This window comes from Streptomyces sp. NPDC005722, from assembly GCF_040630935.1.
GTDB lineage: Bacteria > Actinomycetota > Actinomycetes > Streptomycetales > Streptomycetaceae > Actinacidiphila.
Map to the genome: position 1 here is coordinate 112,567 of NZ_JBEXYN010000021.1, position 42,918 is coordinate 155,484.

The 42,918-nt window shown below is 72.9% G+C and carries 42 protein-coding genes (1 of these 42 only partly in view); 18 read left to right on the top strand and 24 right to left on the bottom strand.

The features are described from left to right. Positions 1-551 carry the start of an ABC transporter substrate-binding protein gene (locus ABZ479_RS23680; protein WP_500463440.1) on the bottom strand. Its footprint begins 844 nt before the window's first position, so the window shows 551 of its 1,395 coding nt (coding positions 1-551); the start codon lies at positions 549-551; its stop codon lies off the left edge, out of view. Positions 552-666: 115 nt separating this feature from the next. Next, positions 667-1,428 (bottom strand): DeoR/GlpR family DNA-binding transcription regulator, encoded by a 762-nt coding sequence (locus tag ABZ479_RS23685; protein WP_500463441.1) that lies wholly within the window; start codon positions 1,426-1,428, stop codon positions 667-669. Between the two features lie 268 nt (positions 1,429-1,696). On the opposite strand from ABZ479_RS23685, the gene ABZ479_RS23690 reads away from it, so the two are divergent. Together ABZ479_RS23690 and ABZ479_RS23695 are read left to right on the top strand one after the other, a co-directional pair. Next, complete coding sequence (locus ABZ479_RS23690) at positions 1,697-2,608, top strand: squalene/phytoene synthase family protein (protein ID WP_500463442.1); 912 nt, start codon at positions 1,697-1,699, stop codon at positions 2,606-2,608. Positions 2,609-2,937: 329 nt separating this feature from the next. Further along, on the top strand, positions 2,938-3,843 hold the full coding sequence (locus tag ABZ479_RS23695; RefSeq protein ID WP_500463443.1) for an MHYT domain-containing protein: 906 nt from the start codon (positions 2,938-2,940) through the stop codon (positions 3,841-3,843). Between the two features lie 82 nt (positions 3,844-3,925). Here the strand turns inward: ABZ479_RS23695 and ABZ479_RS23700 are convergent, their stop codons facing one another. Genes ABZ479_RS23700 through ABZ479_RS23725 form a run of 6 tightly spaced genes read right to left on the bottom strand, consistent with a single transcriptional unit; the run spans position 3,926 to position 10,888 of the window. Next, complete coding sequence (locus tag ABZ479_RS23700) at positions 3,926-5,239, bottom strand: vWA domain-containing protein (protein WP_500463444.1); 1,314 nt, start codon at positions 5,237-5,239, stop codon at positions 3,926-3,928. Further along, on the bottom strand, positions 5,229-6,131 hold the full coding sequence (locus ABZ479_RS23705; RefSeq protein ID WP_500463445.1) for an AAA family ATPase: 903 nt from the start codon (positions 6,129-6,131) through the stop codon (positions 5,229-5,231). The genes ABZ479_RS23700 and ABZ479_RS23705 overlap by 11 nt, the downstream gene beginning before the upstream one ends. Then, complete coding sequence (locus tag ABZ479_RS23710) at positions 6,128-7,099, bottom strand: XdhC family protein (protein ID WP_500463446.1); 972 nt, start codon at positions 7,097-7,099, stop codon at positions 6,128-6,130. The genes ABZ479_RS23705 and ABZ479_RS23710 overlap by 4 nt, the downstream gene beginning before the upstream one ends. Then, the gene (locus tag ABZ479_RS23715; protein WP_500463447.1) at positions 7,096-9,504 is read right to left on the bottom strand and encodes an aerobic carbon-monoxide dehydrogenase large subunit; all 2,409 of its coding nucleotides are present in this window, start codon (positions 9,502-9,504) and stop codon (positions 7,096-7,098) included. The genes ABZ479_RS23710 and ABZ479_RS23715 overlap by 4 nt, the downstream gene beginning before the upstream one ends. Further along, positions 9,501-10,001: a (2Fe-2S)-binding protein gene (locus ABZ479_RS23720; protein WP_499602898.1), complete on the bottom strand. Its 501-nt coding sequence runs from the start codon at positions 9,999-10,001 to the stop codon at positions 9,501-9,503. Before ABZ479_RS23720 ends, ABZ479_RS23715 begins: the two co-directional genes overlap by 4 nt. Then, positions 9,998-10,888: an FAD binding domain-containing protein gene (locus ABZ479_RS23725; RefSeq protein ID WP_500463448.1), complete on the bottom strand. Its 891-nt coding sequence runs from the start codon at positions 10,886-10,888 to the stop codon at positions 9,998-10,000. The genes ABZ479_RS23720 and ABZ479_RS23725 overlap by 4 nt, the downstream gene beginning before the upstream one ends. A 158-nt stretch (positions 10,889-11,046) precedes the next feature. On the opposite strand from ABZ479_RS23725, the gene ABZ479_RS23730 reads away from it, so the two are divergent. Further along, the gene (locus ABZ479_RS23730) at positions 11,047-12,006 is read left to right on the top strand and encodes a LysR family transcriptional regulator (RefSeq protein WP_499602895.1); all 960 of its coding nucleotides are present in this window, start codon (positions 11,047-11,049) and stop codon (positions 12,004-12,006) included. Positions 12,007-12,036: 30 nt separating this feature from the next. On the opposite strand, the gene ABZ479_RS23735 is transcribed toward ABZ479_RS23730, so the two are convergent. Beyond that, positions 12,037-13,725: a substrate-binding domain-containing protein gene (locus tag ABZ479_RS23735; RefSeq protein ID WP_500463449.1), complete on the bottom strand. Its 1,689-nt coding sequence runs from the start codon at positions 13,723-13,725 to the stop codon at positions 12,037-12,039. 304 nt (positions 13,726-14,029) lie between these two features. Here ABZ479_RS23735 and ABZ479_RS23740 point away from each other — a divergent pair, with 304 nt between their 5' ends. Both ABZ479_RS23740 and ABZ479_RS23745 read left to right on the top strand, forming a co-directional pair. Then, a complete protein-coding gene (locus ABZ479_RS23740) occupies positions 14,030-14,803 on the top strand; it encodes an SRPBCC family protein (RefSeq protein WP_500463450.1) in 774 nt (257 codons plus the stop codon). A gap of 8 nt (positions 14,804-14,811) precedes the next feature. Beyond that, on the top strand, positions 14,812-15,924 hold the full coding sequence (locus tag ABZ479_RS23745; protein WP_500463451.1) for an XdhC family protein: 1,113 nt from the start codon (positions 14,812-14,814) through the stop codon (positions 15,922-15,924). A gap of 80 nt (positions 15,925-16,004) precedes the next feature. Here ABZ479_RS23745 and ABZ479_RS23750 read toward each other — a convergent pair whose 3' ends face one another. Together ABZ479_RS23750 and ABZ479_RS23755 are read right to left on the bottom strand one after the other, a co-directional pair. Further along, complete coding sequence (locus ABZ479_RS23750) at positions 16,005-16,571, bottom strand: cysteine hydrolase family protein (protein WP_500463452.1); 567 nt, start codon at positions 16,569-16,571, stop codon at positions 16,005-16,007. A 143-nt stretch (positions 16,572-16,714) separates the two neighbouring features. Beyond that, positions 16,715-17,362 (bottom strand): cysteine hydrolase family protein, encoded by a 648-nt coding sequence (locus ABZ479_RS23755; RefSeq protein ID WP_500463453.1) that lies wholly within the window; start codon positions 17,360-17,362, stop codon positions 16,715-16,717. Between the two features lie 430 nt (positions 17,363-17,792). On the opposite strand from ABZ479_RS23755, the gene ABZ479_RS23760 reads away from it, so the two are divergent. From ABZ479_RS23760 to ABZ479_RS23785, 6 genes are all read left to right on the top strand, one after another. Next, positions 17,793-18,164, top strand: a complete 372-nt coding sequence (locus ABZ479_RS23760; protein ID WP_500463454.1) for a beta/gamma crystallin family protein — start codon at positions 17,793-17,795, stop codon at positions 18,162-18,164. A gap of 492 nt (positions 18,165-18,656) precedes the next feature. Continuing rightward, positions 18,657-19,571, top strand: a complete 915-nt coding sequence (locus ABZ479_RS23765) for an NADP-dependent oxidoreductase (RefSeq protein WP_500463455.1) — start codon at positions 18,657-18,659, stop codon at positions 19,569-19,571. Between the two features lie 512 nt (positions 19,572-20,083). Beyond that, a complete protein-coding gene (locus ABZ479_RS23770; protein ID WP_500463456.1) occupies positions 20,084-20,674 on the top strand; it encodes a hypothetical protein in 591 nt (196 codons plus the stop codon). Beyond that, positions 20,661-21,797, top strand: a complete 1,137-nt coding sequence (locus tag ABZ479_RS23775) for an efflux RND transporter periplasmic adaptor subunit (protein WP_500463457.1) — start codon at positions 20,661-20,663, stop codon at positions 21,795-21,797. The genes ABZ479_RS23770 and ABZ479_RS23775 overlap by 14 nt, the downstream gene beginning before the upstream one ends. A gap of 140 nt (positions 21,798-21,937) precedes the next feature. Then, positions 21,938-22,612, top strand: a complete 675-nt coding sequence (locus tag ABZ479_RS23780) for an ABC transporter ATP-binding protein (protein ID WP_500463476.1) — start codon at positions 21,938-21,940, stop codon at positions 22,610-22,612. Then, entirely contained in the window at positions 22,609-23,826 is a 1,218-nt protein-coding gene (locus ABZ479_RS23785) for an ABC transporter permease (RefSeq protein WP_500463458.1), read from the top strand. Before ABZ479_RS23780 ends, ABZ479_RS23785 begins: the two co-directional genes overlap by 4 nt. A gap of 82 nt (positions 23,827-23,908) precedes the next feature. Here ABZ479_RS23785 and ABZ479_RS23790 read toward each other — a convergent pair whose 3' ends face one another. The 4 genes from ABZ479_RS23790 to ABZ479_RS23805 all read right to left on the bottom strand — a co-directional run bounded on the left by ABZ479_RS23790 (position 23,909) and on the right by ABZ479_RS23805 (position 26,814). After that, positions 23,909-24,259, bottom strand: a complete 351-nt coding sequence (locus ABZ479_RS23790; RefSeq protein ID WP_500463459.1) for a hypothetical protein — start codon at positions 24,257-24,259, stop codon at positions 23,909-23,911. After that, the gene (locus ABZ479_RS23795) at positions 24,256-24,909 is read right to left on the bottom strand and encodes a SigE family RNA polymerase sigma factor (RefSeq protein WP_500463460.1); all 654 of its coding nucleotides are present in this window, start codon (positions 24,907-24,909) and stop codon (positions 24,256-24,258) included. The genes ABZ479_RS23790 and ABZ479_RS23795 overlap by 4 nt, the downstream gene beginning before the upstream one ends. Before the next feature lie 274 nt (positions 24,910-25,183). Further along, positions 25,184-26,059, bottom strand: coding sequence for a glycosyltransferase family 2 protein (locus ABZ479_RS23800; protein ID WP_500463461.1), 876 nt, complete (start codon positions 26,057-26,059; stop codon positions 25,184-25,186). Positions 26,060-26,214: 155 nt separating this feature from the next. Continuing rightward, the gene (locus ABZ479_RS23805; protein ID WP_500463462.1) at positions 26,215-26,814 is read right to left on the bottom strand and encodes a DUF308 domain-containing protein; all 600 of its coding nucleotides are present in this window, start codon (positions 26,812-26,814) and stop codon (positions 26,215-26,217) included. Positions 26,815-27,024: 210 nt separating this feature from the next. Between ABZ479_RS23805 and ABZ479_RS23810 the strand changes: the two genes are divergently transcribed. Beyond that, positions 27,025-28,209, top strand: coding sequence for a sensor histidine kinase (locus ABZ479_RS23810; protein ID WP_500463463.1), 1,185 nt, complete (start codon positions 27,025-27,027; stop codon positions 28,207-28,209). Next, positions 28,206-28,865 (top strand): response regulator transcription factor, encoded by a 660-nt coding sequence (locus ABZ479_RS23815; RefSeq protein WP_500463464.1) that lies wholly within the window; start codon positions 28,206-28,208, stop codon positions 28,863-28,865. Before ABZ479_RS23810 ends, ABZ479_RS23815 begins: the two co-directional genes overlap by 4 nt. 31 nt (positions 28,866-28,896) lie before the next feature. Here the strand turns inward: ABZ479_RS23815 and ABZ479_RS23820 are convergent, their stop codons facing one another. Beyond that, positions 28,897-29,742, bottom strand: a complete 846-nt coding sequence (locus tag ABZ479_RS23820) for a helix-turn-helix domain-containing protein (protein ID WP_500463465.1) — start codon at positions 29,740-29,742, stop codon at positions 28,897-28,899. Between the two features lie 144 nt (positions 29,743-29,886). Here ABZ479_RS23820 and ABZ479_RS23825 point away from each other — a divergent pair, with 144 nt between their 5' ends. Further along, positions 29,887-30,735 carry an SDR family NAD(P)-dependent oxidoreductase gene (locus ABZ479_RS23825; protein WP_500463466.1) on the top strand — a complete coding sequence of 283 codons (849 nt, stop codon included), beginning with the start codon at positions 29,887-29,889 and terminating at the stop codon, positions 30,733-30,735. A gap of 81 nt (positions 30,736-30,816) precedes the next feature. Here the strand turns inward: ABZ479_RS23825 and ABZ479_RS23830 are convergent, their stop codons facing one another. Beyond that, the gene (locus ABZ479_RS23830) at positions 30,817-31,968 is read right to left on the bottom strand and encodes a glycoside hydrolase family 64 protein (protein ID WP_500463477.1); all 1,152 of its coding nucleotides are present in this window, start codon (positions 31,966-31,968) and stop codon (positions 30,817-30,819) included. 372 nt (positions 31,969-32,340) lie between these two features. Here ABZ479_RS23830 and ABZ479_RS23835 point away from each other — a divergent pair, with 372 nt between their 5' ends. Both ABZ479_RS23835 and ABZ479_RS23840 read left to right on the top strand, forming a co-directional pair. Continuing rightward, complete coding sequence (locus tag ABZ479_RS23835; protein ID WP_500463478.1) at positions 32,341-33,330, top strand: aldo/keto reductase; 990 nt, start codon at positions 32,341-32,343, stop codon at positions 33,328-33,330. A gap of 8 nt (positions 33,331-33,338) precedes the next feature. Continuing rightward, complete coding sequence (locus tag ABZ479_RS23840) at positions 33,339-34,178, top strand: helix-turn-helix transcriptional regulator (RefSeq protein ID WP_500463467.1); 840 nt, start codon at positions 33,339-33,341, stop codon at positions 34,176-34,178. Positions 34,179-34,397: 219 nt separating this feature from the next. Here the strand turns inward: ABZ479_RS23840 and ABZ479_RS23845 are convergent, their stop codons facing one another. After that, entirely contained in the window at positions 34,398-34,892 is a 495-nt protein-coding gene (locus ABZ479_RS23845) for a hypothetical protein (RefSeq protein WP_500463468.1), read from the bottom strand. Between the two features lie 181 nt (positions 34,893-35,073). Here ABZ479_RS23845 and ABZ479_RS23850 point away from each other — a divergent pair, with 181 nt between their 5' ends. Further along, positions 35,074-35,331, top strand: a complete 258-nt coding sequence (locus ABZ479_RS23850) for a DUF7660 family protein (RefSeq protein ID WP_500463469.1) — start codon at positions 35,074-35,076, stop codon at positions 35,329-35,331. A gap of 1,959 nt (positions 35,332-37,290) precedes the next feature. Here the strand turns inward: ABZ479_RS23850 and ABZ479_RS23855 are convergent. The 3 genes from ABZ479_RS23855 to ABZ479_RS23865 all read right to left on the bottom strand — a co-directional run bounded on the left by ABZ479_RS23855 (position 37,291) and on the right by ABZ479_RS23865 (position 39,406). Beyond that, entirely contained in the window at positions 37,291-38,070 is a 780-nt protein-coding gene (locus ABZ479_RS23855; RefSeq protein ID WP_500463470.1) for a formylglycine-generating enzyme family protein, read from the bottom strand. Between the two features lie 75 nt (positions 38,071-38,145). Beyond that, the gene (locus ABZ479_RS23860; protein WP_500463471.1) at positions 38,146-38,745 is read right to left on the bottom strand and encodes a DNA polymerase ligase N-terminal domain-containing protein; all 600 of its coding nucleotides are present in this window, start codon (positions 38,743-38,745) and stop codon (positions 38,146-38,148) included. A 13-nt stretch (positions 38,746-38,758) separates the two neighbouring features. Further along, positions 38,759-39,406, bottom strand: coding sequence for a DUF5133 domain-containing protein (locus ABZ479_RS23865; protein WP_500463472.1), 648 nt, complete (start codon positions 39,404-39,406; stop codon positions 38,759-38,761). 44 nt (positions 39,407-39,450) lie between these two features. Between ABZ479_RS23865 and ABZ479_RS23870 the strand changes: the two genes are divergently transcribed. Beyond that, on the top strand, positions 39,451-39,771 hold the full coding sequence (locus ABZ479_RS23870; RefSeq protein ID WP_499602854.1) for a DUF3040 domain-containing protein: 321 nt from the start codon (positions 39,451-39,453) through the stop codon (positions 39,769-39,771). Positions 39,772-40,042: 271 nt separating this feature from the next. Here ABZ479_RS23870 and ABZ479_RS23875 read toward each other — a convergent pair whose 3' ends face one another. From ABZ479_RS23875 to ABZ479_RS23885, 3 genes are all read right to left on the bottom strand, one after another. Then, positions 40,043-41,041 carry a hypothetical protein gene (locus ABZ479_RS23875; protein ID WP_500463473.1) on the bottom strand — a complete coding sequence of 333 codons (999 nt, stop codon included), beginning with the start codon at positions 41,039-41,041 and terminating at the stop codon, positions 40,043-40,045. 284 nt (positions 41,042-41,325) lie between these two features. Beyond that, on the bottom strand, positions 41,326-41,841 hold the full coding sequence (locus tag ABZ479_RS23880) for a putative immunity protein (protein WP_500463474.1): 516 nt from the start codon (positions 41,839-41,841) through the stop codon (positions 41,326-41,328). 258 nt (positions 41,842-42,099) lie between these two features. After that, complete coding sequence (locus ABZ479_RS23885) at positions 42,100-42,339, bottom strand: WhiB family transcriptional regulator (RefSeq protein WP_499602851.1); 240 nt, start codon at positions 42,337-42,339, stop codon at positions 42,100-42,102. Between the last annotated feature and the right edge of the window lie 579 nt (positions 42,340-42,918).

The following is a 42,918-nucleotide window of genomic DNA, read 5'->3' on the forward strand; positions in this document are numbered from 1 at the left end:
GGCATGGTGAGGCCCTTCGCCTCGAACAGGTCCTTGCGGTACATCAGGAACGACGACTCGCCGTAGAACGGCTCGGCGTAGAGCTTGCCGTCGGCGCCGGTCAGGCTCTCCCGCATCGACGGGAGGATGTCCGCCTGGTCGAAGCCGGGGTCCTTGGCGACGGTGTCGTCCAGCGGGGCCAGCCAGCCGTTCTTGCCGTAGATCGGCGCCTCGTAGTTGCTGATGGAGGCGACGTCGTAGGTGCCGGCCTGGCTGGAGAACTCCTGGCTGATCTTGTCGCGGACGTCGTTCTCCGGCAGCACGGTGAAGTTGACCTTGATGCCGGTGCTCTTGGTGAAGTCCGACGCCGTCAGCTTCTGCAGGTCCAGCATCTGCGGGTTGTTGACCATCAGGACGTTCACGGAGGCGCCGCCGCCCCCGTCGTCCCCTCCGCTGCCGCCCGCCCCGGCGCAGCCGGTGGCGAGCAGGGCCGCGCAGGCCCCGAGTGCGGTGAGCGGGACGGTGGGGCGGCGCCGTGGCGCCCTTCCGCGGTCGGTGTCGGTCCTGGGCATGGGGAGGCCTTCCTGTGAGGGGGAACCCGGCGGCGCGCCGGCGTGCCGGGCGCTTCGGGGTGTGCCGGGGCGACCTGCGGCGGCTCGCGCGCAGGCTGGACGGAGGTGCGGTGGGTCAGACGCGGATGACGTTCGGGCCGAGCAGCGAGTAGCGGTGGGCCTCGGGGGCCGGCAGGCCCGTGTCGGTGACGATCGTCTCGAAGTCGCCGATCTCCGCGAACCGGCAGAAGCTCGAGGCGCCGAACTTGGTGTGGATCCCGACCAGGACACGGCGCCGCGCGGAGCGCACCGCCTGCGCCTTGACGTCCGCGACGACGGGATCGGGGGTGGTCAGGCCGAAGTCGCGGGATATGCCGTTGGCCCCCATGATCGCCAGGTCGATGACGAAGGAGGAAAGCATCTGGGTGGCCCAGGAGCCGACGGTGGCCAGGGTGCGGCCCCGTACCCGGCCCCCGAGCAGCAGCACGGTGGTCTCGCGGGACTGGGCGACCGCCGCCGCGGTCGGCAGCGAGGCGGTCACCACGGTCAGCGGCCGGTCGGTGGGGAGCAGCGCCGCCAGCAACTGCTGGGTGTAGCCCTCGTCGACGAAGACGGTCTCCGCCTCGCCGAGCAGCTTCGCCCCCGCCGCGGCGATCCGGCGCTTGCCCTCCACCTGGTGGGTCTCGCGGCGGGCGAGGTCGGTCTCGAAGCCGGCGCTCTCCACGGGGTACGCCCCGCCGTGGGTACGGCGGACGAGTCCGCGCCGCTCCAACTCGCTCAGGTCGCGGCGGATCGTCTCCGGTGCCACCTTGAAGTCCGCGGCCAGCGCCGTGACCTCCACCCGTCCGGCCTGCCGCACCAGCGCGAGGATCCTGTGCTGCCGTTCGTCGCCGCGCATGGCCGCACCTCCCTGGTCCCGGTTCCGTCATGGCCGTTCGGGCATCGGCCGCCCGTTTCTGCCCGCCCGAGATTTATACCGCCGGGGGGAGCGGGGCGGTCAGCCCGTACAAGGGCGGAGTACGCCTGTTTCTGCCCGCTCCCGGAAGGGTGGTGGCGCAGGTCAGCGGGGGTGCGGCGGGATCACGCCAGTGAGTTTGCGGGTTTTTCTGCGTTTGGGTGATCATCGGTGGTGTCCGGCCGGCGGACGACGGGAGTGGGGCGGCGCGATGACCAGTTGGCGGAAGACCCTCGACCGGGCCGGCATCACCGACCCCGCCCTGCGCGAGGCGTACACCGCGCAACGCGGCGTGGTCGCGGGCTTCGACCGGGCCTCGTACGCGGCCGTGCGGCTGCTGCTGCCGGCGCCGCTCGTCCCCGACGCCCTCGCGGCCACCGCCTTCATGCACCACGGCGACAACCTCCTGGACCGCGGTGCGGACGGCCGCCGTGCCTTCGGGGCATGGGAGGAGCAGGTCAGGGCGGCCCTCGCCGGGGCCGACCCGGCGGACGCCCTGACGCGCGCCCTCGCGCACACCCTCACCCGGCGGCCGGTGCTGCGCGGCATCGTCGCGGACTACCTCGTCGCCGCCCCCGCCGACGCCGAGTGGCGCGGCTTCGCCACCGAGGACGACTTCCAGGCCTACGTCGACGCGTACTCGCTGCCCGCCTTCCTCCTGGTCGCGGGACTGCTCGCGCCGGACGGCGGCTTCGACGCCTACCGCGCCGCCTGCCGTACCTTCATCGAGGCCGCCCAGCGCCTGGACTTCCTGGAGGACATGGCGGAGGACCTCGCGGAGGGGCGGCTGGGCGTCCCCGAGGACGCGCTCGCCCGCCACGGCCTGGACCGCGCGGCGCTGGAGCGGGACCCCGATCCGGCGTCGGTGGCCGCCCTCGTCCGCGAGCAGGCCGGGCTGGTCCGGGCGGGGCTCGCCGGTGCGCGCGGACTGGTGGACCTCGTCCCCGGGCCCAACCGGCCCATGGTGCGCGCCCTCATCACGCTCCAGGGCCACCGGCTGCGCGGCGCGGAGCGCGCCGGCGCGACGCTGGCCCGGCGGCCCGCGCCGCGTCCGCTGGGCCCCGCCCTGCTCACCCTCCTGCGCGCGTACGCGAGCACCCTCCGGCACCGCGCGCGGCCCTGAACCGCGGACGGACTCCGGAAGAGCGGCCGGGCGGCCGGACGTCGAGGCCAACGTCCGGATTCCGGTGGGGAGTTCGAGGCGAATTCCGGTCGGCGAGAATTGTCCGGGCAGGAACGCGACGTTTCCGTTTTCGTGGTTGCGCGACACCGCGGAGAACTTAATATAAGGTTCAAGCATCGGCCGTACGGGTGAGGTCCACGCAGTCATTCCCTGCGGGATCGTCCGGTGCCGCATTCCTGGACGGCGTGCCGACGGGGACAGCAGGCAATGGTGCCGGCCCGGTCCGCGCTCATGACGCCCGCCGTCCGTGCCAGGTGGGGAGTTCAATCGTGGGGCACCAACAACATCTGTATTCGCACGCCTTCTACCCCCTGCTCGCCTACGTCATGGCGGCGGTGGGCTCGGGCCTCGGACTCGCCTGCGCCGCCCGTTTCCACGCGCGCGGTCTCGGCAAGGGCTGGCCGTGGCTGGCCGCCGGGGCGCTGACGCTCGGCTCGGGCATCTGGGGCATGCACTTCATCGCCATGCTCGGCTTCTCCGTCGACGGTGTGGAACTCCGCTACGACGTGCCGCTGACCGTGCTCAGCCTGGTCGTGGCGGTGGTGATCGTGGGCGTCGGCATGCTGGTCGCCGGCCTGAGGCGCTCCTGGGGCGGGCTGCTCGTCGGCGGCGTCGGCGCGGGGATCGGCGTGGCCGCCATGCACTACCTGGGCATGGCCGCCCTGCGCTTCCCCGGCACCTTCGACTACACGACCGCGCTCGTGGTGCTCTCCCTGGTCATCGCGGTGGTGGCCGCCACCGCGGCGCTGTGGTTCACCCTGCGGGTGACCGGGCCCCGCGCGACGGTGGGTGCCTCGCTGGTGATGGCGATCGCCATCAGCGGCATGCACTACACGGGGATGACGGCCGTCACGGTGCGGAGCGTGACCGGCATCGCGAGCAGGGACGGCGTCACCGGCATCGCCCTCGTCGCGCCGCTCATCATCGGCCTCGGCATCGAGGTGCTGCTCGTCCTCTTCGCCGTCCTGGTCAACCCCGTCGCGGCCGCCGGGAACGCCCGGACGGCGCCGCGGCAGGAATTCACGCCCCTTCCGCACGAGAACCGTCCGGCCCCCGAAGCCCCGCGCCACGCGGCGCCGGCGACTTATCACGTCCCGGCACCCGCCTCGCGTTTCGAGGCATTCGGAGGCGGTCAGGACGACCCGTACCGCGATTCCCGCGAATACCGGGACTGAAATACCCGCGAACGAAGGTGAGAACGGGTGGCCGGGCCGCCGGGAACCTCATTTCCCGTCAGCCCGGCCACCGTCCGCTTCCTCATTCCCTTTCTTTTCCCGCCGCACTTCGGCGTGTTCGGGTTCCCCCGCGGTTCGCGCTCCGCTGCCCGTCCCGGTGCGTCCTCCCGCCGATCGCCTCCGCCACCTCCGCGAGCGCGGCGAAGGTGTGGCCGCTGACGAACGCGTCGCAGTGGGGGAGCGCCGCCGCCATGCCGCCGGCGAGCGGGCGGTACCCCGGGGCTGCCTTGCGCGGATTGACCCACACCACACGGTGGGCCAGCCGCCGCAGCCGGGCCGCCTCGCGTCCCACGGCCCGCGGGTCCTCGCCCTCCCACCCGTCGGAGAAGATCACCACGACCGCGCCGCGTGCCATGCCCCGGCGCCCGAACCGGTCGTTGAACTCCGCCAGCGCGTGCCCGATCCGGGTGCCGCCCGACCAGTCGGAGGCCGCGGCCCCGGCCCGGCGCAGCGCCGCGTCCACCCCGTACCGCCCGCTGTGGCGCAGCACCGGTGTGAGCCGGGTCAGGCGGGTGGCGAAGACGAAGGCCTCGGCGGCGACGCCCACCGCCGCCGCGCGGGGGAAGAGCCTGAGGTAGGCACGGGCGTACGGTTCCATCGAGCCCGAGACGTCGCACAGCAGCACCAGCGGGCGGCGCCGCGTCCGGTGGCGCGACCGGGCCAGGCGCACGGGTTCCAGTCCCGTCGCGCGGATCGCGCGCAGCGTGCGGCGCGGGTCCACCCGCCGGCCGTGCGGGTCGGCGTCGCGGCGCCGGGTCCTGCGCAGCGGGGTGTGCAGTGCGATCAGCTCCATCAGCCGGTCCAGGTCGGCCAGTTCCGTGGCCTCCAGGGCGGCGAAGTCCTTGTGCGCGAGGACCTCCGCGGTGCTCCCCAGCGTCGGCACCGTCCCCGTGGGGCCGTCCGCGTCCTCCCCGGTGCGGGAGGTGCCCGCCACCCGTACCGGACCCGCGCCGGCGGGGGGCCGGCCCGGTGCCGTACGGGCGCCGGGTGACGGGGCCCGCACGCCCTCCTCGCCGGCGCCCTGCGGGGCGCCGGGGCGGTCGCCGCGCTCCGCGGGTAGGCCCCCGAGCCCGCCGAAGACGGCCTCGAAGACGCCCTCGAAGGGCGCGATCAGCTCCCGGTCGGTGACGAAGGCGAGCCGCGCCGCCCAGTACAGCGCCTCGCGGTCCACCGGGGGCACCAGCCGCAGCGACCGCAGGAAGCACACCGTCCGGTCGGGGGTGACCGGCAGGCCCGCGCGGCGCAGCGCCTCACCGAGCCGGCCGCCGAACTCGGCCGTGTCGAACCGCGGGAGCGGCGGCCCCACCGGCGGCGCGGACGCCGGTTCAGGCGTCACGGCCGCTGCCCACCAGCCACTCCAGGCCCCGCTCCCGGACCAGTTCCTGGTCCTCCCGGTACTTCAGCAGCGTGCCCAGCGTCGCCCCGGCGGCCTCCGCGTCCAGCCGCCGTACGCCGAGCAGGGCGAGCGCCGCGAGCCAGTCGATGCTCTCGGCGATGCCCGGGGCCTTCTGGATCCCCAGGCCGCGCAGCCGCCGTACCGCCGCCGAGATCGCCTCCGCGAGTTCCGCCGAGGTCCCCGGCACCCGGCGGCGGACGATCCGCACCAGGCGCTCGGGGTCGGGGTAGTCGATCCAGTGGTAGAGGCAGCGGCGCTTCAGGGCGTCGTGCAGATCACGGGTCCGGTTCGAGGTGAGCACCACCACCGGGGGCACCACGGCGCGGACGGTGCCGACCTCCGGGATCGTCACCGCCGACTCGGCCAGCACCTCCAGCAGGAACGCCTCGAAGTCGTCGTCCGCCCTGTCGATCTCGTCGATCAGCAGCACCGCGGGCTCCGGGCCCGGATGGGTGAGCGCGGTCAGCACCGGGCGCCGCAGCAGGTACTCCTCCGTGAACAGGTCGGCCTCGGCCAGCCGTTCGCCGCGCGACTCGGCGAGCCGGATGCCCAGCAGCTGACGCGCGTGGTTCCACTCGTACAGCGCCTCCGCCGCGTCGAGGCCGTCGTAGCACTGCAGCCGAACCAGCGGTCCGCCCAGCACCTCGGCCAGCGCCTTCGCGGCCTCCGTCTTGCCGACCCCGGCCTCGCCCTCCAGCAGCAGCGGCTGCGGCAGCCGCAGCGCCAGGAACAGCGCGGTGACCAGTCCGGGGTCCGCGAGGTAGCCGAGTTGGTCGAGGGCGCGGCGCAGCCCGGCCGGGTCCGGGACGCGCCGCTCGGTGAACGTGCTCACCGCGCCTCCGTGTGGTCACCGCGGCCGGCCTCGAACGCGGTGCGGCAGCCCTCGCAGCAGAACCAGCGGCGTTCGCCCCCGGCGTCGGAGTACGGGGTGCCGGGGACCGCGGCCACCGTCATCCCGCACACGGGGTCGAGCGCGGTGGGCGCGCCCTCCGGGGCCCGCCCGCCCTCCGGCCCGCCGGCGGGCACCGCCGCGGCGGCCGGGTCCCGCCTCCCGTCCCCGCCCCGCACCGAGGCGACCACCTCGGCGAGGATGGACAGCGCGACCTCGCCCGGTGTGCGGGCGTCGATCCACAGGCCCGCCGGCGTCCTGACCGCGTCCCGCTGCTCGCGCGTCAGGTCCAGCCCGCCGACCACCGCCGCCCCGCGCCGCGGGCTGGCCACCAGGCCGACGTACGGCACTCCCGCGCGCACCGCCGCCGTCAGCGCGGCCTCCTCCTCGCGCCCGTGCGAGGCCACGACGACCGCGTGGACGCCGGCGAGCGCCTCCGCGCCGAACCCCCCGGCCGGGGGCCCCGCGACCTCGTAGCCGAGGGCGGGGCCGAAGCCGGTCAGGGCGCGGGCGATGGGCGTGGCGCCCAGTACCAGGACCCGTGGGACGGGACGCCGGGGTTCGAGGAAGATCTCCAGTTCGCCGCCCGACAGGCACGGGTTGCGCAGGCTCAGCGCCCCCTCCTCGGCCTCCGCCGCTCCGGCGGCGTCCTCCTCGGCCGCCTCCGGGGAGATCCGCAGCAGCAGCGCCTCGCCGCTCGCCAGCGTCCGCAGTGCCTGCGCGCGGACCGTCGCCTCCGCGCAGACGCCGCCGACGAACCCCTCGATCCTGCCGTCCTCCAGCACCACGGCGGTGTCGCCGGGGCGCGCGCTCGCCGGGCGGCGGGCGCGCACCACGGTCGCCCGGACGAACGGGACGTGCCGCGCCGTGAGTTCGGCGATCCGCTCGTCCAGCGCCGGGGCCCCGCTCACTGCGGCGCCTCGACCTGGCCGTGCCGCATCGCCTGCCACACCCGGCCGGGCGTGAGCGGCATGTCGGCGTGGCGCACGCCGATCGCGTCCAGCACCGCGTTGACCACCGCCGGGGGCGAGCCGACCGTCGCGGACTCGCCGATGCCCTTGGCGCCGATCGGGTGGTGCGGGGACGGCGTGACGGTGTGCCCCAGCTCCCAGGCCGGCACCTCCAGCGCGGTCGGCAGCAGGTAGTCCATGAAGGAGCCGGACAGGCAGTTGCCGTCCTCGTCGAAGCCGATGAACTCCATCAGGGCCATGCCGACCCCGTCCGCGAGGCCGCCGTGCACCTGCCCCTCGATGATCATGGGGTTGATGCGGGTCCCGCAGTCGTCCACCGCGATGAACCGGCGCACCTTCACCGCGCCTGTGCCCGGGTCGACGTCGACCACGCAGACGTACGCCCCGAACGGGAACGTCAGGTTGGGCGGGTTGTAGACCGTCGTGGCCTCCAGATGGCCCTCGACGCCCTCCGGCAGCTCCAGCGCGCCGTGCGCCGCCAGGGCGATCTCCTGGATCGTCCGGGTCATCGCCGGGTCGCCCTTGACCGACCAGCGGCCCTTGGTCCATTCCAGGTCCTCCGGGGACACCTCCAGCATCGCCCCCGCGATGATCCGCGCCTTGTCGCGCACCTTGCGCGCCACCAGCGCGGCCGCCGCGCCCGACACCGGGGTGGAGCGCGAGCCGTAGGTGCCCAGGCCGAACGGCGTCTGGTCGGTGTCGCCGTGGACGACGTCGATGTCCTCGGGAGGGATGCCCAGTTCCTCGGCGACGATCTGCGCGAACGTCGTCTCGTGGCCCTGGCCCTGCGTCTGCACGCTCAGCCGCACCACGGCCTTGCCGGTGGGGTGGACGCGCAGCTCGCAGCCGTCGGCCATGCCCAGGCCCAGGATGTCCATGTGCTTGCGCGGGCCCGCGCCGACCGTCTCGGTGAAGAACGACAGCCCGATGCCCATCAGTTCGCCGCGCTCGCGCTTCTCCGCCTGTTCACGGCGCAGATCCTCGTACCCCGCGAGGTCCATCGCCTTGCGCAGGCAGGCCGGGTAGTCGCCGGAGTCGTACTCCCAGCCCGTCTTGTTCTGGTAGGGGAACTGCTCGGGCCGCAGCAGGTTGCGCATCCGCAGCTCCGCCGGGTCGGCGCCGAGTTCGGCGGCGAGGCAGTCCACCATGCGCTCGATCAGGTAGACGGCCTCGGTGACGCGGAAGGAGCAGGCGTAGGCCACCCCGCCCGGCGCCTTGTTGGTGTAGACGCCGGTGACCTCGCAGTGCGCGGCCTCGATGTCGTAGGAACCGGTGAAGATGTGGAAGAAGCCCGCCGGGTACTTGGTGGGCTGCGCCGTGGAGTTGAAGGCGCCGTGGTCGGCGAGGACCTTGACGCGCACCCCGAGGATCCGCCCCTCGCGGGTCGCCGCGACCTGCCCGGTCATGTGGTAGTCGCGGGCGAAGGAGGTGCTCATCAGGTTCTCGGAGCGGTCCTCCACCCACTTCACCGGCCGGCCCGTGACGATCGAGCCGACCACCGCGCACACGTAACCGGGGTAGATGCCGACCTTGTTGCCGAACCCGCCGCCGATGTCGGGGGAGATGACCCGGATCTTGTGCTCGGGCAGCCCCGCGACCATCGCGTACAGGGTGCGGTGCGCGTGCGGCGCCTGGGTGGTCGTCCACAGCGTCAGCTTGCCGTCGACGGGGCCCATGGAGGCCACCGCGCCGCAGGTCTCCAGCGGCGCGGGGTGCACACGCGGGTAGAGCATCGTCTGCTCGACGACGACGTCCGCGCCGGCGAACACCTCGTCGGTGGCGGCCCGGTCGCCGGCCTCCCAGTCGAAGATGTGGTTGTCGGTACGGCCCTCCAGGTCGTCGCGGATGACCGGCGCCGCCGGGTCGAGGGCGCGGCGGGCGTCGACGACCGGGTCGAGCGGCTCGTAGTCCACGTCGATCAGCTCGATGGCGTCACGGGCCGCGTAGTGGTCCTCGGCGACGACGAAGGCGACCTCCTGGCCCTGGAAGCGCACCTTGTCGGTGGCGAGCACCGCCTGGGTGTCCATCGACAGCGTCGGCATCCACGCCAGCCCGAGCCCGGCCAGCGTCTCCCCGGTGATCACGGCCTTCACCTTGGGGTGCGCCTCGGCGGCGGAGGTGTCGATGGACACGATCCGGGCGTGCGCGAAGGGGCTGCGCAGCACCGCCCCGTGGAGCATCCCAGGGAGCTTCACGTCGTCCACGTAGCGGCCCTTGCCGCGGACGAAGCGCGGGTCCTCCTTGCGCTTCATCCGGCCGAAGCCGATCGGCCGCTCCTCGGCGGGAGCGGCGGGAGCGGCGGCGGCGGGAGCTGCCGGGCCCGCGGGTTCCTCGACGGTGGTCATGCCTGGCTCCCCGCTTCCTCACGGCCGGCGGACTCGTGGGCGGCGGCCCACCGGATGGCCTTGACGATGTTGAGGTAGCCCGTGCACCGGCACAGCTGCCCCGAGATGGCCTCGCGGACCTCGTCCTCCGTCGGGTCGGGGTTGCGGTCCAGCAGCGCCCGGCCGCTGAGCATCATCCCCGGGGTGCAGAAGCCGCACTGCAGCCCGTGCTCCTCGATGAAGCCCTGCTGCACCGGGTCGAGCCGGTCCCCGTCCGCCAGCCCCTCGACGGTGCGGACCTCATGGCCCTCGGCCATGGCGGCCAGGACCGTGCAGCTCTTGACCGGCTCGCCGTCCATCAGCACCACGCAGGTGCCGCAGTTGCTGGTGTCGCAGCCCCAGTGCGTCCCGGTCAGCTCCAGGTCGTCACGGAGGAAGCGGACGAGCAGATGGCGGGCCTCCACCTCACGGGTGTGGTCCTCGCCGTTGACGTTCACCGTGATCCGCACGTCCGTCATCCCTCCTTCGCGGCCGTGGCCGGGGCGGCGGCCCGGGCGACGGCGCGCCGCAGGGCCCTCTTGGTCAGTTCTCCGGCCAGGTGCCGCTTGTAGTCCGCGCTCCCGCGGCTGTCGGTGACGGGCGAGCAGGTCGCCGACGCCACGCGCCCGGCCTCCTCGACGAGCTCCGGCGACGGCTCACGGCCCTCCAGGAGCCCCTGCACCGCCTCCGCGTGCAGCCCGGCGGCGCCGACCGCCGCCAGACCGACCCCGACGTGCGTCATGCGCCCGCCGTCCAGGCGGAGCGCCACCCCGGCCGCCGCCACCGCCCAGTCGCCGGCCTTGCGCTCCAGCTTCTCGTAGGCGCTGCCGGAGCCCGGCCGTACGGGGAAGCGCACCTCGGTGAGCATCTCCCCGGCGCCGACCGCCGTCTCGTACGGGCCGCGGTGGAAGTCGGCCATGGGGACGGCGCGTTCGCCGTCCGCGCCGCGGATCACGGCCACCGCGTGCAGCGCCGCGCACACCGCCGACAGGTCCTCGGAGGGGTCGGCCTGGCACAGCGAGCCGCCGATGGTGCCGCGGTTGCGGACCGGCGGGTCGGCGATCACCCGCTCGGCGTCGTGGATGATCGGGAAGTGCCGGCCGACCAGCGGCGACTCCAGCAGGGTGCGGTGCCGGGTGAGGGCCCCGACCCGCAGCTCGCCGCCGGTCTCGTCGATGTGGTCGAGTTCGGTGAGGTCGTTGATGTCGACGAGCACCTCCGGCCCGGCCAGACGCAGTTTCATCATGGGGAGCAGGCTGTGCCCTCCCGCGAGGACCCTTGCCTCCTCGCCGAAGCGCCCCAGCAGTTCCAGGGCCTCCTCCACGCTCTGCGCCCGCTGGTACTCGAACGAAGCGGGTACCTGCACGGCACCCTCCTTCCCTGCCCGGACGGTGGACGGTGTGGGTCGTTGCGGGGTGCATGTGGGGGAACACTCGCGCCGCGGACGGGACCGGTCAACGGCAACTGAAGAGAATGGTTAATACGGACTGCGACAGTTGACGCTCGAACAGATGTAATGTCCCCATGACGCTCACGCAGTTGCGGGCCTTCGTCGCCGTGGCCCGGCTGGGATCGGTCAAGGCCGCCGCCGAGTCGCTGGGCGTCACCGAGCCCGCCGTCTCCGGGGCCGTCGCGGCGCTCCGCCGCGAACTGGGCGACGTCCTGTTCATCCGCTCCGGCGGCGGCATCAGCCTGACCCCCGGCGGCCAGCGCCTCGCCGCGGGGGCCGCCGAGATCGTCGGCCTGGCCGAGGAGACCCGCCACCGGGTGCGGCAGGCCAGCGCCGGCACCGCCCAACTGCGCGTCGCCTCCACCGAGACCGGCGCCGAGCAGGTGCTCCCCGCCCTGCTCGCGGCCTTCGGGCGGCGCCAGCCCGACCTGGACGCCGACACCCTCGCGGTGCCCGTCGGGGTCTTCGGCGAACTCCTCAGGGACCGCAGGGCCGACGTCACGATCGGGCCCGCACCCGCGGCGCACCCGGCGATCGAGTCCGTGCCCTTCCTCCGCTTCCAGCTGGTCGTCGTCGCGGCGCCCGGTCACCCGCTGCGGCAGCAGTCCCGCATCGCGCCCGGCCGGCTCAGCCGCGAGCCCTGGCTCCTCGGCCCCGCCGGCATGGACCCCGACACCCTCGCCGGCGCCCTCCTCTCCCGCATCGGCGTCGACCCCGCCAAGGCCACCGCCTTCCCGAGCGTGACCGCCTCGCTCAACGCCGTCGCCGCGGGCGACGGGGTGACGCTGGCCCTGCTGCACGTCGTGCGCGAGGAGCTGCGCCGCTCCCACCTCGTCGTCCTCGACGTCCTCGGCCTGCCCGTCAACGGCATGCTCTACGCGAGCACGCTCGCCCCGGACCGCCGCTCCGCCGTCGCCGCCGCGCTGTGCCGGTTCGTCACGACCCCCGCCGCCACCCAGGCCCTGCTGGCCCGCTCCAACGGCGTCCCGCTGACGGAGTTCCGGCCGCCCGTCCACGTCACCCTCTGGAGCTGACCCGCCGCCGCCCCCGCGCGTCGGCGCGCGTCAGCCGTCACCGCACTTCATCGCCTCCACCCGGGAGTCCTCCAGCTCCCGGCAGGGCAGGAAGCCCCGGCCCTCGAGGAGCTTGGAGACGCCGCGGCTGCGCAGGAAGTCGAGGAAGGCGCGGGTGATCCCGGTCGCGTCCTCGCGGGTGTAGAGGACCTCGGAGGCCCAGAAGGGGTAGTCGCCGGCGAGCACGCTCTCCCTCGTGGGCGCCGTGCCGTTGACCGGGACGGTCCGGACGTGCGGGAAGAAGGGCAGGGCGTCGGCCTCGGCGTAACCGACGGCGTTCTTCGTGCGGTTGACGTAGTCCAGCAGTTCCATCGTGGACCCGACGGAGCAGAACCTCGGGGCGTTCGCGGCGCCCTTGCCGTCGGCCCCGTCGGTCCCGTCTGCCCCGTCATTGCTCCGCTCGGGGACCGGGCAGGGGGAGGCGGGCGTGGTGGGGCGCGTGCCGAGCACCCGCTCCTCGAAGACGTCCCGGGTCCCGGAGCCTTCCGCGCGGACGACCACCACGGGCGGCTGCTCGAACCGCTCGTCGGCGTCGTCCACCGTGCCTCCGGCGAACACCTGCCGCAGCTCCTCCTGGGTCAGCCCGCGGTCCCACAGCTCAGGGTCGTCGGAAAGATCCTCGTTGGCCACGACGGCGAAGACGAGCACCCCGACGTGGTGGCCGTCGAGCCCCTTCTCCGGCGGCTGCCCGGGCACGGTGTCCACCATGGCGATGGTCTCGTCGGCCGGGGTGGCCCGCAGCTTCGCCAGTCCCTGGCGGCTGCCGGTCGCCTCGAGCGACACCCTGGCCCCCGTGCAGCGTTCCTCGTACGACTCCTTGACCTGGTGGGCGAGGGGGGAGAAGGCGGTCGACCCGGCCACGGTGAGCTCACTGCCGGAGCAGGTGGCGTTCAGCGCGAGGCTCCGGTTGTTCGCGTAGGTGCCCGCGCCCAGGCTCAAGGCCGCCACCAGCATCACCACGATGCCGGCCGCCCACCGGCGCCTGGCCCGGCCCGCGGTCCGTTTGATGCGCCCGCCGCGTACCTTCCCGCCCGCGGTGATCTTGGGCGGCTTGGCCGAGGAGCCGTTCCGGCTGTCCTCCAGGAGCACCAGCAGGCGGAAGCGGTCGCGCCGGTTGAGGGTGAACAGCGGCAGGGTGATCGTGTCCGTACGCGGCAGGGCGTCCTCGGCGGCGGACTGCCGGACGGCGGGGCCGGAGTCGGCCCCGGCGGGGTGGGCGGTGGCCCCGGCGGGGTGGGCGCCGGCTGGGGAGGCGTCGGCCGGCACCGGGGCGGACTGCGCGGGCACCCGCGGCCGCAGGGCCGTCTCCAGCGTCTCGTTGGCGTCCCGGACCTTGAAGTGCACGACCTTCCGGCCCGCGAAGGTGAAGGTCAGCGGCCCCGGGAAGTGCTCCGGTTCGAGCGTCTGCACCCCCGAGTTGCGGACCTCCAGGATGACCAGGCTGCCCTCGCTGATCTGCTGGCCCTGCCAGTGGATCTCCCACATCCCGGGCGGCGGCTGGTTGTTGATGTGCTTGTTGATGGGCCCGTTGTAGACCTCGCTCCAGCTGATGCGCCGCCAGCCCTGGTAGCGGTCCAGCCAGAAGGCCACGACGCTGGCGCTGACGGCGCAGACCACGGCGCCCGCCCACATCTGCCCGTCGCTCAGCCCGCCGAAGAAGTCGGCGATCGTGTCGAACACTCCCGTCCCCCTGCCCGAGTGCCGTCCCGGAAGGAACGAATGATCGGCAACGGAGGCTCATGGGACGCCACGGCACGCTGTACGGCGTGTGAACAGGCCCCCAACAGCGTGACGGTCCGTCAATTGCCGTGCGCTGCAACCCGTTCCGCCGGTCCGGGACACCGCGGAGGCGGTCCGGCCCAGGAAGCCGGTGTCTTAAGCGAACGCTGAACTGCGCGTTGACGGCCCGCGGCGTCGGGCCCAAGGTGTGGGCACCGTCCGGGACCGCCGGCGACGCCCCCACCGGAAGAGAGGTCTGCCCTCGATGGACTTCACCAACGAGTTCCGAGTGAGCCTGCCGCCGGACCAGGCCTGGGCGCTGCTCACCGATGTCGAGCGCATCGCGCCCTGCATGCCGGGCGCCCAGCTCACCGGGCGGGACGGCGACACGTACACCGGGCTGGTGAAGGTGAAGGTCGGCCCGGTGACCGTCCAGTACAAGGGCACCGCCGCCTTCGAGGAGCAGGACCCCGGCAGCCGGACGGCGGTGCTGCGGGCACGCGGGCGCGACGCCCGCGGGCAGGGGAACGCGGACGCGCGCATCACCGCGCGGCTGGTGCCCGACGGCGAATCGACGCTGGTGACGGTCGGGACCAAGCTGACGATCACCGGCAAGGTCGCGCAGTTCGGCAAGGGCATGATCGAGGAGGTCAGCCGGAAGCTGCTCGGGCAGTTCGTGGAGGCCCTGGAACGGCAACTGGCGCAGGAGCGCGCCCCGGAGCCGGCGACGGTCGGCGGGGGCGAGGCCGCGGCCTCGGTCCCGGCTGCGACTGCGGCGCCGTCTCCGTCCGCGGCCGCGGGAGACGTCGCGGAAGGCGAGGCGCAGGGCGAGCCCCGGCATGACGCGGACGGCGCGCCGCCGCCACCGGAGCCGTCCCCCGAACCAGCGCCCGAACCGGCACCCGCCCCGGTGCGGACCACACCGGAGCCCGAGCCGATCGACCTCATGGGCGTCGCCAGGGGCGCCGTGCTCAAGCGGGCGATCCCGGCCGCCGTCGCGGTGGTCGTGGTGGTCCTGCTCGTCGTCTGGCTCGTCTGAGGCCCGCGATGCGTGAGCTGGCCGGCCCCCTCCGCTCCTGGTACGAGGAGGGACGCACCGTCGGACTCGCCACCGTCGTCGCGGCCTACCGCAGCGCGCCCCGTCCCCCGGGCGCGGCGATGGCGGTGTCCGCCGGGGGCGAGGTCGCCGGGAGCGTGTCCGGCGGCTGCGTCGAAGCCGCCGTGTACGAGGTGGCGCGCGAGGTCGTCCGTACGATGACGCCGCAACTGCACCAGTACGGGATCAGTGACGACGACGCCTTCGCCGTCGGTCTCACCTGCGGCGGCACCATCGACGTCTTCGTCGAGCCGGTCTCCCCGGCCGGCTTCCCCGAACTGCCCGCCGTCCTCGACGACATGGCGGAGGGCCGGGCCGTCGCCGTGGCCACGACCGTCTCCGGCCCCGGCACCGGCACACGCCTGGTGGTACGCCCCCAGGGACGCTCGGGCGGGCTCGGCTCCGCCGCACTGGACGACGCCGTCACCGACGACGCCCGCGCCATGCTGGCCCGCGGCACGAGCGGGCTGCGCCGCCACGGCGATCGGCGGGTCTTCGTCCGTTCCTACGCGCCGCCGCCCCGTCTGCTGGTCTTCGGCGCCACGGACTTCGCCGCCGCCCTCGCCCGGCAGGGCGCGCTCCTCGGCCACCGGGTCACGGTCTGCGACGCACGCCCGGTGTTCACCACTGCGGCCCGCTTCCCCGACGCCCACGAGGTCGTCGTCGCCTGGCCGCACCGCTACCTCGCGGCGGAGTCGGAGGCCGGCCGCGTCGACGCCCGCACGATGGTGGCCGTGCTCACCCACGACCCGAAGTTCGACGTACCGCTGCTGGAGGTGGCGCTCCGGCTGCCGTTCCTGGGGTTCGTCGGGGCGATGGGCTCCCGGCGCACCCACGAGGACCGCCTCGAACGGCTCCGGCGAGCGGGCCTGACCGAATCCGAACTCGCGCGCCTGAGTTCGCCGATCGGGCTCGACATCGGCGCCCTGACCCCGCAGGAGACGGCGGTGTCCATCGCCGCCGAGATCATCGCGGGGCGGCGCGGCGGCTCAGGGTCCCCGCTCAGCGGCACGGCGGGACCGATCCACGCCGCGGCGGTCCACGCAGGCCACGGCGCCCTCTGACGGGCCGCCGTCCGCCCGGTCCGCTCGGCGTGCGCCGCACGCACGGCCCACGCCGAGGCGAACCGTAGGGCCCGGCGGGCTCAGCCCGCGTCGGCCGCCGCGAACGAGACCTCGGCGGTGTCGAGCGTGCCGCCACGGCGCCCGGGGGCGTTCTGGTGCTTCCAGTAGAGGTTGGTGTGCGCGATCACCTGCTCCGGCCCGGGCGCCCCGTACGAGCTGAGGTCCTCCGTGGTGTGCGCGTCGCCGACGAGGGTGACGTCGTAGCCGCGGACGAGCCCCCCGTGCAGGGTCGAGCGGATGCACGCGTCGGTCTGGGCGCCCGTCACGACCAGCCGGCCCACGCCGCGGTCCGCGAGCACCGCCTCCAGCTCGGTGTCCTCGAAGGAGTCGCCGTAGAGCTTGTGGATCAGCGGCTCCGACTCCTCACGCACGAGCTCCGGCACGTACTGCCAGCCCTCGCTGCCCTTCTCGAGGTCCTCGTCCGAGTGCTGCACCCAGATCACCGGCACGTCCTCGGCCCGCGCCTTGCCGATCAGGGTGTTGATGTTCGCGATGACGTCGTCCCGGTTGTGGGAGCCGGTCACCACCCCGTTCTGCACGTCGATGACGAGCAGCGCGGTGTTCGGACGGTCGGAAAGGGTCGTCATGGGACTTCCAGTCTCTCGTCGCGGTTCCTGGTCGTCCCCACCCTAGGCGGCCCCACTGACAATCCGTCCCCGAGCGGCCCGGCCCGGGGCTTACGGCCCAGACGCACCGTGCGGATCGGCGTCGCCTCTGGTGCGCGGCCGCCTCAGTGCATCCTGTCGATCACTTCGTCCGTCGACAGCAACGCATGGGCGAAGAAGCCGTAGTTGATGATCGCCGCCTGGTAGCCGTCGCCCCAGACCGGGTGCCGGGGCCCGGCCGTCGCGTCCCTGACCACGGCGACCTCGAATCCCTCCTCGATGAGGTGACGCATGTGGGACTCGACGCACATGTTCGCCAGCATCCCGCCGAGGATGATCCTCTGCATTCCGCGTTTGCGCAGTTGCAGTGCCAGGTCGTTGCTTTCCGGTCCGAACACCTTGTGCGGGCTGGCAACGACTGTTTTGCCGTCCTCGATGTAGGGCTTGAACCTCTCCAGCCAGTCCGCCCCGGAGTTCCGGAACCCGGTCAGATCGAGCTGGCCCGACCGCGCGAACGTGTGTGTCTCCAACTCGTTCGTCTCGAGCGGCCCGTTCATTCGCCACCCGTTGTCCGTCGGGTAGAAGTAGTGGGGCGAGATGAAGACCTCGTACCCGCCCTTCTTCGCCGCCTCGAAGATCCTCTCCATGTTCTCGACGGTCATGTTCTCCGTGACGCTCGCCCCCACCGCGTCCCAGTTCGCTCCGTCCTTGCTCAGAACGTCGTTCTGTGGGTCAATGAACACGACCGCCGTGTCGGCCCTGTCTATTTCCACCTGCCGCTCCTCACGCGATGACGGGCCACCGGTGCGACAGGCATCCGCGGGCGGATGCCTGTCCGGAGCGCTTCCGATCCGGTGGCGAGGGGCCTGTGCCGCGGGCCGGTGCGGACTTCCGGCACCGAGCAGCAGCATTCCACTCGGTGCGCCCCGGAGCCTGTGCTCCGAAGAGGCGCTGTCCCGGCGATTCGGCCCTCGGTTCCACCTTGCCCCATCGTGAGGCTTTCCGCACGGGGTGAATTGCTGCGCACGGGAAACCGGCCCTGCCCACCGCACGAGGCCCCCGTGTGGTCCTTTCGGGCCAATCCTGCGCGCCACCCGACGTGACCCGCTCGTACGCTCGAACGGGTCCCCAGTCCGTGACGCCGAAACGCGGCGTGGGCCGGTTGCCCTGGCAACAGTGCCGAGAAGTCAGGAGCGCTGCCGCATGGCGAAGGCAAACGACCGATCGCAGCTCGGATTCGGCTTTGAACAGCGCATCCGCGAGGGGGTCACCCTTTCGTTGAGTTCCTTCATCGACGGGAAGAGCCTCTCCGATTCATCCGTACCCAGGGTCTTCGAGCACCACGACTTCGGAGGGCGGGCCGCGGAGCTCGAGGCGGGCACGTACACCGTGCTCACCGATGAGCAGGTCGGTGACGACGTCATCAGCTCGGTGCGGGTCCCGGCCGGATGGAAGGTCACCCTCTACACCGATCCCGGCCTGAAGGGGCGTTCGCTGGTCCTGACGTCCGACCTCGCCCGCTTCGACGGTGAGTTCAACGACAGGGTCTCCTCGATCAAGGTCGAGAAGGGCTGAGTCCGACCGACCGGCCCCCGGCCAGGCACCGCTCCCCTCAGGCTTTGCCGTCGTTGCGGAGGTCGTCCCAGGACGGCCTCGCTCCGCGCAGGAGCCACAGCCGCCGTCGAACGTTGAGCATCGGCCGACTCCTGGTCATGTGCCGGTCTCGGCACCGGCCCAAGTCGACCACCCCTGCACCGGACTCGTGTCCGACGCCGGTTCGACGTGCGGCGCTCCATCGAGCCCGCGGCCGTGGTCGTGGGACCGTGCGCGGGGTCCGGGGGCCGTGTCGTAGTGCCGTCCGGGTGCCCCGTTCCACGAATGGCCCAGCCGGTCGCTCGTCAACTGGACCACACGTCCTGGGCGCCGGCTGCCTAGGCTCGACACGAATGCTGCTGCGACCGCAAACGACCCTCGCCGGGAGTCCCGAGGTCGACACTGGTGCCTGCTGTCGGTTTCCGGCCGGTACCTCCCTGTCGGCCGGACCCGGTGAGAGGACGGAGAGCTGCTGTGAAGGCGTGCGGAGTGCTCGGGGCGGAGAAGGAAGTGACCCTGCTGGAGTTGCCCGAACCGCCGTCTCCCGGGCCCGGTCAGATCCTGGTGGCGGTCGAGGCGGCCGGGGTCGGCCCGTGGGACGAACTGCCGATCGACGCCAGTTGGGACGTGGGGCTGCGCCCGCCGGCGGCGCTGGGAGTGGAGGGCGCGGGGAAGGTGCTGGCCGTCGGCGCGGGTGTCACCGGGTTCGGTGTCGGCGACCGGGTGCTCGCGCACGAGGCCCCGCTGCCCGGGGGCAGCGGCTTCTGGGCCGAACGCGTCCTGATCGACGCGGATCACACGGCGGCCTGCCCGCCCGGGCTGGACGCCGTGCAGGCCGCGGCGCTGCCGGTGAACGGACTCACCGCACTGCAGGCCCTGGAGAAGCTGGACCTCAGCCGTGGGCAGCGGCTCCTGGTCACCAACGGAGCCGGGGCCACCGGTGCCCTGGCCGTCCAGCTCGCCGCGGCCGAGGGCATCGAGGTGACCGCGACCGCCTCCCCCGCCGCCGAGAAGCGCCTGCTCGGTCTGGGGGCGGTGGAGGTCGTCGACTACCACGACCCGGACTGGCCGGCCAAGGTGCGCGGCGGGTTCGACGCCGCCCTGATCATCGCCGCCGGCACGGCGGTGGCGGCCCTGCCCTTGGTGCGGGACGGGGGCCGGCTGTGCTCCCTGACCTCGGACGCGCCGCCGGAGGAACGGGGCATCACGAGCTGGGACCTCTACATCGAGCCCAACGGCGCGCAGCTTGCCCGGCTGGCGGATCAGGCCGCCGCGGGAACCTTGCAACTCGCACCGGAAACCGTGCCGCTGAGCGAGGGACCGGCCGCGTTCGTCCGGGTGGTCAACGGACGGGCCGCAGGGAAGAAGATCGTGCTCACCCAGGCATGACCCGACCGGGATCGGGTGAGGGCCTCGAAGTCCGCGGGGGAGAGCGGACGTCGAGGCCCTCGGTCCTGTGTGCTGCCGGTGACGTCTCCCTCCCGGTGGCGTGGATACGGCAGGTCGGGCTGACCTTGCGGGAGCGCGTCCTGCGTGACCGGCGGGCCGACACGGTGGCTCGCTGACGGGTCCCGCCGCCTTGACGCAGCCGCCCGGCCCTGATGGTGGCCGCGACGCCTCGCCCGCGACGCCGGTCGTACGGGCGCCTGTCCGGCCGGCCCGTACGACGGTGATCAGGTCGGCGTACAGCCGAGCGCGGCCGGTGCCGACGCGGGCGTGACGTGGGACACACCACCCCCGGAAGCAACCCCGGCCGGACCCGCGCGTCTGTGGGATCGAGGGCCCCGGCGAAGAGCGGGCCCACCGATCGACGTGTCCTGACACCAGGGATTCCCATGCCATTCAAGCGACTCAGCCCCCTCACGGCACGGTCCGGCGTCCGCCATATGGCGGTAGGCGCCGTGGCCTCGGCAGTGCTGGCCGTCCTCTCCGGTTGCGGCGGCTCCGCGAGCGACCCGGCCGCCCACGACGCGGAGCCCCAGGTGGCTTCGCTGCCCCCGTCCGGCTCGGCCTCCGCGCCTGACGGGTCACCGGTCGCGTCGGGGGCGCAAGCGGACTCCGGGAACCGCCCCCAGCTGCGGCTGGACGACTCGCCGGAACGCCGCGCCCGTCTGATCAAGGCCTGGGACAAGTGCCTTCTGGCGAACGGTGCCAAGACCGGAGGGGCCGGCGCCGCCGCTCCTCCCGGCGAGGAGCAGCCGCTGTTCATCGCGGAGCCGGTGCCGGAGGGCGCGAAGCGGGCCTGCGCCGACAAGTTGCCCCTCGCGCCGCCCGAACTCGACCCCGCCCTGAACCCCCGGTACCGCCAGGACTGGCAGGAGGACGTGAAGTGCCTGCGCTCCAAGGGCATCAAGGTCCACCTGGTCAACGACACCAGTGACGGCCCGAACGGACTGACCTGGACCTACGACGACGACTACGTCGGTACCGGGCAGGACACCTCCAAGATCGAGCACGACTGCGAGATGGAAGCCTTCGGTGGCAACGAATAGGCGGGTCCGGGCCTCCGGGAAGCGCCCGCTGCGGCGTGCCGCCACGGTCGTGGTCGTGGTCGTGGTGGGGGGAGGCGCCGTCCTCGGCGGGTACGAGCTCGTCTCCGACCACCACCGCGCGCCCGGTACGGTCCGGAAGCCGGCGGATTCCGCCGTCGCGACGGTGGTCCGGCGGGACCTGGCCGACAGCCAGACCTACCGCGGAACCCTGGGGTACGGGGCCGACATCACGGTCAAGGGCGTCGGTACGGGAACGATCACCCAGCTCCCCGCGACGGGGACGACGGTCAAGCGCGGCCGGCAGCTGTACGCGGTGGACGACCGGCCGGTCGTCGTCTTCTACGGCAGTACGCCGCTGTTCCGGAAGCTGGACAAGTCCACGCTGCGCGGCAGGGACGTGACCATGGTCGCCGACAACCTGGAGGCGCTCGGTTACGACATCGGCCCCCGCGCCGACCCCGTCGCCCGGGGCACGGCGACGGGTGGCAGCCGGGCCGACCAGACGGGGGACGTCTACACCGCGGGTCTGTCGGCCGCGGTGAAGCGGTGGCAGGAGTACGTGGGAATGACTCCCACCGGCACGTTGGACGTCGGGCAGATCATGGTGCTGCCGGGTCCGGTGAGGATCAGCTCGCTGCAGGCCCAGCTCGGGGACCCGGTCGCCGAGCCCGTCCTGACCGTCACCCGCACCACCAAGTCCGTGAGCGTGCCCGTGCAGGCGACGGACACCGACGGCATCGCGGCGGGCGCGCACGTCGTGATCACCCTGCCAGACAACCGCGAGATCCCGGGGACCGTGGCCTCCATCAGCCAGAGCGTCCAGGGGGGCGGGGACGGTGCCGAGAACCAGAACACGCCGCCCACGCTCAACGTGAGCGTCGTGCCCGGGGCCCCCTTGAAGTACGACGCGGCGAGCGTGCAGGTCCGTTTCACGGCCGCCGCCAGGAAGGACGTCCTGGCTGTACCGGTCGGTGCCCTGGTCGCGCTCAGCGGGGGCGGTTACGCGGTGCAGAAGACCGACGGAACCTACGTCGCGGTCCGCACCGGGCTCATCGCCGACGGCCTCGTCGAGGTCACCGGTGACGGCCTGACCGAGGGCCTGCGCGTGGAGACCGCCTCATGAGACCCCACCTCCCGGACGGCTCCGGCATCGACACCGTGCGGCTGCGCGTGCCGGCTCCCGCGTCGTCGGGACGTCATCGGGCCCGGGCCGACGCGCCGCATGCCGACGTGGCGCAGGCCGGGGGGCCGGGTGAGCCCGTCATGGAGGTCGTCCGGGCGAGCAAGGTCTACGCCGGTGACGTGCGGGCCCTGGACGACGTGTCCCTCACCATCCGGCGCGGGGAGTTCCTCGCCATCGTCGGGCCCTCCGGCTCCGGGAAGTCGACGCTGCTCAACATCATGGGCACCCTCGACAAGCCGAGCAGCGGGCGGGTGGAGATCGCCGGGCGGGACGTGTCCGAACTGCGGGACCGGCGTCTGTCGGTCCTGCGGGCACGGTGGCTGGGTTTCGTCTTCCAGCAGTTCCACCTCACCGACGGCCTGTCGGCGGCCGAGAACGTGGCCACCGGGCTCCTGTACGCGGGCGTGCTGCGCCGACGGCGCCGTCCGCTGGCCCTGGAGGCCCTGGACCGCGTGGGCCTGGCCCACCGCGTGGACCACCTCCCGCACCAGCTCAGCGGTGGGGAGAAGCAACGAGTGGCCATCGCCCGGGCGTTGGTCAACACGCCGGCCCTGGTGCTGGCCGACGAGCCCACCGGTGCCCTGGACACGGCCAACGGCCGAGCGATCCTGCGGTTGCTGAGCCGGCTCAACGACGAGGGCACCACCATCGCCGTGATCACGCACGACCGGGACATCGCCGCGGGACTGCCCCGGCGTGTGGAGATGCGGGACGGCCGTCTGGTGCGCGACACCGGCGTGGAAGGAGCCTCATGACCAGGACACCCGTGGACGACGCCACGCGCGGGGTGCGCCTTCCGCCGGGCGACTTCCTGCGGCTGGGCTTCCTCGGCATCCGCATTCGCCGCCTGCGCGCGGCGCTGTCCGCCCTGGGCATCTCGATCGGCATCGCGACCATGATCGTCGTGACGGGGATCCCGGCGTCCAGCCAACGGCACCTCGTCGACGAACTCAACGCCCTGGGGCCCAACCTGCTGCGGGCACAGGCCGTTCCCCAGCCGAAGCAGGAGGCGTCCCTGCCGGTGGAGGCCGTGGCCATGGCACGCCGTGTCGGCCCCGTGACCTCGGCCGCCGGAGTGGCGAACCTCAACGCGCAGGTGCGGCGCTCCGACAAGGCCTCGGCCGACGACGGCGTGGGCATCACCGTGCTGGCCGCCCAGGACGAACTCCTGAAGACCGTTCACGGCAGCGTCCGCACGGGACGGTTCCTCGGCACGGCGAGCGCGTCCCTGCCGACCGTGGTGCTGGGCAACCAGGCCGCGGCATGGCTCGGGATCACCAGGCTGGACCCGGGTGGCCCGACCCCGTTGATCTCGGTCGACCGCCGTTCGTTCGCCGTCATCGGCATCCTCGACCCGATGCCGCTCACCCCGGAACTGGAGCAGGCCGTCCTGGTCGGCTGGCGGTCGGCCCACTCCTACCTCGGCTTCGACGACCGTCCGACCGTGGTGTACGTCGAGGCGAGGGAGGACGCGTTGGAGGACGTCCGGGCGGTGCTGCCGGCCACGCTCAACCCGCAGGCACCGGGCATGGTCCAGATCAGCCGGCCCTCCGACGTGCTGGCCGCCAAGCGAGCCACACAGAACACCTTCGCCTCGCTGTTCCTGGGCCTCGCGGGGGTCGCCCTGCTGGTCGGGGGGATCGGGGTGGCCAACACGATGCTCATCTCCGTGCTCGAACGCCGCAAGGAGATCGGACTGCGCAGGGCCCTCGGCGCCAACCGGGGGCAGATCCGCGGACAGTTCCTGGCCGAGGCCGTGATGCTGTCGGCGTTCGGCGGGATCGCCGGCACCGCCCTGGGCGCGCTGGCCTCCGTCGGCTACAGCGTCCAGCAGGGGTGGCCTCCCGTCCTCCCCCTGCGGATCGTCGCCGCGGGGGTGCTGGGAGCGGTGGCCGTCGGGGTACTGGCCGGGGTCTACCCCTCGGTCCGCGCCTCACGCCTGCCCCCCACCGAGGCACTGGCACTCTGACCCGGGCACACGGTGTCCGCCCCGTCGCGGGGCCCGGGCGGCACGGCCACCGGGCCCCGCGGGGGACCTGTCCGTACGGGATTCAGCTCCCGCTGCCGGAGGGGGCCGGGACGGGCGCCGGCGAAAGCGAACCCGAGGGAGCCGTCGGCTCCCCGGTCGGCGAGACCGCCGGACGGGAGGGAACCACCGGTGCACCGGGCTGCGGCCACTTCAGGACCGCCAGCAGGCACACCCCGGTCAGCACCGCGGCCAACGCGACCACGACGGCCACCCGCGCCGGGCGCCACCGGTGCAGCCACGGCACACGGGCGAGCGACGGCGGCTGCGCCGCACGGAGATCCGCACGGGTGATCGCGTCGGCGTGCGCGGCCAGGGCCTTGCTCAGCCGGTCCTCGAGCCGCTCCAGGTCCCGGGGGTCGGACTGCGCGGTCACCGGCGTGCCTCCAGGTTCCTGCCCAGGGCGGTCAGGGCGCGGCTGGCCGTGGACTTCACCGTTCCTCGCGACAGACCCAGGGAATCGGCGATCTGCGCCTCGGACAGATGCGACCAGTACCGCAGCACCAGCACCTCGCGCTGCCGGCGGGTGAGGAGCCGCAGCGCCTCGAACACCTCGCGGTGTTCCTCCTCGAGCAGTACCGCTTCGTCGGCGGCCGGCACCGGGAGCGGTTGTTCGGGGACATGGGCGCGCACCGTGCGCCGGCGGCGCAGGACCGAACGGGCGCCGTTCACGACACTGGCCCGCACGTACGCCTCGGGATCGTCCACGCCGGCGAGGGAGCTGCCATGGCGGCGGAACAGCGCGGCGAAGGCGTCCTGCACCACGTCCTCGGCTGTGGACAGGTCGTCGACCAGGAGCACCGCGAGGCGCACGAAGTGCAGCCGGCGATGCTGATACAGGTCGTCGATGCCGGGCTGCGCAGTGTGACCGCCTGCGGTACCGGACTCCGCGCCCGGCTGCCGGCCGGCGGCGCGAGCGGGTCCGGGCTCCCGCCGGTGTCCCTGGGACAGGCGCTTCAGCAGCCACGCCCGCGGCCGGCGCCACGCACCCGTACCCGGGGCAACCGGCCAGGCGACGGTGCTCATCCCAGAACCGCCCGTTCCCCTCCCGGTGCCCCGGAGCCGGAGCCGGGCAGCCGTAGCGGCGCGCTCGCGCCGAAGGTGTCGTGATGTTCGAACATGTGCGTGACCTCGAGGCCCTAGGTGTCGGGGGACGGCTGTCCCCTCACGTTGGACGCCCGGCCGAGGCTAGGGTTGCGGGCCGGCGGAATCTGCGGCGTGGCTCACACTCACCGGCTGCACACCGTTCCCACCGGCCCGCCGCCGGTGCCCGACGACCGGCCCTACGGCGTCACCACCGTCACACAACCGGGGGTCGGCCCAGCGCCGTCATTCGCACCACGGTGCGCCACCGCATGGGCCGCCGCGCCCCGCACGGCGTGCGAACCCCCTCCACGAAGCCGCCCCACCACGCCCGAAGCCCCTCCCACGTGGGCCGCTTGAGCACCGTCAGGACGGCCCACACGCCCAGGTACGCCGGAACCAACGGAGCGGGCAGATGCCGCTTGGCCAGCCACACCCGGTTCCGGGCCACCATCCGGTAGAACACCGCATGCCGGGTCGGGGACGTCCACGGATGCTGCAACACCAGCTCCGGCGCGTACCGGATCCGCCAGCCAGCATCCAGCGCGCGCCACGCCAGATCCGTCTCCTCGTGAGCGTAGAAGAACGCGTCCGGCCAGCCGCCGGTCTCCTCCAGCATGCGCATGGACAACGCGTGCCCACCGCCCAGGAACGTCGTCACCAGTCCACCGCGCATCGGGTCCGAAGCCCGCAGCCGCGGCACGTGCCTCCGCTGTGTTCTCCCCAGTTCGTCCGCGATCCGGAACGACACGATGCCCAGCCGCGCATCCCGGCCGTACAGCTCCGCCAGCCGGCGGAAGACGTCGGCCGCGATCAGCAGCCCGTCGTCGTCCAGGTCGACCACCACGTCGACGTCTCCGAACCGGCGCAGGCGCCGCAAGGCCACGTTGCGCCCGCCCGCCACCCCCAGGTTCTCCGGCAGCTCCACCCCGGTCACCCCGTCCGGCAGCGCCGGCAACGGGGAGCCGTTGCCCACCACGACGACCCGAGCCGCCGGCAGGTCCTGCGCGGCAACCGAGGCCAGCAGCGCGGCGAGCTCCGCAGGCCGGTTGCCCATGGTCAGAACAGCGACTCCGACGCGCAGGTGGCCCACAGATGAACTCCTATCGTCCGGAAGCGGTGCCCGCGATGCTAGCCGCCCCCGCACTCACTCCATGACCACCGCCATGCACCCCACGGGAGAGCGCCGATCACCGCACACCGGCCCGGGACGGGCCGCGCTGGAGTGGGGCCCGGGAAAACCGCTGGTCAACGCTGTGCGCGTCGGCCGCGGACGCTCAGGGCGGCGACGGAGACGAGGAACCAGAAGGCGCCGAAGGCCGAGTAGCCGGCGACGGTGGACAGGCCGCTCGTCGCGGAGGCGGACGTGGCGGCGATCGTCGCGCCCGCGAGGACGGACTGTGCGCCGCTGATCACCATGGGCCACTGGGCGCCGACGCTGCGCCGGCGCCGGATCGCCACGACGAGCTGGACCGCTCCGGCGAGGAGGGCCCAGACGCCGAACACGACGAGGGCCGTCCCGATGGTGGAGAACACGGCGCCGACCATCCCGGCGGTGGCGGCGAGGCCGAGACCGATGTTGACGGTACCGACACGGTCCGCGGCGCCGCCGGCCAGGCGGCGTTCGAGCAGCGTGGCGATCACGTCCCACAGCGGGTAGACGACGAGCAGCGCGGCCGCGATCACCGTGGGACTGTCCGCCGACACGAGCGAGGCGGAGGTCGTGGCGAGGAGCGCCACCCAGACCAGGGAGAAGACGACCCGGATCAGGTGGAGCGATCGCAGCCCGGAAGGCGTCGTCGTGGCCGGGGTCGGGGAAGTGGCCGAGGTTACGGTGGTCTGAGTCATCGGGTGTCCCGTGGTGATCGTGACGGTGTGAGGCGGTCGCCTCGACGACGAGTCTCGGGCGCCTCGGGAAGGGCCGCGTACTTCGAACGAAGTAGTTCCGCCCTCCGCCTCGACGGCACGCGTCCCCGCCGTCCCGTCGACCGGGGCAAGCTGCGCGGTCTACATCGTTCGAAGTACACGCCCGCCGCACCCGTGGACGACAATCGGCTCATGGTCAAGGCGCAGAACAGTCAGGACGGGCTCGCGGCACCGCTGTGGGTCCGCCGCCCCGAGGTGCTGCACCGCGGCGCCTACGCCCTGGCCGCCCTGGCGTTCACCGGGCAGATCGTGGCCGTGGTCCTGCGGGGTTCGGACTGGCCGACCGCCCTGGCCGTGCTCCTCGCCGGCGCCGGCGTCACGCTGTCGTGGTGGAGGCCGTGGGCGGGACTGGTCGCGACGAGCGCGGCGTCCTTCGCCGTCACCGCGGTGGGCCACGACCCCCTGTCGGTGTGGATGATGGCCGTGCTCGTCCTGTTCTCGGTCACCCTCAGGGGCAAGCAGCCGCTGGCCGGAACGGGCATCGTGGCGGCGTCCTTCCTGGGGGCGTTCATGACGGTCGGCGGGTTCCGGGGCGGCGCGGTCGTGGGGGCCGCCGCCGTGTTCTCGGCCGTGGCCGGAGGCGCGACGGGGGCCGCGCTCCGCATCCACCGGGCCCACTGGTGGATCCTGGAGGAACGCGCCGAGAGCGCCATCGCCACCCGCGAGATCGAAGCCACCCGACGGGTCACCGAGGAACGACTGCGGATCGCCCGGGACCTCCACGACGTCATCGGCCACCAGGTCGCGATGCTGAGCCTGCACCTCGGTGCGGCGGAGATCGGGCTGCCCGAGGACGCCGAGTCCTCCCGGCAGGCCCTCGTGTCGGCCAGGGCGAGCGCCCGTACCGTCGTCGTCGAGACGCAGCGCATCCTCGCGCTCCTCCGCCTCGGGGACGAGGTCGCCGACGACGAGGCGCTCCGGCCGACCCCGGCGCTCAGCGGCCTGGAAGGACTCATCGCCTCCTTCGAGAGCATCGGCCTCGACGTCCGGCCCTCCCTCGACATCCCCGCCGGCTTCGTGGAGCCCAGCGTCGGCGTGACGGTCTACCGGGTCGTCCAGGAAGCGCTCACCAATGCCTACCGGCACGGCGAGGGGACGGCGACGGTGGACGTGCGCGAGCACGACGGCAGGATCCGCGTCACCGTGGAGAACCGCGTCGGTCCCGCACCCCGCGGCTCCGGCGCGGGCAGCGGACTCGGGCTCGTCGGGATGCGCGAACGCGTCGAGTCGTCCAGCGGGCGGCTGACGATCGACAGCCACGACGGGCGGTTCCGCGTCCACGCGGAGTTCAGCCCCCTGGGGGCCGTCGTCCGATGACACGGATCCTGATCGTCGACGACCAGGACGACATCAGGGCCGGGATCCGGGTGATGCTCCGGCTCGACCCGGCCCTCGTCGTCGTGGGTGACCTCTCCGACGGACTCCAGGTCGCCCCCTTCCTCCGGGAACACCCCGTCGACCTGGTCCTGATGGACATCCGGATGCGCGGCATCGACGGTGTCGAGGCCACCCGCCGGATCCGCGCGGAGCATCCCGCCGAGAAGACGCGGGTCATCGTGCTGACCACCTTCGACCAGGACGACATCGTTCTCGCCGCCCTGCGCGCGGGCGCCAACGGTTTCCTGAGCAAGACCGTGAGCCCCGCCGAACTCGTCGCCGGGATCACCGAGGTCGTCGCCGGCGGCGGCGCGCTGTCGGCCGCCGCGACGGCCGCGCTCATCGGCCACATGACCGACCGGCCGCCCCCGGTGGTCGACCGGGAGCTCCTGCAGCGCTTCGGCGCCCTGACCCCCAGGGAGCGGGACGTGGTGGTCCTCATCGCGAGCGGCCTCGGCAACGACGAGATCGCGGCGCAGATGTCCGTGTCGCCGTTCACCGTGAAGACCCACGCGGTGCGTGCCATGACGAAGGTCGGCGCACGTGATCGAGCACAGCTCGTCTCGTTCACCTTCCGGGCCGGCCTCTACCCCTGAGCCCGCCGGGAAGGCCCCGGAACAGGACGGCTCAGCCGGAAGCGCGCTGCTCGGCGAGCGGTCCCAGGGAACCGAGGAGGGTGAGACGGTCGGTCGTCGGTGTGCCCGCGGCCGGCGAGAAGAGGGCGAGGATCTGGGTGCGGTCGTCGTCGACGAGCATCTGGCAGTCGAATTCCAGCAGGCCCACCTCGGGGTGCTGGATCCGCTTGCGTCTGCCGCGCATCACTCCCACCGCGTGCAGCCGCCACAGGGCCGCGAACTCCGCGCTCGCCCCCAGCAGCCGTTCGACCAGGTCCCTGGCCTGCGCGTCGTCGCGGCGGACGACCGCCGCCCGCAGGTCCGCGACCAGCGCCCGGGACTCCGTCGCGTGGTCCTGGACGGGATACCCGGCTCGGACGCGGGGGTCGGTGAACCAGCGGTACACCGCCGTGCCCGTGGCACCGCGCAGCCGGGTGAGGTCGCCGAAGACGGCCCGTGCCAGGTCGTTCTGCACCAGGGTGACACCGAGGTCGGTCATCACCTGGGCCGGGACGTCGGAGAGGCGGTCCAGTACGGCGAGCAGGCTCGGCGCGACGTGTTCGTCGGACCGCCTGCGGTCCGGCGGCCGGTGCCCGGCCAGCCGGAAGAGGTGGTCGCGCTCGTCCAGGGTCAGACGCAGCGCCCTGGTGATCGCCCGCAGCACGCCCGGCGACGGCTGCGGCGCGCGGTCCTGCTCCAGGCGCGTGTAGTAGTCCGTGGAGATGTCGGCCAGGCGGGCGACCTCCTCACGGCGCAGTCCGGGGGTGCGCCGGCGCCCCGTGCCGGGGAGGCCGACGTCGCCGGGGGTGAGCGCCTCCCTGCGCACCCGCAGGAAATCGGCCAACTGCTTGCTGTCCACCCTTCGAGTCTGCGTCACGGCCGGAGCGGCAGCCAGAGACCGCCGATCCCTGGGTAAGGCGACTCTGCCTGCCTCCTCCGATCGGCGGAACGCTGGTCACCGGACCGGGAGCCGCCCGGTCGTACGACGACGGAGAAGATTCCCATGAGCAAGGCAACGACCCCCCGGACCTGGTTCCTCACCGGAGCGTCCCGCGGACTGGGCGCACACTGGGCCGAGGCGGTCCTCGCCCGCGGTGACCGGCTCGCGGCCACCGCCCGCGACAAGGCGGCGCTGACGTCGCTGTCCGAGCGGTACGGCGACCGTTTCCTGCCCCTGCAGCTCGACGTCGCCGACACCGCGGCCGTCCGCGACGCCGTGCGGAGCGCCGAGGCGGCGTTCGGCGGAATCGACGTACTGGTCAACAACGCGGGTCACATGCTGGTCGGCGCCGTCGAGGAGATCGAGGAGGAACAGGCCCGGGCCCAGATGGACGTCAACTACTTCGGCGCGCTGGCCGCGACCCGTGCCGTGCTGCCCGGGATGCGGGAGCGCCGCGCGGGCCGGATCATCCAGGTCTCCTCGTTCGGGGGCCTGGTCGCCTATCCGGCGCTCGGCGTCTACCAGGCCACCAAGTGGGCCCTGGAGGCGATGAGCGAGTCGCTCGCCGCCGAAGTGGCCGCCTACGGCATCCACGTCACCCTGATCGAGCCGCTCATGTTCCCCACCGGTCTGGCCGCCGCGTCCCCGCAGGTCCCGCAGGACCCGGCGTACGCCCACGCCCGGCAGGCGCTGTACGCGGGGGCGGAGGCGAGCGGGTTCACGCCGGGCGATCCCGCGGCCACGGCCGGGGCCCTCCTCGCGCTCGTCGACGCGCCCGAGCCGCCGCTTCGGGCCCTGTTCGGGACCGGTGGCCTGGAGGCCCTGCGCACCGAGTACGCCGGCCGGCTCGCCGGGCTGGAGCAGTGGGACCACGTCGCGCGCCTCGCGCAGGGACAGCCCGGCGGAGCGTGAGCCGCTCCGCCGTGCGGCGCCCGTCCCGCGCGCCGGTCCCCGCCCGCACGGCGGGAGAGGGAGGCGACGTGGTCCGCGACGCTAGTCGAGCGGGTCCAGCGTGACGTACGCCTGCTGCGGGTTGGCGTCGTTGACCAGCGACTCGTGGTGGCCGACGTCGTCGAAGGCGAACGCGTACGCCTTGCCGTCGGCCATCCGCGCGTGGATCTCGCGGGCGTAGTGGTTGGTGACCGCGTCCTGGTAGAAGCCGGCCGCGCTCGTGTCCGGCTGGGCCGGGTTGGTGAGCAGGGTCGAGCGGTTGAAGCCGGCGCACAACGTGCGGGAAATCGGCCCGCGCACCGCGTCGTTGGGCGCGTCGAGCAGCTTGTGGCAGCCGAAGACGCTGTCGGCGTCGGGCTTCTGGAACGAGGTGACGACGGCCCCCGAGGCGTCGGTGAAGTTCATGACGCCGCCCGAGACGCGTCCGAAGTACCTGGTGCCGGGCCGGTCGCCGAAGGGGGTCACCGTCAGGGTCGCCGTGGAGTACTTCTGCCAGACGCGGTTGACGTAGTCGTCCATGGCGGTGCTCGGGAGCGCGCCCGTCTCGATCCCGTGGCCCGGGGAGAGCGCGCGGAGCACGGTGCCGTCGGAGCGGGTCTGCACCAGGCCGGCCCAGCCGCCCGTCCGTCCGCGCAGGGCGGCGAAGAAACCCCTCCAGCCGCCCGGCACCAGGTGCCCGGTGGTCGTGGTGCTGCCGTCGGCGCGCTTGACGCCGACGGCGTACGGGGCGGAGAACATGTCCACCTGGGTGCTGTTGAGCCACAGGCCGGAGTCGCCCAGCGTGTACTCGGACCAGTTGAAGAGGATGTCGCGGTTGGGGTCGGAGGGGTTCTGCACCGCGGGCTGCACCAGGCCCCCGGTGGTCAGCCGGAAGTCCAGCTTGCGGCCGTAACTGAAGTAGAGGCGGCCGGAGAAGTTGGGGAGCCGGATGGTGACGGACCTGCCGTTGGCGGGACCGGCGATCGAGGCGTCGGGGGCCGGGGTCGGCGGGTTGCCGCCGGCGGGCCAGGGGTGGAAGGTGCCGGCCGCGTCGGCCCAGCCCTGGCGGCCCGTGGCGAGTTCGGTGCCCAGGTCGTAGAGGTACACGGGTTCGCTGCGGCCGGAGTTGTTGGTGACGGTCAGCGGGATGGTGGCGGGGACGGCGGCCTCGGCGCGGGGGGACGTGGTGCCGAGGACGGCGAGGCCGGCCGTCATCAGCAGTGCGGTCGTCAGGGCCGTGACGGGGTTGCGTCGGATGTGCACGCGACTTCCTCCTCGTGTGGGGGTGGAGGGACGCCGGGGGAGTGGCGGAACGGTGCGTGAGAGCGCTCTCAAGCGTCCGCGAGTGAGGCGGACATGTCAATGCCTCGGCCGGGCGCGTCGGACGGCCGCATGCCGGCCCGGGGCCGGGCGACCGCGCAGAGGAGCAGGTCAGCCCGCACGCCGCAGGTCGTCCACGGGACGGGACGTAGTGTCGTCCTGGGAAGACGGGTCTGAACCGGACGCTGGAAGCCGCTCCGTGCGGGAGCAGGCTGGCCGGGTGGTCGCCGAACAGCGGCGGCCGCCCGGAGGGAGACACGTATGAGCATCAGGACGCACGCACTCGGCAGCCAGGGACTGACGGCGTCGGTCGAGGGCCTGGGCACCATGGGGATGACCGCCGTGTACGGCACCCGGGACGACGCCGGGTCGGTGGAGACGATCCACCGGGCGATCGAGCTCGGGGTGACCCTCTTCGACACCGCCGACATGTACGGTCCCCACAGCGGTGAGGAACTGCTCGGGCACGCGGTGGCGCCCCACCGGGACCGGGTGCTGCTCGCCACGAAGTTCGGCGGACTGACGCTGGACGAGTCCGGCAAGGTCGTCGGCGGCCCGAACGGACGGCCCGAGTACCTGCGGCGAGCCGTGGAGGGCTCCCTGCGCCGGCTGGGCACGGACCGCATCGACCTGTACTACCAGCACCGCGTGGACCCGGACGTGCCGGTGGCCGAGACCTTCGGGGCGCTGGGAGAGCTGGTCGCCCAGGGCAAGGTGCGCTACCTCGGCATCAGCGAGGCGTCCGCCGAGACGATCCGCGCCGCCCACGCGGTGGCGCCGCTGTCGGCCGTCCAGACCGAGTACTCGCTGTTCACCCGGACCGCGCAGGGCAACGGCGTGCTCGACACCGCACGCGAGCTGGGCATCGGGTTCGTCGCCTACGCCCCGCTCGGCCGCGGCTTCCTCACCGGGCGGCTGCGCACCCTGGACGGGCTGCCCCAGGACGACTGGCGGCGCACCGCCCCCCGCTTCAGCGGCGAGAACTTCGCGCACAACCTCGCCCTCGCCGACAGGGTGCGCGTGATCGCCGAGAAGCTCGACGTCACGCCCGGGCAACTGGCCCTGGCGTGGGTACTGTCCCAGGGCGTCACCGCCATCCCCGGCACGAAGCGCCGCGCCTACCTGGAGGAGAACGTCGCCGCCGCGGCGCTCACCCTCGACGCCGGCACGCTCGGCGACCTCGACGAGGTGATCGCAGCCGACGAGGTGGTGGGTGAGCGGTACCAGGGGGAGGCAATGAAGGCCGTTCAGGAATGAGCGGAGCCATGCACCACAACGACCTCGGTGGTTTCCTGCGGACCCGCCGCGAGGCGCTGCGACCGTCCGACGTCGGACTGATCGCCGGCGGCCGCCGCCGGACCCCCGGGCTGCGGCGGTCCGAGGTCGCCCTGCTCGCGAACATCTCCGTCGACTACTACGAGCGGCTGGAGCAGTCCCGCAACGCCCACCCCTCGCAGGCCATGCTGGCGAGCCTGGCGGGAGCGCTGCGTCTGTCCGTGGACGAGCGCGACCACCTCTACCGGCTCGCCGGCTACGCCCCGCCACGCGCCGGGGGAACGGGCAGGTACGTCGACCCGGCGATGATGTTCCTCCTCGACGCCTTGACGACGGTGCCCGCGCAGGTCGTGGACGACCTGTCCACGGTGATCGCCCAGAACCGGCTCAGCCGCGCCCTGCTCGGTACGTGGGCACTGGGGGACGTCCGGGCCGGCAACGTGACGTGGCGCTGGTTCACCGATCAGGCGTCGCGCGCGCTCAACGTCGCCGAGGAGCACGAGGCGATCGGCCGCGGATACGCCGCGGACCTGCGGGTCGCCGCCGCGGGGCGTGGCAGCGACGCGGCGGCGGACCGGCTGATCGCCGATCTGCTGGAGGCCAGCGAGGAGTTCACGCGCTACTGGAACGAGATGGCCGTCAAGCCGATGAGTTCCACGCGGAAGCGGCTGGTGCATCCGCACGCCGGGCCGCTCGACGTGCAGTGCGACATCGTGGTGAGCCCCGCGACGGGCCACCGCATGGTGATCTTCCGGCCGCAGCCGGGGTCGAGTACGGCGGAGCGGTTCGATTTCCTCGAGGTGATCAGCGAGCAGATCCTCGACGTCTGAGCCGCCTGCGGCCAGTTGTGACGAGGACGGGCCCGAACGCATCCGTCCACGGTGTCCACCAGCCCCGGCGCACGGCCAAGGCCCGGGCTGTCCGGCATGACTCCGGGCGGCCCGGGCCTTGTGCCGCCCGGGTCGCCCCGGCGCACGGCACTGGCGGCACCTGGTTGCCGCAGGCGGGCATCCGCGCATGTGAGCCACGCGGCGCCGGGCGGTCGCGCCTCAGCCCGGCTCGACGGCGTCCGCACTGGTCGGGTCCGCGTCCGGGCCCCGCCGGAAGTAGGCGTACGGCGCCACGGACACGCCTTCTGCAATGGCGCGTTCATCGTCCTCGCCGGCCGCCGGGTCGAGGTCGCCCGCCCACAGCGAGTGCATGGACCACACGGCGAAGCCGGCATGGAAGTCGTGACCGATGTCGGAGGGGGTGCTGGTGTACCCCCGGGCATGGAGTTCGGAGACGACGTCATCGAGAAACCGGTAGGTCAACTGGACGCCGTCGAGGGTGGCTTCGGCCTCCCCTCCCTCGCCGCAGTAACTGATCTCGACGAGTTCGACCGTGTCGTCCGCCGCGTAGGTGACCACCAGCATCGGCGAGGTGCGGTAGACCGCGCGCTCGCCGCCGGGGCCGTGATGTGGCAGCCCGATCCGTTCCTCGACGCGCGAACGGTGCTCACCGATCTCGACGAGGCCGACACCACGGCCAGGGACGATCTCCATGCGCCCATCCTCCCAGGGGCCGGAACCGGCGCCGGCCGCAGGTCATGGACCCCTGCGGTCAGCTGTGGCCGTACAGCGGAACCGCCCGTCCGCCCCGTCCGCCCCGTCCGCCCCGTCCCTCCGGACGTCGGCAGCGGCTGGCGCAAGAGACCCCTCGCCGACCGCGTTGTACCGTGCCGCCATGACGCGGCATTCGAACGACCCGAACGCGGTCGAGAGCAGGGAAGCCCTCGCAGCCCATGTCCGCAGACTGCGAGCGGCTTTGATGGACAACGCCGACCAATGGGAGAACGCGACACTGGAGCGTTACCTCGAAGCCCTGGCAGCGTGGATCCAGGCATCGCCGAACTGGTACCGCAACTTCGATCAGCCCATGCCGCCAGACGGTGACTGGAAACTGTTCGCCCGCGCGTTGAGCGCAGCCGTCGTGTACGAGTGATGCCCACCCGATCTGAGAGCCGGCGGCCCAGGTCAGCGGCAGGATCACTTGCGGAAGAACTGACTCGAAGCCTCGGAACACGGACGCCGCCGGGCCGTGAACGCGTGGCGGATAGGCTCCGATCGTGCAGCGGACCCGAACGTCGGTCGAACGAGGTGTGCCCGGGATCGACGTCTACGCGAGGACGAGTGCCAGACTGACCATGTGGGGGTGTCTTGCCGGGATGGTTGTGGCTCTCGTTATTCCGGTGGGGACCTTCGTAGTCGTCATGGTGTGGGGGATGCCGACCCCGTAGGCGTCCGTGGCTTTCGGACCCCCGGGCGGCGTGGCCGGGACGGTCGCGGGTGGAGCGGGGCGGGCGTCAGTCCCAGAGCTGGTGATTCCCAGGCTCAGGGCTTTGGGCCGTCGGATACACGGTGGCCATATGCCGCGTGGTTCTGTAGCGTGCCGCCATGACCGACAACCGAAGGGGCAATGCCGCGTAGGCGCCCGTCAGTTCTGCGGGGCAGCCTCCCTGTCCGTTCTTGGACGCGGCGTCGTTACCCGCCCATTGATCGTCTCTCTGGATCCTGCACAGCTGACCTGCGTCGGCTGGAGCGGACCCGCTTCTGGCCCGAAGCCACTGAAGAGGCCTTCTGGCACTGGCAAGCCTATGCCCATGGCCCGCTCAGACACCTTGTGGACCGACGCGCAGATCCTGACTGCGGCATCCCGGAGTGCGGGTGTTACGGCGCCGGCTTCCGTGAACTCCTTGAAGCCGTTCTTCACGCACTACCCAGGAAGAGCGCACGTGAGCTGCGCGTTCTCGTACGGACCCTCGACGGACGGATTTTGGCAAGAGCCAAGGTCATCGCTGCTGACAACCTGGACGCGCCGTGGTGGATAGGTCAGCTGTAGGACGATCGTCAGGCGTCTCTCAGCATCGTTGAACGGCCCGCGGCAGGGCCCGGCAGGCCATGACGGGCTGCGCTCAGCCCACCCTGTTGTCAGGGCATGGGCATGGTGTTGCCGGGCGGAGGCCGGCGCCCTGGCTGCGCACCCGCTCCGCCGGGCGCAGGCATGGCGTCCCACTCTCCGGTCTCCGCCCCGCTCAGCGCGTCGTCAGCCACCGGCCGCCAGCGGAGCTTGTCGCGCACCGAGAAGCGGGATCGGTCCTGTGATGCGCCGTGCCCACGAGCATCCCGAACTGCTGACTTGCTTCGCCGCCACGTCATGCCTGGACGGCGCTGAATGAGGCTCAGCGGCAGCTTGCTGCGCATGCATGGGCCTGAGTACGACCGATTCCTGCAACCGGTCCGGTTGCGCTTGACGAAGTTCGTCCGGTCCGTCGCGGCGTCGACGCCGGTACCGGTCAAAGCAGGAGGGATGAGGCAGAAAGGTCCGCCGACAGCGCAGGCCGTAGTGTTGCGGCCGGAGAGTCCGCCAAGGCCATGACGCCTGAGTTTCAGGTAGATGTTCTGCGACTGGATCGGCCGGCCCGGGCTCAGGCCGGCGAACAGCCACTCGTCGTTCTGAAGGATGGTGGCCGGCGTTGCTCGGGCGGGCTGTTGCTTGCATCTCGTGGGGCGTCATCGCCCTCCTGTTCCTGAGTGTCACGGCGTACACGGTTATGGTCGGAGCCCTGCAACTGGGCCTGGTCGGGAAGCCGGAAAGCGTCCGTATCGTCGTGTGCGACGAGAAGTTCGACGGGCGAGGCGGTAGCCACGTCGAGTGCGTTGCGGATCTGGTGCGGAAGGAAAGCGTTGCCGGTCCGTCCCGGGTGACAGTGCTGTTGCAGGGCAGACCGGGGCAGGTGACGGAAGCGGTCAAGGCCCCGGAGGGTACGTGGATCCCCCTTCGACACGGCCCTCTGGCGTGGGCGGAAAGGGTCCTCCTGAGTTTGCTTCCCCTGGCGGCCGCCGGGTTCTGTTGCTGGTTGGCTGTGCGTGCGGCGAGGAAGCCGGGCGGGCGTCGTCCTGTCTACCCGTTGCTGTTCCACTCGGTCGGCACCGGTGCCACCGGACGGACCGCGGTGAATCCCCGCATCTCGTAGCGCGTGGCGGAGAGCAGCAGCAGCCACTCGTCGCAGCCCTGCCACGGAGAGATGTCGGCGGCGCCTCCGCGCGCCACCCGCGGACCGTCGCCGGTGCGTGGGCGGGCGTCCGTGGGCGCGTCCTCGAAATGGGGGATCCACACGTCGGAGCAGACCTCGTTCGCGGACCCCATCGCCGCCAGCCCGAAGGCGTTCTCGGCCGCGGCGGTGCGTTCCTCGTCGGCGAAGTCGTCGAGCAGGTGGTCCTCGTCCGGCTTCCCGTTCCCGCGGAAGGTCAGGGTGGTCGTGCCCGCGCGGGCCGCGTACTCCCACTCCGCCTCGCTGGGCAGTCGGAAGGGCGACGCACCGATCAGGTCGTCCACGTCGTCGAGGTCGTCCTCCAGCCGGGCGGTGGTCGAGTCCGAGTCGGCGTAGTCGTCCTCGTACTCGGGCAGCCAGTGACGGACCTGCGCGACCGTGAGCGGATGCCGGGCGATCATGAACGGCTCGACCCGCACCTCGCGGACCGGCTGGGCCTGGCCGGCGCCGGCGAAGAACCCCCCGATGTGGTCCTCCACGCCGCCCGCACGCTCGATGGCACGGACCGCGTCCAACTCCGCGTCGGACAAGCCCATACGGAACGTCCCACCGGGAACCACCCGGAAGACCACTCCGGAAGGGGTGTGCCGCCAGGCCGCGCGGCCGGCCACGGTCTCTTGAGCCCACATGGGACCGGACGTTAGCAGCCGGGCCGCCCGGACCGGCGAGGGGGTTCCGGAGCGAGCGCCCGTACGCGGTGGCGGTCAGGGACGCACCGGCTCCGACCCGGCCGCCACCTGCCGCAGCGTCAGGCCCGAGTGGGCCGAGCGGGCACGCCGCGGGTCGGTGGAGTGGTGGGCGCAGGCGTGCCGGTCCGCGCGCTTGACCAGTAGCCACGCCTCGCGGTTCCCGTCGGGGCCGCCACGGGTGCGGGTGAGGGAGTAACCGCCGTGCAGCTTGGCGCCGTTCAGCCAGAACGAGGCGTGACCGTGCTCCAGCGCCTCCGCGAACGGCCCGTCGGTGAGCGGCCGGTAGCCGCCCTCGTCCCAGACGATGACCGTGCCGCCGCCGTACTCCCCGGCGGTGATGACGCCCTCGAAGTCGGCGTACTCAAGCGGGTGGTCCTCGGTCGGCACCGCCAGGCGCCTGTCGTGGGGGTCACCGGACGGGCCCTTGGGGACGGCCCAGCTCTTCAGCACGCCGTCCACCTCGAGCCGGAAGTCGAAGTGCAGGGTGCTCGCGTCGTGGATCTGCACGACGAAGCGCGGTCCCCCGTCCGGCTCACGGGCCCCGCCCTCCGGCTCCGGGGTCCGGGCGAAGTCCCGCTTGCCGTGGTAGTCGGCCAGCGCGTCCTTCGCGGGCACGGTCGCCGTCCCCTCAGGTGGCGGGCTGCGGCCCGGGTCCCGGGGACGGCAGCGGCCCCGGTTCCGGCCCGGGACCCGGCGGCGTGGGGTCCGGGGGTACGGGGTCAGGGCCGGGCGGCGGGGGCGTGGGCGGCAGCGGGTCCGGGCCGACCGGAGGCGGCATGGGCCCGGGCGCCGGACCGGGCTCCGGTCCCGTGGGGCCGGGCGAGGGCGTGGGGCTCGGGGGCACCGGATCGTTGGGTGGCGTGGCGTTCCTCGTCATGCGTTCCTCCCGGTTCGGGCCTTCTGCGCTGAGGGGCGCGTACCCGGGAGGCCGCCCCTCACTCGGCCCGTCCTCAGGAACCGTGGCGGGAACGTCCGCCGGCCGTGTTCCCGGCGGCCGTGTTCCCGGCGGCCGGGCACGGGCGGTCGCCAGCGCGGCCTCCACGTCCCTGGTGCCGGTGGCGACGCACAGCGCGTCCGCGACGTCCTCCAGCCGCCGGCGCGCCTCGGGCCTGCCGCTTGCGCCGCTCCCGGCGTCAGCCGCCCGCAGCGCCTCGTACTCCTCGGTCAGCATGTGCAGGACCACGGGATGGGCCATCAACACGATCGGAATCCCTCCGTCACGACACCGGCACATTCTGCGACTCCGCGACCGCGTACCCCTCATCCCTCCCGCCATTCGGGGTAAAGGACAGGCATGGGCGGGTGGTGGAGGGGGCGGTGATGGAAGGTTCGGGGCTCACGGAGCGCGAACGGCGTGCGCTGGCGGAGATCGAGGACCTGATGCGCGACGACGACGTGCTCGAACGTCAGTTGCGCACGATGCGTCTCGACCCGGAGCCGCAGCCGGGCCCCGGCCCGGCCGAACTGCTGCGGCGGCCACGCACCCTGCTGCTGGCACTCCTGGCGATCGTGTGCCTGGGGCTGCTCATCGCCGCGACGGTGACGACGCTGCTCGCGGTCGTCTGCGCCTTCGTGGTGACGTGGCTCGTGACGCTGGTCGTGGCCGTACGCCTCCCGGGCATGCGCCGCCGCCGCGGCTGACCCGCCGCTGTCGTCCTCCGCGGCCGGACGAGTACGTGCGGGCGGCCGTCCGGGCGCGGCCTCGGGCGTGGGCGCGCTGTGCCGGGGAGCGGCGTTCGGGGGAGCGATTCGGCCCCTCGATGCCCGGCGTCTCGTTGTCGCCCCGGCCCTCGTCGCCTCCTTGGGCGAGCGCTTCCCGGCCTCCCGGGACGACGGAGGGCCGCACCCCCATGGGTGCGGCCCTTGACGGTTCATGACACCAAGTCAGTGGTCGTGGCGCGGTCCGTGGGCGTCAGCCGAACCGGCCGCTCGACAGGAGCGTGTATCCGGTGGAGGACCCGGCGGTACCTGTGGTGATCTGGTGCTGACCGGAGGTGTCGGACCCCCGGAGGTCGGTGACCACCAGCGAGGACACACCCTTGGCGAGGCCTGCGGACAGGTCGCGTTGGGTGGACTGGAAGGCGCTGGTGCCGCCTTGGATCGTCTCCGACGTGCCCGAGTAGTCCGAGTCGGCGTACAGGGTGATGTTGTGCCGCCGGCCGACCGAGACGCTCGCGATGACGTCGTTGCCTATGCCGCACTTCCTGAGGTCGTCGATGTTGTACCGGCCGGCGAAGAAGTGCCGGCTCTTGCCCTTGCCGCCCGCCTCGGAGTAGACGGTCACTCCTTCCCGGCCGCCGGTCGGGTCGATCGTGACCTCGCGCTCGGCCTCCTGCTTCGCCTCCCGGTCGGCGTACCAACTGGCGGGGGTGCCCGCCATCTCGGCGTCAGTGGGATGCCGCAGTGCCACGAGGTAGGGAAGTTGCAATCCGACGTCTGCGACTTCGAAGCGGTACTCGCCGGAGAGCCGATGGCCCAATTGCAGGTACCAGTGGCGGGGGTCGGTTCGGTACAACTCGTGGTCCCGGGGGGACATCTCGTCCCACTCCTTGAGGACGAGCAGCGGCCCGGACCGTACGGCCGTGGCCGCTTCCGCCGGGGACTTCTTGCCGATCTCCGCGTTGGTCAGTTCTACCTTGCCTCCGGTCCAAGCGCGAAGGATGCCGTTCTGAAGCATCTGCTGGATGGCGAACATGAGCATGCTCTTGGGGCCGTCGGTGGAGAAGGCTGCCAGTCCCACTTGGTACATCGGGTAGTACTTGCCGTCAGCGACGAACGTGGAGCTCTCGCCGGCGGTGAGGACGCCCTTGGCCGCGGCATCCGCGAGGGACATTCCGGCGTCCCGGCCGTTTGACCCCGTGCCCCTGAGGGTGGGGTGAGCGGTCGGGTCGTTGAGCAGCGCGTTTTCCATGTGAGCCCACCTTCCGGTGTCGGCCGCCCTACGGAGGCGGCCAGCGACCCCCCTGTCTTTCCACGGTGGCATGCCCATTCCCGATGGGCCACGTGATCAAGGGCGGCGAGGCATCGGCGGGCTGCCTCGCCTCGGGCGGCGTGCCGACCTTTCCCGGTCCTCTGGGAGCGCAGGTGGTTCCAGATCGTCGTTGCCGGACGGGCGCTTCCCGGTGAGTGGCCCGAAGCAGAGGGTCAACGGAGGACCGGCGAGCTTCGCGCGGGTGGTCGGCGGCCGGCGGGAGCTCAGCAGTCGAACACCGACCAGCAGATGTCGTTCCGCAAGCGCTGGTCGTCCAGTACGAGTTCGCGAATCGCCTCCGGGAGCTGGTCGCGCTGCCACTGGCACTCGCGTCGGCCTGCGGCATCACCTTCGTCCTTCGGCGCGGCAGCGCGTACGGCCTTGATCGCGTACGCGGCCGCACCGAGTTCGTGCGCGGCGACGTGTGCCACGACCGCGGCCTGGCCGGCGGCGTAGGCGGCATGCCGTGCGGCGCCACGCAGGTCTCTAGCCGCGCCCATGGCATGGCCGCCTGCGGCCCGGGCCTGCATCATCCCGACCTCGCCCCGCGCCCAGGCGCGGGCGTGCTCGATCGCCTGGCGCGGTCGTGGGTCCCCGGGCCGAGCCGATTCGAAGAGGTCGAGGACGTGCTCCGCGCAAGCTGCCGCCCACAGGGCGAGGAGATGGTGATCCGGGTCAGTGAGCGTCCCACCGCGGCGGATCGTCACGAAGCGGGGGTCCCGGACCTTGGGGAGGATCATGGGCGGCGTTCCTTCCTGCCGGCATCCGCCCCCGGGCCGGGGACGCGCACCGATCACCTCGCCTCACGGACACCGGGGCGGCGGCCTCGTCGACGAGGCGCGCACCCGCGGAGGGATGGTCCCATCGTGCACGACCCGGGCGCCACCGACGCCCTCCGCTCCCCGCGGTCGCGGGAACGGTGCGTGTACGTCTTCGCCGCTGACGGACCCCAATGTCCCTGCCATGCCGCGTGGTTGATGCGCGAGGCGCCGGGCCGTTCACCCGCTGCGGGCGGCGCGGCGGCGCAGCGCGCGGCGGTCCTCCTCGGAGGTGCCGCCCCAAATGCCGGGGGACTGGCCCGTACTGAGGGCCCACTCCAGGCAGTCGCCGACCACCGGGCACCTCTCGCAGACCGCCTTGGCGCGGGCTTCCTGCCCCGCGCCCGGGCCCGACGAGCCGACCGGGAAGAACAGTTCGGGATCTTCGTCTGCGCAAGCGGCGCTTCGCCACCAGCCCATCGTTTCGACTCCTTCCGGAGGAAGCGTTCGGGGGTGTCACGGACGTTGCCGTGATGCGTCGCGTACCCGCTGCGCCGGAGGCGATGCCGGCCGATCGGATGCGGATGTGCGAACGGCCGGAAGTGGTCCGGGCCGACCAGGCGTCCCACGGACGGCACCGACTGCTCGCCGTCGAGATCGCCGGCACTGACGTGATCAAGGCCGGTGGAACCGCTCGGCACCCGGAAGCAGGACGCGGGGACCGGCTCCCGGGCGCAATCGCGCGCCGGGGGTTGAGGACCGCCGCCGGGAGCCGTGCGCCGGCCGCCCGGCCGCGCGGGCCGTGTCGGATGCGGGCGCGTGGCAGGCGCGGGGGCGGTGGAGCGGACGGGGCTCCGCGGCGCCGAGGCGGACGTCGCCGTCCCGCCTCGTCGGCCCGGAGCCCCGTTCGTCCCTCCCGTTCACACGACGGGCGGTCGACTGCCGTCCCTCCGGGAGCCGGTGCCGGTCACGGGTTGAGGAAGCCGGCGTCGCTGAGGACCTTGCGGCCCTGGTCGGACTGGACGAGGGCGATGAAGGCCTCGGCGGTGGGGGCGTTGG

What these genes read in the sequence shown, in the direction of transcription:
- ABZ479_RS23815 (WP_500463464.1), top strand. Translation starts at nt 28,206, where the DNA reads ATGACACGGATCCTGATCGTCGACGACCAGGACGACATCAGGGCCGGG.
- ABZ479_RS23840 (WP_500463467.1), top strand. Translation starts at nt 33,339, where the DNA reads ATGCACCACAACGACCTCGGTGGTTTCCTGCGGACCCGCCGCGAGGCG.
- ABZ479_RS23805 (WP_500463462.1), bottom strand. Translation starts at nt 26,814, where the DNA reads ATGACTCAGACCACCGTAACCTCGGCCACTTCCCCGACCCCGGCCACG.
- ABZ479_RS23830 (WP_500463477.1), bottom strand. Translation starts at nt 31,968, where the DNA reads ATGACGGCCGGCCTCGCCGTCCTCGGCACCACGTCCCCCCGCGCCGAG.
- ABZ479_RS23690 (WP_500463442.1), top strand. Translation starts at nt 1,697, where the DNA reads ATGACCAGTTGGCGGAAGACCCTCGACCGGGCCGGCATCACCGACCCC.
- ABZ479_RS23685 (WP_500463441.1), bottom strand. Translation starts at nt 1,428, where the DNA reads ATGCGCGGCGACGAACGGCAGCACAGGATCCTCGCGCTGGTGCGGCAG.
- ABZ479_RS23880 (WP_500463474.1), bottom strand. Translation starts at nt 41,841, where the DNA reads ATGATCCTCCCCAAGGTCCGGGACCCCCGCTTCGTGACGATCCGCCGC.
- ABZ479_RS23740 (WP_500463450.1), top strand. Translation starts at nt 14,030, where the DNA reads ATGGACTTCACCAACGAGTTCCGAGTGAGCCTGCCGCCGGACCAGGCC.
- ABZ479_RS23795 (WP_500463460.1), bottom strand. Translation starts at nt 24,909, where the DNA reads ATGAGCACCGTCGCCTGGCCGGTTGCCCCGGGTACGGGTGCGTGGCGC.
- ABZ479_RS23825 (WP_500463466.1), top strand. Translation starts at nt 29,887, where the DNA reads ATGAGCAAGGCAACGACCCCCCGGACCTGGTTCCTCACCGGAGCGTCC.
- ABZ479_RS23745 (WP_500463451.1), top strand. Translation starts at nt 14,812, where the DNA reads ATGCGTGAGCTGGCCGGCCCCCTCCGCTCCTGGTACGAGGAGGGACGC.
- ABZ479_RS23845 (WP_500463468.1), bottom strand. Translation starts at nt 34,892, where the DNA reads ATGGAGATCGTCCCTGGCCGTGGTGTCGGCCTCGTCGAGATCGGTGAG.
- ABZ479_RS23810 (WP_500463463.1), top strand. Translation starts at nt 27,025, where the DNA reads ATGGTCAAGGCGCAGAACAGTCAGGACGGGCTCGCGGCACCGCTGTGG.
- ABZ479_RS23715 (WP_500463447.1), bottom strand. Translation starts at nt 9,504, where the DNA reads ATGACCACCGTCGAGGAACCCGCGGGCCCGGCAGCTCCCGCCGCCGCC.
- ABZ479_RS23720 (WP_499602898.1), bottom strand. Translation starts at nt 10,001, where the DNA reads ATGACGGACGTGCGGATCACGGTGAACGTCAACGGCGAGGACCACACC.
- ABZ479_RS23780 (WP_500463476.1), top strand. Translation starts at nt 21,938, where the DNA reads ATGGAGGTCGTCCGGGCGAGCAAGGTCTACGCCGGTGACGTGCGGGCC.
- ABZ479_RS23855 (WP_500463470.1), bottom strand. Translation starts at nt 38,070, where the DNA reads ATGTGGGCTCAAGAGACCGTGGCCGGCCGCGCGGCCTGGCGGCACACC.
- ABZ479_RS23865 (WP_500463472.1), bottom strand. Translation starts at nt 39,406, where the DNA reads ATGGCGGGAGGGATGAGGGGTACGCGGTCGCGGAGTCGCAGAATGTGC.
- ABZ479_RS23850 (WP_500463469.1), top strand. Translation starts at nt 35,074, where the DNA reads ATGACGCGGCATTCGAACGACCCGAACGCGGTCGAGAGCAGGGAAGCC.
- ABZ479_RS23870 (WP_499602854.1), top strand. Translation starts at nt 39,451, where the DNA reads ATGGAAGGTTCGGGGCTCACGGAGCGCGAACGGCGTGCGCTGGCGGAG.
- ABZ479_RS23875 (WP_500463473.1), bottom strand. Translation starts at nt 41,041, where the DNA reads ATGGAAAACGCGCTGCTCAACGACCCGACCGCTCACCCCACCCTCAGG.
- ABZ479_RS23750 (WP_500463452.1), bottom strand. Translation starts at nt 16,571, where the DNA reads ATGACGACCCTTTCCGACCGTCCGAACACCGCGCTGCTCGTCATCGAC.
- ABZ479_RS23760 (WP_500463454.1), top strand. Translation starts at nt 17,793, where the DNA reads ATGGCGAAGGCAAACGACCGATCGCAGCTCGGATTCGGCTTTGAACAG.
- ABZ479_RS23730 (WP_499602895.1), top strand. Translation starts at nt 11,047, where the DNA reads ATGACGCTCACGCAGTTGCGGGCCTTCGTCGCCGTGGCCCGGCTGGGA.
- ABZ479_RS23785 (WP_500463458.1), top strand. Translation starts at nt 22,609, where the DNA reads ATGACCAGGACACCCGTGGACGACGCCACGCGCGGGGTGCGCCTTCCG.
- ABZ479_RS23885 (WP_499602851.1), bottom strand. Translation starts at nt 42,339, where the DNA reads ATGGGCTGGTGGCGAAGCGCCGCTTGCGCAGACGAAGATCCCGAACTG.